Origin of the sequence: Solirubrum puertoriconensis, assembly GCF_001483135.1 — a bacterium.
Lineage (GTDB): Bacteria > Bacteroidota > Bacteroidia > Cytophagales > Hymenobacteraceae > Solirubrum > Solirubrum puertoriconensis.
Window position 1 is genome coordinate 113,983 of the sequence record NZ_LNAL01000003.1, and the last position, 56,360, is coordinate 170,342.

48 protein-coding genes and 1 other RNA gene (2 of these 49 only partly in view) are annotated in these 56,360 nt (G+C 59.3%); 22 read left to right on the top strand and 27 right to left on the bottom strand.

Annotated features, from left to right (window positions below; all coding sequences use genetic code 11):
• Nucleotides 1-1,086 carry the final stretch of a multidrug efflux RND transporter permease subunit gene (locus ASU33_RS00880; RefSeq protein WP_078062765.1) on the top strand. 2,307 nt of this gene lie to the left of the window's left edge, so 1,086 of the gene's 3,393 nt are visible here — the last part of the coding sequence; its start codon lies off the left edge, out of view; it ends in the stop codon at nucleotides 1,084-1,086.
• Between the two features lie 39 nt (nucleotides 1,087-1,125).
• Nucleotides 1,126-1,728, top strand: coding sequence for a nitroreductase family protein (locus ASU33_RS00885; protein WP_059067214.1), 603 nt, complete (start codon nucleotides 1,126-1,128; stop codon nucleotides 1,726-1,728).
• Between the two features lie 87 nt (nucleotides 1,729-1,815).
• Here ASU33_RS00885 and ASU33_RS00890 read toward each other — a convergent pair whose 3' ends face one another.
• The gene (locus ASU33_RS00890; RefSeq protein WP_078062766.1) at nucleotides 1,816-3,420 is read right to left on the bottom strand and encodes an OmpA family protein; all 1,605 of its coding nucleotides are present in this window, start codon (nucleotides 3,418-3,420) and stop codon (nucleotides 1,816-1,818) included.
• A 481-nt stretch (nucleotides 3,421-3,901) separates the two neighbouring features.
• Here ASU33_RS00890 and ASU33_RS00895 point away from each other — a divergent pair, with 481 nt between their 5' ends.
• Nucleotides 3,902-5,914 carry a monovalent cation:proton antiporter family protein gene (locus ASU33_RS00895; protein ID WP_059067218.1) on the top strand — a complete coding sequence of 671 codons (2,013 nt, stop codon included), beginning with the start codon at nucleotides 3,902-3,904 and terminating at the stop codon, nucleotides 5,912-5,914.
• A 66-nt stretch (nucleotides 5,915-5,980) separates the two neighbouring features.
• Here the strand turns inward: ASU33_RS00895 and ASU33_RS00900 are convergent, their stop codons facing one another.
• A complete protein-coding gene (locus ASU33_RS00900; protein WP_059067221.1) occupies nucleotides 5,981-6,376 on the bottom strand; it encodes an OsmC family protein in 396 nt (131 codons plus the stop codon).
• A gap of 71 nt (nucleotides 6,377-6,447) precedes the next feature.
• Nucleotides 6,448-7,164: a pirin family protein gene (locus ASU33_RS00905; RefSeq protein ID WP_059067223.1), complete on the bottom strand. Its 717-nt coding sequence runs from the start codon at nucleotides 7,162-7,164 to the stop codon at nucleotides 6,448-6,450.
• A 180-nt stretch (nucleotides 7,165-7,344) separates the two neighbouring features.
• Between ASU33_RS00905 and ASU33_RS00910 the strand changes: the two genes are divergently transcribed.
• Entirely contained in the window at nucleotides 7,345-7,710 is a 366-nt protein-coding gene (locus tag ASU33_RS00910) for a winged helix-turn-helix transcriptional regulator (protein WP_059067225.1), read from the top strand.
• 57 nt (nucleotides 7,711-7,767) lie between these two features.
• Here the strand turns inward: ASU33_RS00910 and ASU33_RS00915 are convergent, their stop codons facing one another.
• From ASU33_RS00915 to ASU33_RS00940, 6 genes are all read right to left on the bottom strand, one after another.
• The gene (locus ASU33_RS00915; RefSeq protein WP_059067227.1) at nucleotides 7,768-10,203 is read right to left on the bottom strand and encodes a S9 family peptidase; all 2,436 of its coding nucleotides are present in this window, start codon (nucleotides 10,201-10,203) and stop codon (nucleotides 7,768-7,770) included.
• Between the two features lie 282 nt (nucleotides 10,204-10,485).
• Nucleotides 10,486-11,184 carry a hypothetical protein gene (locus ASU33_RS00920; protein ID WP_059067229.1) on the bottom strand — a complete coding sequence of 233 codons (699 nt, stop codon included), beginning with the start codon at nucleotides 11,182-11,184 and terminating at the stop codon, nucleotides 10,486-10,488.
• Complete coding sequence (locus ASU33_RS00925; protein ID WP_059067231.1) at nucleotides 11,184-11,948, bottom strand: LVIVD repeat-containing protein; 765 nt, start codon at nucleotides 11,946-11,948, stop codon at nucleotides 11,184-11,186. Before ASU33_RS00925 ends, ASU33_RS00920 begins: the two co-directional genes overlap by 1 nt.
• Before the next feature lie 4 nt (nucleotides 11,949-11,952).
• Nucleotides 11,953-12,483, bottom strand: a complete 531-nt coding sequence (locus ASU33_RS00930) for an LVIVD repeat-containing protein (RefSeq protein ID WP_078062767.1) — start codon at nucleotides 12,481-12,483, stop codon at nucleotides 11,953-11,955.
• Between the two features lie 106 nt (nucleotides 12,484-12,589).
• The gene (locus ASU33_RS00935; protein WP_059067233.1) at nucleotides 12,590-13,648 is read right to left on the bottom strand and encodes an MBL fold metallo-hydrolase; all 1,059 of its coding nucleotides are present in this window, start codon (nucleotides 13,646-13,648) and stop codon (nucleotides 12,590-12,592) included.
• A gap of 393 nt (nucleotides 13,649-14,041) precedes the next feature.
• Nucleotides 14,042-15,370, bottom strand: coding sequence for a serine hydrolase domain-containing protein (locus ASU33_RS00940; RefSeq protein WP_078062768.1), 1,329 nt, complete (start codon nucleotides 15,368-15,370; stop codon nucleotides 14,042-14,044).
• A gap of 186 nt (nucleotides 15,371-15,556) precedes the next feature.
• On the opposite strand from ASU33_RS00940, the gene ASU33_RS00945 reads away from it, so the two are divergent.
• The 7 genes from ASU33_RS00945 (at nucleotide 15,557) to ASU33_RS21385 (ending at nucleotide 25,052) form a co-directional block, all read left to right on the top strand.
• Nucleotides 15,557-16,006 carry a MarR family winged helix-turn-helix transcriptional regulator gene (locus ASU33_RS00945; RefSeq protein ID WP_059067235.1) on the top strand — a complete coding sequence of 150 codons (450 nt, stop codon included), beginning with the start codon at nucleotides 15,557-15,559 and terminating at the stop codon, nucleotides 16,004-16,006.
• Between the two features lie 30 nt (nucleotides 16,007-16,036).
• Complete coding sequence (locus ASU33_RS00950) at nucleotides 16,037-16,471, top strand: organic hydroperoxide resistance protein (protein WP_059067237.1); 435 nt, start codon at nucleotides 16,037-16,039, stop codon at nucleotides 16,469-16,471.
• Nucleotides 16,472-16,570: 99 nt separating this feature from the next.
• A complete protein-coding gene (locus tag ASU33_RS00955; RefSeq protein ID WP_059067239.1) occupies nucleotides 16,571-17,581 on the top strand; it encodes an NADP-dependent oxidoreductase in 1,011 nt (336 codons plus the stop codon).
• Nucleotides 17,582-17,799: 218 nt separating this feature from the next.
• Entirely contained in the window at nucleotides 17,800-18,207 is a 408-nt protein-coding gene (locus ASU33_RS00960; protein WP_059067241.1) for a hypothetical protein, read from the top strand.
• Nucleotides 18,208-18,288: 81 nt separating this feature from the next.
• Complete coding sequence (locus tag ASU33_RS00965; RefSeq protein ID WP_350308172.1) at nucleotides 18,289-22,797, top strand: CusA/CzcA family heavy metal efflux RND transporter; 4,509 nt, start codon at nucleotides 18,289-18,291, stop codon at nucleotides 22,795-22,797.
• 145 nt (nucleotides 22,798-22,942) lie between these two features.
• Nucleotides 22,943-24,133 carry an efflux RND transporter periplasmic adaptor subunit gene (locus ASU33_RS00970; protein ID WP_149866975.1) on the top strand — a complete coding sequence of 397 codons (1,191 nt, stop codon included), beginning with the start codon at nucleotides 22,943-22,945 and terminating at the stop codon, nucleotides 24,131-24,133.
• 67 nt (nucleotides 24,134-24,200) lie between these two features.
• The gene (locus ASU33_RS21385) at nucleotides 24,201-25,052 is read left to right on the top strand and encodes a glutamate--tRNA ligase family protein (protein WP_059067245.1); all 852 of its coding nucleotides are present in this window, start codon (nucleotides 24,201-24,203) and stop codon (nucleotides 25,050-25,052) included.
• A 6-nt stretch (nucleotides 25,053-25,058) separates the two neighbouring features.
• On the opposite strand, the gene ASU33_RS00980 is transcribed toward ASU33_RS21385, so the two are convergent.
• The 4 genes from ASU33_RS00980 to ASU33_RS00995 all read right to left on the bottom strand — a co-directional run bounded on the left by ASU33_RS00980 (nucleotide 25,059) and on the right by ASU33_RS00995 (nucleotide 31,117).
• The gene (locus tag ASU33_RS00980) at nucleotides 25,059-27,596 is read right to left on the bottom strand and encodes a DUF5916 domain-containing protein (protein WP_059067246.1); all 2,538 of its coding nucleotides are present in this window, start codon (nucleotides 27,594-27,596) and stop codon (nucleotides 25,059-25,061) included.
• 455 nt (nucleotides 27,597-28,051) lie between these two features.
• Nucleotides 28,052-28,741, bottom strand: coding sequence for an endonuclease V (locus tag ASU33_RS00985; protein ID WP_059067248.1), 690 nt, complete (start codon nucleotides 28,739-28,741; stop codon nucleotides 28,052-28,054).
• Nucleotides 28,742-28,839: 98 nt separating this feature from the next.
• Nucleotides 28,840-30,390, bottom strand: a complete 1,551-nt coding sequence (locus tag ASU33_RS00990; protein WP_059067250.1) for a serine hydrolase — start codon at nucleotides 30,388-30,390, stop codon at nucleotides 28,840-28,842.
• Nucleotides 30,391-30,493: 103 nt separating this feature from the next.
• Complete coding sequence (locus ASU33_RS00995; RefSeq protein WP_160328105.1) at nucleotides 30,494-31,117, bottom strand: hypothetical protein; 624 nt, start codon at nucleotides 31,115-31,117, stop codon at nucleotides 30,494-30,496.
• A gap of 107 nt (nucleotides 31,118-31,224) precedes the next feature.
• On the opposite strand from ASU33_RS00995, the gene ASU33_RS01000 reads away from it, so the two are divergent.
• The 4 genes from ASU33_RS01000 (at nucleotide 31,225) to ASU33_RS01015 (ending at nucleotide 33,840) form a co-directional block, all read left to right on the top strand.
• Nucleotides 31,225-31,878, top strand: a complete 654-nt coding sequence (locus tag ASU33_RS01000) for a dienelactone hydrolase family protein (protein ID WP_059067255.1) — start codon at nucleotides 31,225-31,227, stop codon at nucleotides 31,876-31,878.
• A 28-nt stretch (nucleotides 31,879-31,906) separates the two neighbouring features.
• A complete protein-coding gene (locus tag ASU33_RS01005) occupies nucleotides 31,907-32,545 on the top strand; it encodes a phosphoribosyltransferase (protein WP_059067257.1) in 639 nt (212 codons plus the stop codon).
• Nucleotides 32,546-32,615: 70 nt separating this feature from the next.
• Nucleotides 32,616-33,191, top strand: a complete 576-nt coding sequence (locus ASU33_RS01010) for a DUF1990 family protein (RefSeq protein ID WP_059067259.1) — start codon at nucleotides 32,616-32,618, stop codon at nucleotides 33,189-33,191.
• On the top strand, nucleotides 33,178-33,840 hold the full coding sequence (locus tag ASU33_RS01015) for a DUF1990 domain-containing protein (protein WP_059067261.1): 663 nt from the start codon (nucleotides 33,178-33,180) through the stop codon (nucleotides 33,838-33,840). The genes ASU33_RS01010 and ASU33_RS01015 overlap by 14 nt, the downstream gene beginning before the upstream one ends.
• A 5-nt stretch (nucleotides 33,841-33,845) precedes the next feature.
• Here ASU33_RS01015 and ASU33_RS01020 read toward each other — a convergent pair whose 3' ends face one another.
• Nucleotides 33,846-34,448, bottom strand: coding sequence for a DUF4304 domain-containing protein (locus tag ASU33_RS01020; RefSeq protein ID WP_059067263.1), 603 nt, complete (start codon nucleotides 34,446-34,448; stop codon nucleotides 33,846-33,848).
• Nucleotides 34,449-34,576: 128 nt separating this feature from the next.
• Complete coding sequence (locus ASU33_RS01025; protein ID WP_059067265.1) at nucleotides 34,577-34,879, bottom strand: DUF3817 domain-containing protein; 303 nt, start codon at nucleotides 34,877-34,879, stop codon at nucleotides 34,577-34,579.
• Nucleotides 34,880-34,976: 97 nt separating this feature from the next.
• Between ASU33_RS01025 and ASU33_RS01030 the strand changes: the two genes are divergently transcribed.
• On the top strand, nucleotides 34,977-36,020 hold the full coding sequence (locus tag ASU33_RS01030; protein ID WP_059067267.1) for an NAD(P)-dependent alcohol dehydrogenase: 1,044 nt from the start codon (nucleotides 34,977-34,979) through the stop codon (nucleotides 36,018-36,020).
• Between the two features lie 80 nt (nucleotides 36,021-36,100).
• Here the strand turns inward: ASU33_RS01030 and ASU33_RS01035 are convergent, their stop codons facing one another.
• Nucleotides 36,101-36,613, bottom strand: coding sequence for a hypothetical protein (locus ASU33_RS01035; protein ID WP_059067269.1), 513 nt, complete (start codon nucleotides 36,611-36,613; stop codon nucleotides 36,101-36,103).
• A gap of 94 nt (nucleotides 36,614-36,707) precedes the next feature.
• Nucleotides 36,708-37,907 (bottom strand): pyridoxal phosphate-dependent aminotransferase, encoded by a 1,200-nt coding sequence (locus ASU33_RS01040; protein WP_059067272.1) that lies wholly within the window; start codon nucleotides 37,905-37,907, stop codon nucleotides 36,708-36,710.
• Nucleotides 37,908-38,130: 223 nt separating this feature from the next.
• Between ASU33_RS01040 and ASU33_RS01045 the strand changes: the two genes are divergently transcribed.
• Nucleotides 38,131-38,661, top strand: a complete 531-nt coding sequence (locus ASU33_RS01045) for a DinB family protein (RefSeq protein ID WP_059067274.1) — start codon at nucleotides 38,131-38,133, stop codon at nucleotides 38,659-38,661.
• Between the two features lie 99 nt (nucleotides 38,662-38,760).
• Here the strand turns inward: ASU33_RS01045 and ASU33_RS01050 are convergent, their stop codons facing one another.
• The 5 genes from ASU33_RS01050 to ASU33_RS01070 all read right to left on the bottom strand — a co-directional run bounded on the left by ASU33_RS01050 (nucleotide 38,761) and on the right by ASU33_RS01070 (nucleotide 47,126).
• Nucleotides 38,761-39,171, bottom strand: coding sequence for a hypothetical protein (locus ASU33_RS01050; protein WP_059067277.1), 411 nt, complete (start codon nucleotides 39,169-39,171; stop codon nucleotides 38,761-38,763).
• A 236-nt stretch (nucleotides 39,172-39,407) separates the two neighbouring features.
• Nucleotides 39,408-40,295: a pirin family protein gene (locus ASU33_RS01055; protein WP_059068281.1), complete on the bottom strand. Its 888-nt coding sequence runs from the start codon at nucleotides 40,293-40,295 to the stop codon at nucleotides 39,408-39,410.
• A 158-nt stretch (nucleotides 40,296-40,453) separates the two neighbouring features.
• Nucleotides 40,454-41,719, bottom strand: coding sequence for an NADP-dependent isocitrate dehydrogenase (gene icd, locus ASU33_RS01060; RefSeq protein ID WP_059067280.1), 1,266 nt, complete (start codon nucleotides 41,717-41,719; stop codon nucleotides 40,454-40,456).
• Nucleotides 41,720-41,991: 272 nt separating this feature from the next.
• Nucleotides 41,992-44,958 carry a M16 family metallopeptidase gene (locus ASU33_RS01065; RefSeq protein ID WP_286130380.1) on the bottom strand — a complete coding sequence of 989 codons (2,967 nt, stop codon included), beginning with the start codon at nucleotides 44,956-44,958 and terminating at the stop codon, nucleotides 41,992-41,994.
• 137 nt (nucleotides 44,959-45,095) lie between these two features.
• On the bottom strand, nucleotides 45,096-47,126 hold the full coding sequence (locus tag ASU33_RS01070; RefSeq protein ID WP_059067282.1) for a DNA polymerase III subunit gamma/tau: 2,031 nt from the start codon (nucleotides 47,124-47,126) through the stop codon (nucleotides 45,096-45,098).
• A 407-nt stretch (nucleotides 47,127-47,533) separates the two neighbouring features.
• On the opposite strand from ASU33_RS01070, the gene ASU33_RS01075 reads away from it, so the two are divergent.
• The 5 genes from ASU33_RS01075 to ASU33_RS01090 all read left to right on the top strand — a co-directional run bounded on the left by ASU33_RS01075 (nucleotide 47,534) and on the right by ASU33_RS01090 (nucleotide 50,295).
• Complete coding sequence (locus ASU33_RS01075; RefSeq protein ID WP_149866977.1) at nucleotides 47,534-48,061, top strand: hypothetical protein; 528 nt, start codon at nucleotides 47,534-47,536, stop codon at nucleotides 48,059-48,061.
• A gap of 156 nt (nucleotides 48,062-48,217) precedes the next feature.
• Nucleotides 48,218-48,589, top strand: a transfer-messenger RNA (tmRNA) gene (gene ssrA, locus ASU33_RS20905).
• A gap of 267 nt (nucleotides 48,590-48,856) precedes the next feature.
• The gene (locus ASU33_RS01080; RefSeq protein ID WP_059067285.1) at nucleotides 48,857-49,249 is read left to right on the top strand and encodes a hypothetical protein; all 393 of its coding nucleotides are present in this window, start codon (nucleotides 48,857-48,859) and stop codon (nucleotides 49,247-49,249) included.
• Nucleotides 49,250-49,259: 10 nt separating this feature from the next.
• A complete protein-coding gene (locus tag ASU33_RS01085; RefSeq protein ID WP_149866978.1) occupies nucleotides 49,260-49,616 on the top strand; it encodes a hypothetical protein in 357 nt (118 codons plus the stop codon).
• Between the two features lie 58 nt (nucleotides 49,617-49,674).
• Nucleotides 49,675-50,295 carry a hypothetical protein gene (locus ASU33_RS01090; RefSeq protein ID WP_059067289.1) on the top strand — a complete coding sequence of 207 codons (621 nt, stop codon included), beginning with the start codon at nucleotides 49,675-49,677 and terminating at the stop codon, nucleotides 50,293-50,295.
• 44 nt (nucleotides 50,296-50,339) lie between these two features.
• On the opposite strand, the gene ASU33_RS01095 is transcribed toward ASU33_RS01090, so the two are convergent.
• The 5 genes from ASU33_RS01095 to ASU33_RS01115 all read right to left on the bottom strand — a co-directional run.
• Nucleotides 50,340-50,858, bottom strand: a complete 519-nt coding sequence (locus tag ASU33_RS01095) for a hypothetical protein (RefSeq protein WP_059067291.1) — start codon at nucleotides 50,856-50,858, stop codon at nucleotides 50,340-50,342.
• A 186-nt stretch (nucleotides 50,859-51,044) separates the two neighbouring features.
• The gene (locus tag ASU33_RS01100; RefSeq protein ID WP_059067293.1) at nucleotides 51,045-52,991 is read right to left on the bottom strand and encodes an SGNH/GDSL hydrolase family protein; all 1,947 of its coding nucleotides are present in this window, start codon (nucleotides 52,989-52,991) and stop codon (nucleotides 51,045-51,047) included.
• 84 nt (nucleotides 52,992-53,075) lie between these two features.
• Nucleotides 53,076-53,756, bottom strand: coding sequence for a hypothetical protein (locus ASU33_RS01105; protein ID WP_059067295.1), 681 nt, complete (start codon nucleotides 53,754-53,756; stop codon nucleotides 53,076-53,078).
• A gap of 82 nt (nucleotides 53,757-53,838) precedes the next feature.
• Entirely contained in the window at nucleotides 53,839-54,921 is a 1,083-nt protein-coding gene (locus tag ASU33_RS01110) for a DUF6371 domain-containing protein (RefSeq protein WP_059067297.1), read from the bottom strand.
• Nucleotides 54,922-54,967: 46 nt separating this feature from the next.
• On the bottom strand, nucleotides 54,968-56,360 hold the 3' portion of the coding sequence (locus tag ASU33_RS01115) for a DNA primase family protein (RefSeq protein ID WP_059067300.1). Its footprint extends 101 nt past the window's final position; only the last 1,393 of its 1,494 coding nucleotides appear in the window; the start codon falls outside the window, past its right edge; it ends in the stop codon at nucleotides 54,968-54,970.

The following is a 56,360-nucleotide window of genomic DNA, read 5'->3' on the forward strand; positions in this document are numbered from 1 at the left end:
GTATCGGCGGTGGGGCAGGCACTGCAAACCTACCTAGGCTCGGCCTACGTGAACGACTTTACCCTGTACGGGCGCACGTTTAGGGTGGTAGCGCAGGCCGATACCAGCTACCGCGGCGACATCCAAAACCTCGACCAATACTACGTGCGCAACCAAAACGGCGGCATGGTGCCCCTGAGCACGCTCGTGAGCTACACCCTGGCCGAGAGTGCCCCGCTGGTTTCGCACTACAACCTGTTCCGCTCGGCCGACATCAACGGCGACCCTGGCGAGGGCTATAGCACCGGCGACGCCATCAAGGCCCTGGAAGAAGTAGCCACCGAAAACTTGCCACCGGGCTACGGCTACGAGTTTTCGGGCCTGAGCCGCGAGGAGAAGCTGGCCGGCTCCCAGTCGCTCTACATCTTCGGGTTGTCGTTGGTGTTTGTGTTTTTGGTGCTGGCCGCGCTGTACGAAAGCTGGTCGGTGCCGTTTGCGGTGCTGGTATCGGTGCCTATTAGCGCCCTAGGTGCCATTCTTACCCTGAGTTTGCTGCCCAACCTCACCAACAACGTGTACGCCCAAATTGGGCTGGTTACGCTGGTGGGCCTGGCCGGCAAAAACGCCATTCTGATTGTGGAATACGCCAAGGAGCGCGTTGATGCCGGCACCGAGCTCGTGAAAGCTACGCTCGAAGCCGTGCGCCTGCGTTTCCGGCCCATCGTGATGACTTCGATGTCGTGCTTGCTGGGCGTAGTACCCCTGATGATTGCCTCGGGCGCCGGCGCCGAAAGCCGCAAAACCATCGGCTGGACGATTTTTGGCGGTATGTTGGTAGCGACCACGGTGGCCACATTTATTGTGGCGGTGTGCTACGTGTTCATCACCCGCAAAGCCTACGGCAAGCAAAAGCTGGAAGAGCTGGAGCAGCAAGGCAAAGAGCGCGAGGAGGCCGACAAACAAGAAGAAGAGCCGCAAGAAGGTGATAAGCAACAGCCCGCTGCCGAAGGTGGCAAGCCCAACGAGCAGCCCCCTGCACCTAAGGAAAACCAGAACGATGCGGAAGATTCTTCAGCCGCCGACAAGCCGCCCCGCAAGGATTCCTAGGTACACAAGCTGAAGGGCGGCGCTTTACTTTGCAATGTTATGAACGACGAACAAGTAAGCCCCACCGCGTGGGCTACCTGCATCAACGAACTGGTGCGTGCCCGCCGCAGCATTCAGCCGGTGCAGTTTGTGCCCGATAAGCAAGTACCCGACGAGGTAGTGCAGCAACTGCTCGAAAACGCCAACTGGGCCCCCACGCACAAGCGCACCGAGCCGTGGCGCTTTGTGGTGTTCAGCGGGGAGGGCCGCCGCAAGCTAGCCGAGTTTCAGGCCGAGCTGTACAGGCAGCAAGCCGGCCCCAACTTCGATGAGAAGAAGTACCAGAAGCTGCTGCACAATCCTATGCGCAGCTCGCACGTAATTGCCATTGGCCTGAAGCGCCACTTTGTGCTGCCTGAAGAAGAGGAAGTGGCCGCCGTGGCATGCGCCGTGCAAAACCTGCACCTTACAGCCACCGCCTACGGCCTAGGTGGTTACTGGGGCTCGGGCGGCATTACCTACATGGAAGAGGCCAAACCGTTCTTCGGCCTTGCTCCCGAAGACAAGCTGCTGGGCTTCTTTTACCTAGGGTATGTGCAAACCGAGCCCGGGAGCAACATACGCAAGCCCATTGCCGACAAGGTGACTTGGGTAACGGAATAGCCCACCACAACACTCGTGCTCTACAAAACAGAAAGGCCAGCTGCAGGGCAGCTGGCCTTTCTTGCTATGTGAGCGGGCACCTAGGCGCTAGCGGCGCCTAGGTGCAGGTTTGCGAGGAACAGGTTTTTTGGTAGCTGGCTTTTTGGGCGCAGCTTTGGCGGGGGGCGTAGGCGTTACTGTTTCGGCCGGCATGGGCGGCTCGGGGCCGTACTTTACTTCAGCCGAGTTCGGGTCGCCGGTCAGGAACAGGTCGAACTCGACGCGCCGGTTGAGGGCGCGGCCGGCCTCGGTAGCGTTGTCGGCAATGGGCTTCAGCTCGCCGTAACCACGCGACTCGATGCGCGTAGCCGGTACGCCTTTGCTGAGCATGTAGGTGCGCGCCGAAGCGGCCCGGTCGTGCGAGAGGCGCAGGTTGTACGGGTCCGAGCCCTTGTTGTCGGTGTGGCCGGCAATGCTGAGCGTGTAGTCGGGGTACTCCTCCATAATCTGCACCAAATTGTCGAGCGTCGGGAACGACGACGGCTTCAGCACGGCCTTGTTGAACTCGAACTGGATGTACTTGGTGGCCTCTTTCAGGCGCTTCTTGGTTTCCTCTTTAATCTCGGGGCAGCCTTTGTTCGAGGCCGGACCGGGCGTGTTGGGGCAGCGGTCTTGGTAGTCGGGTACGCCGTCGCCGTCGGTGTCAACGGGGCAGCCCGAGGCGTCCACTTTCACGCCGGCCGGGGTGTCGGGGCACTTGTCGTCTTGGTCGCGTACGCCGTCGTTATCGGCATCGGGGCAACCTTGCAGCTCGCGCTTGCCGGGGGTGTCGGGGCATTGATCTTCCGAGTCGCGCACGCCGTCGTTGTCGCGGTCGGGGCAGCCCTCAAGCTCGGCCTTGCCGGCTTCGGTGGGGCACTTATCCTGGTAATCCGGCACCCCGTCTTTATCGGTATCAATGGGGCAGCCGTTGGCATCAACCTGCACGCCGGTGGGCGTGCCGGGGCACTTATCCTTGCGGTCGGGCACGCCGTCCTGGTCTTCGTCTTTGGTTTGGCCTAGGTTAAACGTGAGGCCCGCCGAGTGCTGCAGAAAACGGTCGTCCCATTTGTTGGGGTCGCGCGTTTGGATGTTGTCGAAGTTGGCGTTGACGGGCCAATGCTGGCCGGTTTGCAGAAACAAGCTCACCCCGTTGGAAACCCGGAAACGCAGGCCAGCGGCCCCGTGCACATCAAAGTAAGTGTTGCTCAGGTCGAAGCCCTGCTGCTGGTTGTTGATGTTCAGCTGCCCATCGTTGCTGACGACCACAATGCCGGGCGCTACAAGCAAATAAGGCTGCACGAAGAACGTTTCCTTAACGGGCAGCTTCAGGCGCAGCCCTAGGTTGGCCGTGGCCACGTTGGCATCGAGGTACGAGCCGTAGTACGGCGCGCCTTGCCCCGTGCGGAACAGCATGTCGCCGTAGTTAAAATCGGCGCCGATATCGAGGCCGCGCGTGAGGTAGCGGTACACCGAAAGGCCGGCGCCAAACTCTACGTTGTCGGCGGCGCGCCAGTATTGCGAGCCTAGGTTGCCTTTGTATTGCAGGGTGCTGCCGTAGAGGCTAATTCCGGTTTTTTTGTCGGCGTTTTGGGCTTGAGCCGTTGTAGGCGCGGCTGCCACCAAGGCCAGTCCCAACGCGGCAACGGGTGGGAGTAGTCGAAGTCGAGTCATATAAAGTCCAGCTTAGAATGAGAAAAGTGCTCCTTATTCAGCTGGCTCTATATACCCTGGGCAATCAGAAAAGTTGTTGAGGTACAATTAGCGTAGGCGTATAAGCTTTACGCTCAGCATTACTAACTGCGCATTTAGCTCCGCCTCCCGCCAGGAACAAGATCAGGTAAAGGGGCGCACCCATGCGGGGTAAGCGGCGTCATTTTGCCAGTGCTAACTGGCTCAGGCGGTAGCCTGAAAGCGCGCATCACATGATGATGTGATGCCAGTAAAAGGGGTTGTTGAGTTGTAATATGGCAACAGCCTGTAGTATTTTGTAGTCGATTGCGTGAAGGAGGCACCCGGGCGCTGAAACCGGGTATATGCGGGGAATGACCTATTGACGGGTCGCAAACACACTCTTGCTGGACTTGATGGAGCTGCGCCAGGTGCTACGGGGCGGCCATTAACCAGTCGTTGGCATTGGCCAACACCTGCTGCCATGCACGGTTACTTACTTTCCGATTTGATGATTATCCTACTGCTTTCGGTAGGCGTAATCCTGCTCTTCAACCGCATCAAGCTGCCCTCTATTATTGGGTACTTGGTGACGGGCATGGTGGCTGGGCCCTATGCCTTGGGCCTGGTACAAGCTCCGGTTAAGGTAAATCACCTGGCCGAGCTCGGGGTAATGCTCCTGATGTTCATTATCGGGCTGGAGTTTTCGCTGCACAGCCTTAGCCGCATCAAGCGCGCGGTGTTTCTGGGCGGTGCGCTGCAGGTAGGCCTCACCATGGCGGCCGTGTATGTTCTGGCGCGCGGCATGGGCAGCCCGCCGGCTACGGCGCTGTTCTGGGGCTTTTTGATAGCCCTGAGCAGCACCGCCATCGTGCTAAAGTTGCTGCAGGATCAGTCGCAGGTAGAGTCGGTACACGGGCAGGTAATCTTGGCCATTCTAATTTTTCAGGATTTGATTGTGGTGCCCATGATGCTGCTGGTGCCGCTGCTCAGCGGGCAGATTATCGGTAGCCCGTGGCTTACGCTCGGCATTATGCTCGCCAAAATGCTTGGGGTACTTGCGCTGGTCGTGCTGGGCGCGAAGTACCTAATGCCGCGCTTATTGCTGGTAATAGCCCGCACCCGCAGCCAGGAGGTATTCCTGCTCACCATTATCGGCACGTGCTTAGGCGTGGCGTGGCTTACGGCCGAAGCAGGGCTATCTATGGCCCTAGGGGCGTTCCTAGCCGGGCTTATCATTTCCGAATCGGAGTACAGCTACGAGGCCGTGAGCAATGTGCTCCCCTTTCGGGAGGTATTTGCCAGCTTCTTCTTCGTGTCCATCGGCATGCTGTTCGATGTGCACGTGCTGCTCGAGCACCCGGTGCAAATTCTGCTGCTTACCCTTGGCGTAATGTCGCTCAAAATCCTGCTCACGCCGGCAGCGGCAGCGTTTTTGCGGGTGCCGGTGCGGGCTGTGCTGTTGGCGGGGTTAGCACTGTGCCAAGTGGGCGAGTTTTCGTTTGTGCTGTCGTTGGCCGGGCTCAAGGCGGGCCTTATCAGCCAAGATAGCTACCAGCTATTTCTGGCCATTTCTATCCTTACCATGTGCCTCACACCGGTAGTAATGCTGGTGGCCGAGCCGGTGGTATCGCGCATGATGCGGCTGCCGCTGCCGCAGGTGCTGGAGCAACATTTACACCCCGAGCCAACCCGGTCGGAGCTCACTACCTCGCTAGGTGAACACGTGCTCAACGACCACCTAGTAGTTATCGGTTACGGGCTGAACGGGCGCAACTTGGTACGAGCTGCCAAGCAAATGCATATTCCTTACATCATCATCGATACCGATGCCGATACGGTGCACCGCCAACTCAAGCGCGGCGAGCCTATTTTGTACGGCGACGCTACCCACCCGCACGTACTCGAGCACGTGCGCATCCAGCGTGCTCGGGTAGTGGTAATCGCCATTTCCGATCCTGCAGGTAGTTTGCGCGTGGTAGCGGCCGTGCGGCGCCTCAACCCCAATGCGTGCGTTATGGTGCGCAGCCTGTACCTGCACGAGCGTAAGGAACTGTACCAATTAGGCGCCACCGAGGTAATTGCCGAAGAAATGGAAACCTCCATTGAAATTCTCGCGCGCGTGCTGGCCCGCTACTTGGTGCCGCTGCACGAGATAGATGTCCTGATCCGGCAGCTGCGCGGCGGCAATCTCGTGCGCAGCCGCTCGCTTACCGATGCGGAGTGGTCGGGCATGCACGTAGGGCTGGCCGGCCACGAGTTAGCTACCGTGCCCGTACCCGACCACGCCACGCTGGTGGGCAAAACCCTTTCCGAATCGGAGATGCGCCAGCAGTACGGCGTAAACCTGCTGGCCATTCGACGCAACGGCCACATGCTCGCTGATATGTGCCCCGATACCGTCATCCACAGCCACGATACGCTGTACGTGTTCGGCAAGCCCGATCGGGTGGAGCGTCTCGCGCACGAGCTGCAGCCTGAACCCGAGCTTGCCTAGCGCAACCGCCCCGCCGGCAAGCGGTAGCGTTTTGCCGGCGGGGCGGTACCACGTGCCCGCAGGCGCCTAGGTCAGGGTAGTATCAATTTCGATGGTACCCGTTAGAGCCTTGTGGATGGGGCACGCGTTGGCTACTTGCAACAGGCGCTTGCGTTGCTCATCCGAAAGCGGGCCCTGCAATTGCACCTGGCGCGTGAGGCGGTGCACCACGTGGTCGGCGCCGCGCTCAAAGCTTACTTCGGTTTGCACCTGCTCCAGCGGCCAGCCTTTGCGGTCGGCGTACATGCGCAGGGTAATGCACGTACAGGCACTCAGCGACGAGGCCAGCAGCTCGGCCGGCGACGGGCCCATGTTTTGCCCGCCCTGCGTTAGCGGTTCATCGGCCAGCAGCGCGTGGCCACTATCACTGGTAAGGTCCGTTACGTACGGGTCGGTGGCGATGCGGCCGATAATGGTAGGCATGGCAGTGGGAGCAAGCGGTGAAGCAAAGAGCACCTAGGCAACCGGCAGCCGGACCGCCTGTGTACTGTTAGTTAGGTGAGCATGGGCACTTCCATCAGCAGCAGCTCGGCGGCGCTATCAGCCTGAATGCTGAGGCGGTCGGTATCCCATACGCCAAACCCGTCGCGGCGGTGCAGGGGCTGGCCGTTGATGGTAACGTCGCCTTCGAGCACGAACGCATACACCCCGTTGCCGGCTTGCTTGAACTGGTACTCGGTGCCGAAGCCCTGATCGAACTTGCCTAGGTGAAACCACGCATCCTGGTGTATCCACACGCCGGCATCGTCGGGGTTGGGCGATACCACCTGCAGTAGCTGGTTGTGGCGCTGCTCGGGGCTGAAAGTTTGCTGATCGTAGCGCGGCGCAACGTTGCGCTTGTTCGGGAACACCCAAATCTGCAGGAATTTTACTTCCTGATCTGGGTTGTGGTTTTTCTCGCTGTGCGCAATGCCGGTGCCGGCGCTCATTACCTGCACATCGTTCTGCCGAATCACGGCCTTGTTGCCCATCGAATCCTGGTGCTCCAAGTCGCCCGACAGCGGGATGGAAATGATTTCCATGTTGTCGTGTGGGTGGCGGCCAAAGCCCATGCCACCGGCTACGGTGTCGTCGTTCAGCACCCGCAGCGCCCCAAAATGGATACGCTCGGGGTTATGATAGTTGGCGAAGCTGAACGTGTGGTAAGAGTTGAGCCAGCCGTGGTTGGCGTGGCCGCGTGTGGCGGCGGGGTGCAATACAGTGCTTGCCATATGCGTAGTGGTAGGCGCTTGGCGCCTTATTGGGTTACAAACTACCTAAGCAGCCCGCATCGGGTGTGGATTTCGGCTGCCCGGTGCGCAAATGTGAACCCCATTACTATACTTTTGCAAGTAGTTACACCGATGTATATCAATATACTCTGTGTAACTTTTGTTGATAATCAGACAAATATGAAAGGGCAAAATCCAAAAAAACTTGCAGGAGGTTGTGCTTTCCGCCAAACGCTCGATGTACTGGAGGGCAAATGGAAGTTTGCCATTATTCACAGCCTGCTAGCAAATGGTACGCTCCGCTTCAAAACGTTGGAGCGCGATGTGGCCGGCATCACTCCGCGTATGCTCATCAAAGAACTGAAGCTGCTCGAAAGCCACGGCATTGTGAGCCGCCAAGCTTACGCCACGGTACCGCCCACGGTAGAGTATTCGCTCACGGAATGCGGCCGCTCCCTAGGTCCCATTATCCAAGCCATTGAGGAGTGGGGGCTGAAGAACCAGGCTGTTATTGGTGGACAAAACCTAGCTACTAAAATTGCCTAAAACACAAACGCCCGACCAATTGGTCGGGCGTTTGTGTTGGTATCTTCAGCGAGGGTATTAGTTAGCCGCGGCGGTAGTGGGGTTCTTCACATACTTGTCCAACCACGCGTTCATCTCCCACAGCATGTGCATGATGTTTTCGCGGGCGGCATAGCCGTGCGATTCGAAGGGCAGCACCACGTAGCGCGTGGTAGCACCGTGGCCTTTCAGGGCCGAGTAGAAACGCTCGGTTTGGATGGGGAAGGTGCCCGAGTTGTTGTCCAACTCGCCGTGAATTAGCAGGATCGGCGTCTTGATCTTGTTAGCGTAGTTGAACGGCGACATGGCGTTGTACACCTCCGGTGCCTGCCAGTAGGTGCGTTCCTCGCCCTGGAAGCCGAACGGCGTGAGGGTGCGGTTGTAAGCGCCGCTGCGCGCAATACCAGCCCGGAACAGATTGGAGTGTGCCAGCAGGTTGGCCGTCATGAAAGCGCCGTACGAGTGGCCCATTACGGCTACTCGGTTCGGATCGACAACGCCTAGGCGCTTGCCTTCGTCGATAGCAGCTTTAGCGCTGCTCACCAACTGCTCAGTGTACGTGTCGTTGGGTTCCTTGCTGCCCTCGCCAACTATCGGAATGCTGGCACCTTGCAGTACAGCGTAGCCCTGCGTTACCCAGAAGATGGGCGAGCCGTAGCCAATGCGCGTAAATGTGTACGGCGACCCCGACACTTGGCCGGCGTTCTTCTTGTCTTTAAACTCCACCGGGTAAGCCTCCATCAGTGTGGGCAGCGGGCCATCGGTGGGCTTGTAGTTGGGCGGCAGGTATAGGTTGGCAGTCAGCTCTATCCCATCGGCACGCTTGTAGCGGAGCACCTGCTTTTTGAAGGAGCCGCCAAAGGCTGCGTAGGGGTTCGGGAACTTGGTGACGGCCGTGAGCTTGCCGCCGCGGGTATCGCGCACGTAATAGTTCGGGGCTTGGTCAACGGCTTCGCGGCGCGTCAGCAGGCGGCGCTTTTCAGCGTCGAGGATGGCCAGCGGTACTTCGTAATACGGAGCCTCCGAGCGCCACCAGCGGGTTGCTTTCTTGGTAGCCAAATCAAGCTCATCTACAAACGGACGGTCGCCTTCGGGCGAGGCACCTAGGCCCGTGAAGTAGATGGTTTTGTTGGCAACATCGGTAAGGAGCACCTGTTGGCCCTGGGCATTGCGCTTGGTGTAAGCCGTGCCGGGGTCGGTGTACTTATCCTGCGACGAACGCTCGTACAGCACTGCCAGCGAGGGCAGGGCGCCCGGCGTTACGCGCCAGGTAATTTCTTTGCGGTCGGCCCAGCGGCTGCCGTACACGAGGGCTACCGAGTTGTTGCCCCAGGTAATGCCGTCGTAGCGCAGCGGCAAGGCTGCAAATTCTTCGGGCTGGCCCGTGAAGGGGGCCGTCAGGGTGAATACTTTGTCGCGAATGGCCGCCTCGGTTTTGGGGTTGCCACCGTCTTGCGCTTCGGCCCAGTACAGGGTAGCCGGAGCATCGCCGCGCCAACCGTGGCTGCGCTGGCCGGTAGGCACCGCGTCGAAAGCCGTGGGCACGTTATCGGCCAAAGGCAAATCGGCGAGGGTTTTCACCGGGTCGCCGGTGGTCAGGTCGTATACCTCCACTTTCAGCGGAAAGCTGCTGATGGGCAGGTTGTAGGAGTACGGCCGGTGGCGAGTTTTTACGAGGATGTACTTGCCGTTGGGCGAAGGCACTGCCGACTGAATGAGGCCCGGCTGGCTAATGGGTTGCAGCTTGCCCTCGAGCGTAACGCGCACCATTTGCGAGGTAGCGTAGTGCTCGAACAGGCGCTCATCGGTGGGATTTTTCAGCAAGTCCTGATAGGTGCGGGCACCGGCAGCCTTGCCGTTGTTTTCCTGCACGGCGGGGCCGGTAGGAGGCGCCGTTGCGCTGGGCGCAGCACCGCGGCCAGCTACCAGGGCACGTACGATAAGCGTTTGGTTATCAGAAACCCACTCGTATGGAGAACCTAGGGTAGCGTTGAGGGTGATACCCGGTACCCGACGCGCCGTGAAGGTGTTTACATCCACCACCCACAGCTCGATGCGGCCTTCGGCTCCGCTGCCGGTGGTGTGGCAAAACGCCAGCTTGCTGTTATCGGGCGACCAGCTTACGTCGCTGATGCGGGCTTGGGTGGGCAGGTTCAGCACGCCCATGTCTTTGCCGTCTTCGAGGCGGCGCAGCATCAGGCCCGTTGAGTAGCTTACCCGGCTCGGGCCGTTGGTACGCGGATTGATGCGCAGGCCGGCCAGGCGCAGCTCGGGCTGCGAGAGTTCGGCAATTGAGGGCATATCCTGCACGGCCAACATGGCCATCCACTTACCGTCCGACGATAGGCTGATGCGGGGCGTAACCGGCGCCTCGACAATGTCGGCAATGGCCCGGGGCGGCGTCTGATACGCGACGTTTTGAGCCTGCGCGACGGCGGTCAAACCCAAAAAGCCTGCGAGTAAAATGTGTTTCATGTAGCAATTGGTGCAGCTAAGGCAGCGTATTAGCTACGAAGATACTATCCAAACCCGCAGTTTTGCCAATTGCTGCCCGGCAAAAGCATGAATTATAGTTTGTTAAATTATCAATTGCCTGCCTTTTGGCTACGCCGGCTAACCCTTTAATATGAGAAAAGCACCATTCAGATAATTGTTCAGCAGAGCTTGATTCAGGCACAGGTAACGCAAAGTTTGGCTTAAGTGTACTGCAGAACTAGCTCATTACTAAAAGCGGCAACGTAAACGATAGATAGGTGTTTATAGTGAAAACCCTATTTTAAATCCGGCCGGCATATAAAACCCCTGATAGCCGTAATCGAGAAGGCCGGTGCGGTAGCGGCTTTTTGGGAAGGCCGAGGTAAACTGCGTGTTGCGGTAGCCAATGCCTAAGTAAAAGTCCAAGTACACGCGCCCTAGGTCGAGGGGGCTTTGGTAGCCCAGCACAGCGGTAGCTCCGTAGCGCCGAATGGTTTCGGTGTAGTCGATGGGGCCGTATTGGTAATACGTCAGGCCATCGTTGGCGAGCAGCTGTTGCCAACCGTTGGCCTTAAACTGCATTTCGAGGCGCTGGTACTGCGGCCCGTAAGCGAGGTAAAAACCGGCCAGCGCAGCATCGGTGTTCGGAATGAGGTAAGTGCGGTGCAGCAACTCCAAGCCCCAACCGCGCATGCGTTCGTCGGGCTGCACTTCGTGGTCGGAGGTGAGCTGCGTAACGCGCCCGCGGTACAGCTGCGGCGTAAGGCTAAGGCTGTGCTTGGGGTGCCCAGGCAGCTGCTTTTCGAACTCCAGCTGGTAGCTGCGGGCCAATGGCTGAAACGCATTTACCTTCAACAAAGCCGTATGTGGCCGAGGCGGTGCCTCCTGTGTTTGGGCTGCCGCGGACATGCTCAGCAGTAGCAACCCGGCACCTAGGGTATGCCAGCGCACAAGGGTGTGGTGGGTGCGGAGCGGCAGCATCAGGGGCGGGCAATGGGCAGCATGCTGAGCTGCGTGAGGGTGTTGCTGCCGCGGCGGTATTGGTACAACCCATCGGCCCCGATTACCAGCAACAGATCTTGGTTCGGAATGACATCAAATGCCTCGATGCGGTGGTGCTCGCGCTGCGTGAGCGTGGGCGAGCGGCGAATGTCGAACACCTTCAGGCCATCGTCGCACACGTACAGCTGCGTGGAGTCGGCACCTAGGCCGTAGGGCTTGGCCATGGGGTACACTTGCGCCAAGCGCGGCTGCTGCAAGTTCTGCAAATCAACTACCTGCAGCTGATTGACACCGCCGCCGCAGGTGCGCCCCTGCCGCAGAGTAAGGTAGGCGTAGCGTCCCTGCACCACCACTGGGTCGCAGCTTACTACGTGCTGAAAATAGCTGAGCTGCCTGGGATTTTGCGGGTTGCTGGCATCGAAAATGAACATGCCCTGCTGCGTGCCGATAAACAGGTAAGGCTCTTTCGGGAAGATGGTTTCGATGCCCACGCCTAAGTTGGTAACGCGCACGGCAGCCGCATTGGTGGGGCTGCTGAGGTCGAACACGCGCAGGCTTTGGTCGTCGACGGTGTAGAGCGTGTTGCCCATGATGGCAAAGCGCGCCATCGAGCCGCCCTGGCCAACGTCGGCGCCTTTGGGGCTGCTGTCGAACGAATCAGAGGAGCAGCCAGCTAGGCCCACGAGCAGGCCGAACAGCAACGTGCCTAGGTAGCCAAAACGGACAAAGTAGGAGTTCGGCATACGGCTAGTTGTTTACTTTTTGCCAGCCCACTACCACAGCATCGGTGGGGCGATTTTCGGGGCGGTACTCGGGCTCAATGCTCGCCGGCTCGGGCGGGGCCAGCTCCGGAAAGGCATTGCGGGTGCGGCCTACCACGCGCGCATCGGCAGGGTTGGCCAGGTTGATGGTTACCAGGTCAACAGCGTTGTCGGCGTAGAGCAGGGCGCCGCGCATGGCCACATCAACGTTGCCCGGAATGCGCAAAAAGCCCACGTTGCGGGGCTGCGCAGGGTCGTGGTTATCGATGATGTGGATGCCTTCGTACCGTTCGTTGATGAACAAGTATTTATCCTTGAGGTAGATTTTGCCCGTGTTGCGCATGGGGCGGGCGGGCACCAGCGCCACCGATTGCTCCAGCGTTGCGCGCGACATGAGAACGGGGCGGTAGGGCGGCAGCACGGGGCGTTCGTCCACATCAATAAAGCAGCCCGAAAGGCCCAGCAGAAGGCCTGCAGAGAGTAGCGGTACGTAGCGTTGGCGCATGAAAAAGGACATTGGCCGGTAAGCCCGCTGCCTGCTCGAGTAAGCACCGCGGGCTTAGGCAAGAGTCGGCCCAACGGCAGATGGTTGCAAGCGTCCGAATTAAATACCGGCCAGCGCCCTAGGGCTTGCGCCAGCCAACGCCCTCGCGCAAAACCACAAACGCCGAGTCGGGTACCTGTTGCTGCTGCATGGCTTGGCGCAAATCGGTTACGGGTTCGGTTAGCCCGTCGTCGGCCATCTGAAAGGTGCCAAAGTGCGTAGCCACGCTGCGCACGGCGCCTAGGTCGCGGTGGGCCTGCACGGCCTGGGCCGGCGACATATGAATGGGCTCCATAAACCACTGCGGCTTGTAGGCGCCAATGGGCAGTATAGCCAGCTGAATTGGACCTTCGCGGCGGGCAATTTCCTGCAGAAATGGCCCGTAGCCCGTGTCGCCGGCGTAATAGAGCTTGCCGGCTTTGGTGCGCAGCACCCAGCCCGCCCACAGCGTGGCGTTGCGGTCGGAGAGGCCGCGGCCTGAAAAGTGCTGCGCCGGTACGCACACCGCCTGCATGGCTTGGCCTAGGTCGCGCTGCTGCCACCAATCCAGCTCGGTGGCGTTGGCAATGCCTTCTTCGTCGAGCAGCTTTTTGACACCTAGGGGCACCAGAATAAGCGGCTTATCGCGCTCGGCTAGGCGCTGCAAGGTAGGTAGGTCGAGGTGGTCGTAGTGGTTGTGGCTGATAACGACGGCATCTATGCGCGGCAGCTCCTCGAAGCGCAGGCCCGGCGGGCGCATGCGCTTGGGGCCAATCCAGCTGAAGGGGCTGCACCGCTCGCTCCAGATGGGGTCGGTGAGGATATTCAGCCCATCAACCTGCAGCAAAAACGTGCCGTGGCCCACAAACGTGAGGCGGACCTTGCCGGCTGCTACTTGCCGGGCCGGAGGCGGGCCAACAAACGCATTAGGCTGCTCGGGCCACTCGTCTTTGTCGCGGTTGAACATCCACTTCAGCACCCCGCCAAAGCCCTTTTCCTCAACAGGTGGCTGATTCACGAACTCCTTGCCATTAAAGTGCTCGGAGCGCGGACCCTTATAGCGTGGCGCCGACAATGAGCAGCCCACCAGCACGGCGCCTGCGGCCAGCACCAGTACTGCAGCTAACAAAGGCAACCAAATGCGGCGGGAGCGAGCCATAGGATAACGGGTAGAGTGGCCGAGTTGTGACTTGCCAGATAGTACCCAACCGCCTAGGTAAATGTTTGCCCACAAGCTCCGCACCGCCGGGGCATAAATGCAATAAGCCCCTCCGTGGTAGCGGAGGGGCTCATACAGCACTGTGATGCATCACAAGTTAGCTAATTTCCAGCAGCGCCCGGCTGGTAGTTACGGTATGGGGCGCTCAGTTTCGGTAGCGGTGTAAGTGTGCGAGTGGATAGCAATACATCGGTTTGGTGCTTGCAAAGTAAGCTGATGGCCGGGGGGGCGCAATCCGTGTCGGCACGGGTTTTTCGCGTAACCTTTGATGTGGCTAGCACGTAGGCGCGCGCCCGAAAAGCCCAAAAGTACCCCTAAAATGCTATTTCAGGTTTAGTGCACGATGCGGCGCGTGGCTAGCAGTTGCCCCTGCGAGTCGGTTACTTGCAGGAAATACACCCCGCTCGGCAGCGGTTTCAAGTCAAGCTCCGCCTCGGAGTTGCTGCTCCGTTGGGAGTGCACTAACTGCCCTAGGGCAGTAACCAAGCTTAGGGTGCAGCTACCGAGGTTTGCGGGCAGTGTTACCCTGAGCTGCTCAGCCGCCGGCTGCGGAAAAACCCCGATGCCACCTATTGCAGTGTTATTGCGCGAGCCCAGCGGCCGGCACTGAATTGCCGCCATCAGGCGTCGCCACAGCTCCGCATCGAACGACGACACGGCCAGTTTGCTGGCGCCCGCCGATTGGCCTTGGCGCACCACCACCAGCCCCAGGCTTGGCACCACGTAAATCTTCTGGTCGTTTTTGCCTAGGGCGGCAATCATATCGGTGGGGGCGGTGGGCACCATAGGCCCATTGAACACCAACTGCGTGGTGGGCAGCATGTGCGAGGGTTGGCCATTCAGCCACCACAAATAGCCGTAGGAGCGGTTGTGGGTCTGTGAAGGCGTAGTCATGGCCTGGAAGTAGGCAGCGTCGCTCAAAATAGCGGTTTGCTCCCAGGTGCCGCGGTTCAAAATTAGCAGGCCAAACCGGGCCATGTCGCGGGCGCGGCTGTAGTACACATCGTTGTACCACAGCCCGCTCATGCCGATGCGCGAGGCCAGGCGCTGGTTGGTGTATTGGTTGATGGTAAGTCCGCTGGCTCGGGCAATTACATCCTGCAGCAAGCGGTAGGGCCCCGTGTGGTAAGCCCAACGGGTGCCGGCATCGGCTAAGTAACGCAAGCAGCCGGCCGAGGTGGTTTCGTTGTCGCAGGGTAGGGGCGGGGTATCGTCGAGGCCAGTAGTCATGCTCAGCTGATGCCGCACGGTAATCAGCCGCTCCTTTGAGGCCGGCGCCGCCGACCAGCCGCGCCCTAGGTACTTAGAGGTGCTATCGGAGAGGCTCAGCAAGCCCTCTTGCTGCGCAATGCCAACCAAGGTAGCCGTCAGCGACTTACCCGCCGAGGCCCAGTACCACAGCGAGTCGCGGGTGTAGGTGCCGTAGTACTGCTCCACCACCATACGGCCGTCCTTCAGCACGATAAACGACTTGGTGCGCTTGCTGGCTAGGTAGTTCAGCAAGGTATCGAGTTGCGGTTGGCACCAACCTAAGCTTTGGGGCGTGGTGGCTGCCCACGTAGTGCCTGAGTTAGGCGGGAAGTACAGCGGACTTTGCGCAACCAGCGGCAAGGCCGCCGTCAGCAGCAGAAACAGCAATGAAAGGCGTAGATGTACAAACATAGTAAGTAGCTAATGTAGCTGCTTGGATGGCAACACCTCCTCAAGGTTTAGCTGCAGGTAGCATTAATTACTGCGTCCTCAGAAATTATTAAGTCTGAAAGTGAATTATATCATAATAATTGTTTGCTATTTGATTGTGCACAATGTAATGTTGCAGTGTAATCCTAAGCGCAGCGCTGTATCATCATGAGCAAACCGGCCACTCCTATCCCCAGCGAGCTGCTGAAGCTAGATAACCAGCTGTGCTTCCCGCTCTATGCTGTGTCGCGCTTGTTCACAAAGGCCTACCAGCCGCTGCTGCAAGAGCTCGACTTAACTTACCCGCAGTACTTGGTGCTGCTGCTGCTCTGGGAACATCCGGAGCTTACGGTAAAAGCCCTAGGTGAAAAACTGCTGCTCGACTCGGGTACCCTCACGCCGTTGCTGAAGCGCATGGAACAGCGCCAGTTGGTAAGCCGCCGCCGCGACCCGCGCGACGAACGCTCCGTGATTATTACCCTGGCGCCAGCGGGCCAGGCGCTACAGCACCGCGCCGAATGCATCCCCGAAGCCTTGCTGGCCAAGCTGCAGCTCAGCCCCGATGAGTTTAACCAGCTCCGCAGCCAGCTCACCCGTTTGTTAACCCAGCTTTCCTAAACGACCGAAAGCTTCATTCCCCTGTTTGCGATGAAAATCGAGAAAGTGTACACGGCGCAAGCCCACGTAAAAGGCGGCCGCAACGGCCAAGTTACCAGCCAGGATAACGCCCTTAACCTCGAGCTCAGCACGCCCAAAGCCATGGGCGGCACGGGCAAAGAAGGTGCTACCAACCCCGAGCAGCTGTTTGCCGCTGGCTATGCTGCCTGCTTCGAGGGTGCCCTAGGTGTAGCTGCCCGCCAGGCCAAGGTGGCCCTACAAGGCGTAACCATCGAAAGCTTTGTGCACTTTGGCAAAGCCGAGGACGGCGGCTTTGGTATTGCGGCTGACCTGCACGTAAACATCCCCGGTGTGGAGCAAGGCCAAGCCGAAGAGCTGGTAGCCCAGGCGCACCAAATTTGCCCTTACTCGCGCGCTACCCGCGGCAACATCGAGGTGAACCTGCGCACCACCACCAACAACTAAGCTTAACCCCGCACCGGGTTTCGCAGTTATAGCACACCGGCGCCTCCTGCTGTAGGAGGCGCCGGTGTTGTTTTTTCACGCATTGCTGAGCTGCCTGCTATGACCACTCGCACCATCGTCCTCGACCACCGGCCCCAAGGCAAACCCACGCCCAACACGTTTCGCTACGAAACCAGCGAGGTAGCTGCGCCCGCCGATGGCCAAGTGCTGCTGAAAACCCTATACGTATCCGTGGACCCCTACATGCGGGGCCGCATGAGCGACGCAAAGTCGTACGTGCCGCCCTTCGAGGTGGGGCAGTCCATCAGCGGTGGGGTAGTGGCGCAGGTGGTAGAAAGCCGCGTGGGGCAGCTGCCGGTAGGCACCTTGGTGGTAGGCAACTTGGCCTGGAGCGAGTACCAACTTGCGGGCAGCCGCGGGCTGCAAGCAGTGCCTGCCGATGCTGCACCCATCAGTTACTACCTAGGGCTGCTTGGCATGACGGGCCTTACCGCCTACTTCGGCTTGCTCGATATTTGCCAACCCAAAGCAGGCGAAACCGTGGTGGTATCGGGCGCGGCCGGCGCTGTGGGCATGGTGGTGGGCCAATTGGCCAAAATTCAGGGCGCGCGGGTAGTGGGCACCGCCGGCTCCGATGAGAAAGTAGCTTACCTGAAAAATGAGTTGGGTTTCGACGAGGCCATCAACTACAAAACTGCCGGCAATCTAGCCCAGGCCCTAGGTGCCGCCTGCCCCAACGGCGTCGACTGCTACTTCGACAACGTGGGCGGTGCCATTACCGATGCCGTGTACGACCTACTGAACAAGCACGCGCGCATCGCCTTGTGTGGTCAAATCTCGATTTACAACGCCACCGAGCAGCCCGCTGGGCCTAGGCCCGAACCCAAGCTGCTCAAAACAAGTGCGCTGCTCAAAGGCTTTATCGTGAGCGACTACCTGCCGCGCTGGCCCGAAGGCGTAAAGGCCCTGACGGAGTGGTACCAGCAAGGCAAGCTGAAGTTTGAGGAAACCGTAACCGAAGGCTTCGAGCAAATTCCGGAAGCATTCCTTGGTTTGTTTAGCGGCGAAAACACCGGCAAGGCCGTGGTGAAAGTAGCCGACCCGGAGTAGCGCGGACTTTGGCTACGCCGACCCTCGGTTGTAGTCCGCGTCCGCAAATAGAAACCTAATCGTTGTTGGTAGCGCAGTGTAGCGTGGGCTTCAGCCCGCGTTTGCGTGAACAACGTCGTTGGTACATCTGTAGCTCACAACGATTACGTGCTGGCAAACGCGGGCTGAAGCCCACGCTACACCGCGCTACAGGGCTACTTCCTATCTTTGCACCCGGAATGATGAAGCGGTTGATTATAGCGCTGTTGAGCTGGCACTTGTTTGCCGTGAGCCTTGTGCCCGCTGGCAATGCGCTGGAGTTGCTGAAGATTCCGCAATTGGTTGATCATTACCAGCAGCAGCACGCTGGTAGCTCTGTTCTGCGCTTCCTCTACGACCACTACGCCGGCCTGCATAACCAGCAGCGCCAGCAAGACCACGAGTCGCTGCCCCTGCACACTTGCTTGCACCAGGCCACCGCGCTGGCTTTGCCGCCGGTGCTGCGCTTGGCACTGCCCCAGCCGCTGGAGTTCTCGGAGGCGCAGCAGTACGGCGGCGAGTACGTGGTTTCGGCCCCGCGGGGCGTGTCGCGCACGTACTTTCAGCCCCCGCGCTCGGTAGCCGCCCCTGTGGCAAGCCGGGCGTAGGCTAGCGGCCCTGGCTTGGGCGAGGCAGCGCGGTGCACCCTAGGTGCACCGGCCGCCCGTTGCAGTACAGCCAGCCTCCACATGAAAGTTGCCCTTGGCGGCAACGTGCTTTTCATGTTCAATAAGCTTATTGCGCTAAGCCTCCGGCACAAGCTAGGGGTAGGCGTCGGAGTAGTAGCCCTGTTGGTGTGGGGCCTCTACGCATTGCGGCATCTGCCCATCGATGCCGTGCCCGACATCACCAACAACCAGGTTATCGTTTACACGGTGTCGCCCTCGCTGAGCGCGGCCGATGTAGAACGCTTGGTAACCTTCCCCGTCGAGCAAAGCGTGGCCACCATTCCGGGCCGCGAAGAGGTGCGCTCGTTTTCGCGCGCAGGCCTCTCGGTAGTTACCATTGTGTTCGGCGACGCCATCGACAACTACTGGGCGCGGCAGCAAGTGGCCGAACGATTGCGCGCGGCCGGAGCACAAATACCGCCCGGCCTTGGGCAGCCCGAGATGGGGCCGCCCACCACCGGCCTGGGCGAAATATACCAGTACACCATCCGCACCAAGCCGGGCTTCGAGAAGAAGTACTCGCTATCCGAGCTGCGCACTTTGCAAGATTGGGTAGTGCGCCGCCAGTTGCTGGGCACGCCCGGCGTGGCCGATGTATCGTCGTTTGGGGGCTACATGCGCCAGTACGAAGTGGCCGTGGAGCCGGCGCGGCTGCGCAGCCTGGGGCTTACCGTGGCCGATTTGCAAGAAGCCCTGAGCCGCAACAACGGCAACGCCGGCGGGGGCTACCTCGTGCGCAACCCGCAGGCGTGGTTTATCCGGACCGAGGGCTTGGCGCAATCCGAGGCTGATATTGGCCGGGCAGTGGTGCGCCCCGCCACCGAAAGCCGCGGGCCCATCCTCATCCGCGATGTGGCCGATGTGCGCGCCGGTGCCGCACCGCGCTTTGGTGCCATGACGCGCAACCACCACGGCGAAACCGTGGGCGGCTTGGTGCTGATGCTGCGCGGCGCCAACTCCTCGGAAGTAGTGGAGGCGGTGAAAGTCAAAATGGCCGCCATCCAGAAAACACTGCCCGCCGGCCTCGAAATCACGCCCTTCCTCGACCGCACCAAGCTTGTCGATCAGGCCATCAGCACCGTAGCCAAAAACCTCGCCGAGGGCGCCCTAATTGTGATTTTCGTGCTGGTGCTGTTCTTGGGCAACTGGCGGGCGGGTTTGCTGGTGGCGTCGGTTATTCCGCTGGCCATGTTGTTTGCCATTGGCATGATGCACGTGTTCGGCGTGTCGGGCAACCTCATGAGCCTAGGGGCTATCGACTTTGGCCTGATCGTGGACGGCGCCGTTATCATCGTGGAAGCCACCATGCACCGGCTCAGCACGCGTTTCGGGCAGGCCCACGGCAGCGGCGAGTTGCCCCTCACCAACGACGACCTTTCGCCCGCCGAAATGGACGAAGAGGTGTACGATGCCGCCTCCCGCATTCAGCAGTCGGCTTCGTTCGGGCAGTTTATCATCCTGATGGTGTACTTGCCTATTTTGGCCCTCACCGGCATCGAAGGCAAAATGTTCCGGCCCATGGCCGAAACCGTGGCCTTTGCCATCCTGGGCGCCTTTATTTTGTCGCTGACGTACGTGCCGGTGATGTCGGCGCTGCTGCTGCGCAAGGGCGTGCACGGCGGCTGGTCCGATAAAGTGCTGGCCAAGCTGGGGGCGCGGTACCGGGCATTGGTGCAGCGCGTGCTAACCGTGCCGCAGTTGGTGTTGGGTGCTGCCGCGGCGCTGCTCGTTGGGGCCGTGGTGCTGCTCGGCACCCTAGGTGGCGAGTTCATACCGACGCTGGAGGAGGGCGACTTTGCCGTGGAAACCCGCGTGCTGCCCGGCTCGTCGCTCGATTACACCATCAAGCAAGCCCAACAAGCCTCTGATTTGCTGAAGCAACAGTTTCCGGAGGTGAAGGAAGTTGTGGCCAAAATCGGGTCTTCCGAAATTCCCATCGACCCAATGCCGCTCGAAGCCTGCGACCTTATTGTAGTATTGAAAGACCGCAAGGAATGGTCGTCGGCCGAAAACCGCGAGGACTTGGCCGCCAAAATGGCCCACGCCCTGCGCGTGCTGCCCGGCGTGACGTTCGGTTTTCAGCAGCCCATTCAAATGCGCTTCAATGAGCTGATCAGCGGCGCGCGGCAGGATGTGGTGGTGAAGATTTACGGCGAAGACCTCGACCAGCTTGCCGGTTACGCCCGGCAAGTAGGCAACCTCGTGAAACAAGTACCCGGCGCGGCCGACCTTTATGTGGAGCAGGCTACCGGCCTGGCCCAAATTGTGGTGCGCCCCGACCGCGAACGACTGGCGCAGTTTGGCTTGAGCGTCGATGACCTCAACCAAAGCATTGCCGCGGCCTTTGCAGGCGCGGGGGCTGGCCAAGTGTTCGAGGGCGACCGGCGCTTCGACCTTGTGGTGCGCCTCGCCGACCAGTACCGCCACGACATTAGCCAGGTGCGCGCCCTCAACGTGCCGCTACCAGCGGGCGGGCAGGTACCCCTCGAACAAGTTGCACAGGTTGATTACCAAGTTGGCCCCAGCCAGATTCAGCGCGACAACGCCCAGCGCCGCATTACGGTGGGCTTCAACGTACGCGGCCGCGATGTGCAGCGCGTGGTGGAGGAGGTGCAGGCGCTGGTGCAAAGCAAGGTGAAGCTCAGCCCGGGCTACAACGTAACCTACGGCGGGCAGTTTGAGAACCTTCGCCAGGCCAACGAACGGCTGGGCATTGCGGTGCCGGTGGCGCTGCTCATGATTTTCGGTTTGCTGTTCCTCACGTTCGGCTCGCTCAAGCAAGCGGTGCTCATCTTCACGGCTATTCCGCTGGCGGCGGTGGGCGGCGTGGCGGCTTTGTGGCTGCGCGGCTTGCCGTTCAGTATTTCGGCGGGGGTGGGCTTTATTGCGCTGTTTGGGGTGGCAGTGCTCAACGGCATTGTGCTGCTGAGCGCGTTTAACACGCTGCGCGATTTTGGCGTGCGCGATGTGCGCGAACGGGTGCTGCGCGGCACTGAGGAGCGCCTGCGCCCCGTGCTGATGACGGCCACGGTGGCGTCCCTAGGTTTCTTGCCGATGGCCTTGGCCGGCACCGCTGGTGCCGAGGTGCAACGGCCGCTGGCCACTGTGGTAATTGGCGGGCTGGTATCGGCTACGCTGCTTACGCTGCTGGTGCTGCCGGTGCTGTATTACCTCAGCGAGGCCGAAGGCGGTTTTTGGCGCAATTTGCTGGGCCGCGCATCTAAGTCGAAAGCGGTAGCCGCAATAGGAGCGGGGCTGGTGCTGTTGCTGCCCGCCGCGGCTTCGGCCCAAACACCCGCTCCCGACCGCAGCACAGCCCCGGCGCCGCTTACCGCAACCGGCGCGGTGCAAGCTGCCCTAGGTAGAAGCGGCGACGTGCGTGCGGCCAGCTATCAGTTATCGGCCCGTACTGCGGTGCGCGGAGCGGTTTGGGAGCTGCCGCGCACCACGGTGCAAGCGGGCTACGGGCAGTTCAACTCGCCGTACATGGATAATCAGTTTTCCGTTGCGCAGCCGCTGCCCGCCCTAGGTCAGTACCGCGCCCTGATGGGCTTGGCAGCGGCGCAAGTAGCCGTAGCCGAAACGGAGCTGGATATGCGCCGCGCCGAGCTGCGCCGGCAGGTGCGTGCTACTTACCAGCAAGCCGTTCATGCCCGGCACCGGCTGGTATTGCTGCGCAGTCAGGATAGCCTCAGCCGTGCTTTTCGCCGGGCGGCCGAATTGCGGTTTAAAACCGGCGAGGCAGCCCGCATCGAACCCGCCACGGCCGTGGTGCAGCAGGGTGAAACGCAGATAGCTACCGCCCGCACCCGCACCGATTACCTCGCGGCCCGCCGCCAGCTGCAAGCTTTGCTGCAGTGGCCCGGCCTGCCCGTGCCCGCCGACAGTTTGCTGCAGCCTTTGCCGTTGCCTACCGAAGTGGTAACCCTCCTAGGTGATTCGTTGCAGGCCACGGCCGACACCACCAATGCTACCGACCCCACGGCCCGCCTGCTAAACCGGCAAGCCGCCGAGCGCCAGGCCGAAGCCTTGGTGCTGCGGCGCAGCCGTCGCCCCGAGTTGGGCCTTACGTACCTCAATCAGTCGTTGCGCGGCAATATCCTCTACAAAGGCACCGAGCGTTTCTACGGCCCCGGCAACCGCTTTCAGGCGGCGCAACTCAGCCTAAACGTACCCCTCTGGACGCGCCCGTACAAAGCCCGCGAAGAAGCTGCTCGGCTGCAGCAGCTGGCAGCGCAAGAGGCATACCGCCGCCGCGTAGCCGAAGTCGCGGCTAACCAAGCGTCGTTGTTGGCTAGGTTGCGCGAGCAGCAGCAGCGCATGGCTTTCTATCAGCAAACGGGCTTGCCGCAGGCGGCGCTCATTTTGCGGTTGGCCGGCAAAGGCTGGCGCGCCGGCGAGATGGATTTTGCCGAGTACTTGCTGCACGCCGAACGCGCCCAGCGCCTGCGCGCCGATTATCTCGATGCCATATTGGCTTACAACCAAACGGTGCTCGAACTAGAGTACCTACTAGGCCGCACCGATTAGGCCTGTAATGCGATGTAGCGCGGGCTTTAGCCCGCGTTCTTCAGAACAAAATCGTTAGAACAGAGTCGTGCATTACTTGTCGTGCCAGCAAACGCAGGCGGAAGCCCGCGCTACGTCGCACAACATTGCATTTCATCAGCTTTCCATGCTTCACCGCTCAACTTCATACTTCCGATACTTGCTGCTTGCAGCCCTAGGTGCTTGCAACTCCGCGCCGGCGGAGCAGCCGCAGGGGCAGGCTACCGCCGCTACCGAGGCCGCCACACCAACCGCCGAAAACGAGGTGCATCTCAGCGCCGATGAGCTGCGCGTAGCGGGCGTGCGCACGGGCCGTGTCAGCTACCAATCGGCGGCGGGTGTGCTGCGCGTAAACGGCTCGTTGGAGGCGCCGCCGCAAAGCCTAGTGGTGCTGAGTGCGCCCTTGGGCGGCTACATCGAGCGGCTACCGTTGTTGCCGGGTGCCCACGTGCGCAAGGGCGAGGCCGTGGCCGTGGTGCGCAACCCCGAGTTTATTCAGGTGCAGCAGGATTATCGCCAGGTGCTTAGCCAGCTCGAGTACGCCCGCACCGAGATGGAACGCCAACGCCAATTGGTGCAGGAAGAAGTAGCTCCGGCCAAAAACTACCAGCGTGCCCAAGCCGAATACCGCAGTTTGCAGGCGCAACGCGATGCCTTAGCGGCGCGGCTACGCCTGGCGGGCTTGCCGGTTCGGGCTAGCGGGGCCATGGCTACCACGGCCGAGTTGCGGGCGCCCATTAGCGGGTTTGTGCGCCACGTGCGCGCCACCACCGGGCAAACCGTAACCTCCACCGAGCCGGTGGCCGAACTCGTAGATCCTACCCACCTGCACGTGGAGCTAACGGTGTTTGAGAAAGACGCACCTAGGGTGAAAATGGGCCAGCCCTTGCGCTTCACGCTCGCGTCCGACTCAGCCGGTGCCCAACACACGGCCCGCATTACGTTGGTAAGCCGCGCCGTCGACCCCGAAGCCCGCACCATAACCGTGCACGCCCACCCCGACGAGGAAGATAACCCAGCCTTGTTGCCGGGCATGTTTGTGCGCGCCGCCATCCAAACCGAAACCGGCCAACCAAAAGCCATTACGCCCACATTGCCTGAAGCGGCCGTAGTCGATTTTGAGGGCCGGAGCTACATTTTCGTGCAGCCCAATCCGGCCCAAGCCCACTACCGCATGGTGGAGGTGCGCCGTGCTGGCGCCGTCGAAAACGGCACGGTGCCGGTAGTGCTGCCGACCACAGTTACGGCCGAAACGCAAGTGGTAACCACGGGCGCCTACAGCCTGCTAGGCAAGCTGAAAAACACGGCCGAAGAGTAGCGCTGCGTAAGTTCGGGGCATGAGGGCTGCTCGTTTGCCATTTGTTGTTGCGCCAAACCCCGCCGAAATGCGGAAGGTAGTGTCGCGCCTGGCACCCACGCCAAGCGGCTATTTGCACCTAGGCAATGCCGTAAATTTTGTGCTGACGTGGCTGCTCGTGCGCCGCGCCGGCGGCACGTTGCACCTGCGCATCGACGACCTCGACCGCAACCGCCTGCGCCGCGCGTACCTCGAGAGCATCTTCCGCACCATCGAGTGGCTTGGCCTCGACTACGACCACGGCCCCACCGGCCCCGACGATTTCCTGCGCCACTACTCGCAGCTGCTGCACCAACCCGCGTACAACTACCTGCTGCGCCGCCTGCGCCTGGTGCCCGGCCTGCTGCATGCCAGTACCCGCTCGCGCACCAACGGCCTCGAAATCCCGGTCGACCTCGACCAACCAGGCGTGGCGTGGCGGGCCCACGTGCCCATCGGTACCACCGTCAGCTTTGCCGATGACTGGCAAGGTACCAGCAGCCTCGACCTAGGCGCCGCCATGCCCGATTTTGTGCTGCGCAAGAAAGATGCGGTGGTGGCGTATCAGCTTGCTTCCATTGCCGACGATCTGCGCCTAGGTACCACGCTTATTGTGCGCGGCCAAGACCTGCTGCCCAGTACCGCCGCGCAATTGTGGCTGGCTCAGCAACTGCCCGAAACCGCCGCTTTCAACGCCGCGCGCATTCAGTTTTTGCACCACCCACTGCTAACCGACTCTGAAGGCCGCAAACTCAGCAAATCGCAGCAGCTGCCCCTCGATCGTGGCGTGCTTAACGCCGCAACCGGGCCACAGTCCGTGTACGCGGCTGTGGCCCGGTTGCTCCAATTGCCACCCGAAGCGGGCGAGTCGTTGAGGGCGTTGCAGCAGGCTTTGGGTTAGGCAATGCTAGCGGCCCTTGCGCAGCGTAAGGTAATCGAGGTAGTACAGCACCTTGATGGACACCGAGTTGTTGTGCGGGGTGTTGATGGTGTTGTTGAAGTTGTCGAAGTACTGCGGCGTGGCTTGCTCGGCGAGCAGGAAAGTGGAGCCGGCGTTTTTCCATACCAAACTTACCTGCGAGCCGGGCGCGAACCACCAGGAGTACACCGCATCCACGTTGAAGGCGTTGTAGGTGTTGTCGCGGTTGCGGCGGTAGTCGATGAGCTCCTCCTGCCCACCTTCTCCTAGCCGCGCAAAGTCACGGTAGCGCACGTTGCTGGTGTAGTGGCGCGTGCGCAGCGTAAACGACATGCGGTTGTTGAAGGTGTAGGCCATCTGCACCACGTTCGACACCGTCACCACGTTGCGCCGCCCCAGCACCACTTGCCCCACGAACGGCTCGTCCAGCGGCTCGCCCGCGTCCATGCCCCCGTTCACGTAGCCAATCTCGTTTTGGCCCAGGCTCCAATCGAGCGAGTAGCGGAAGGTGAGGTGGTCGTTGACGCGGTAGCGCGGGTAAGCGCCAAACTGGTAGCGGGCCCGGCGCGGGCGGGCGAGGCGGTCGTCGAGGGCATAGCCGCGGATGCCGGCGTTCATGCCCAAGGCAAATTTCTTGCGCGTATCGGAGTTGAAGAAGGCGAGGAAGAACGTGCTGCCGGGCACCTGCACGTAGTACTTGCCCAGCGGAAACACGCGCGGCTCGTAGAAGTCGTGGTTTTTGGGGTCGACACTCATATCAAAGCCAACCTGCAAAAAGCTCTTCGTGAACACCGTGTTGGCGCCTAGGTAGTAGCTGTGGTTTTGGTAGCGGGTGGGCTTGTAGAGCAACGAGTAGCGCGCCTGCCCGAAGATGTGGAAGTTGTTGACCTTCCAGAAGGGCTTGTACTTGTGGTAGCCCCAATCAAACGCCTGCGTGATGTTGTTGTTGCCGAACAAGATGCCCAGGTCGTTGGGGTTGTAGCGGTCCGATTCGATGCGGTGGTTGAGGCCCCACGTCCAGGTGCCGCTGATTTTGCCCACCCCGATTTCGTACTTAAACCCGTCGCGGTCGTCGATTTGCTCCTCGGAACCGAAGCGGTTGCCGCGCCGCCGCGAGTACACTACGCCGCCATCGAGTGCGTAGGTGTTGGTTTTGTCGTTGAAGCGGAACAGGCCGCCCGTTACATTGGCGTCGTAGGTTTGGCCCCAGCGCGTGACGTTGGTGTTGATGAGCGAAACATAGGAGTTGTTTTTCAGCGACTGATCGAGCACGGCGATGTTGTAGTTGCTGAAGGGTTGGGTTTTCACCTGCCGTTCTTCGCCCGTTTCCTCGTTGCGCACGGTGGCGTACACGTCGTTGCTCAAGGCGTTGAACACACCAATGCCCAAGCCTTGGCGCGTGCGACCCGAAACCTTCGTGGCGTTGAGCAGGCGCGTTTCGGCCGGGTTGCGCACGATCTTCTCATCGTCGCCCGCCTGCACGTCATAGAAGCCGATAGGCGTGGCACCCACCCGGCGCGAGTAGAACAAGTTGCCTTTGTTGAAGAGCTCGGTGCCCTCGGTGAAGAACTGCCGGTTTTCGGCGAACTGCACCTCAAAGGGCGAGAGGTTCAGCACCTGGTTGTCGCTCTGCACCTGCCCGAAGTCCGGCACCAAGGTGGCGTCTAGGGTAAAGCTCTCGTTGATGCCCCACTTCACGTCGGCCCCGCCGTTGAACGAAGTTGTGGTGCGCCGTTGCCCCTCCGCGTTAAGCGGGTTGTCGTTCACGTAGCCCGATACATAGGGCGTCAGCGAGAGGCGCAGCGGCGGCTTCACGTCGCGCACGCCGTGCAAGGTGCCCCACTGATTGACGAAGCCGTTGATGGCGGGCTTTACCTCGTTCCAAAAAAACTGTGCGTTGTCGCGCTTGCGCTGGCGGGCAAAGTTGAGGCCCCACAGCTGCTCGGGCATGTTGCTGAAGCGAATAGCCGAGTACGGAATTCGGATTTCAGCCACCCAGTCGGTGCCTCTGATGGCGGTGCGGCTTTCCCACACGGCGTTCCAGTTCCAGTCTTCGCCCACGGCCGGCGAATAGCGCGCATCGAGCTGCACGCCGGTGGGCGTTACCGTGAAGTTGTAGCCGTTGATCTGGTCGTGGTAGGTGTCGAGAAACACCGAGAAGATATCGGAGTTGCCGAACTGGTCGCGCGCGGTCATTTCGCGCAGAATGGAGTCGGGTGATACGTCGTGCATGATGGCGCCCACGTACAGGTTGGCGTCGTCGTAAAGCACGCGCACCTCGGTTTTCTGCTTTTCGGGCACGCCGGGGTTGGGCCGTTGCTGCACAAAGTCGGTAGCCACGGGTGCCTGCTGCCATGCCGCCTCGTCGAGCACGCCATCCATTTTCAGGGCTTCGCTGATGCGCACGGCCTGCAGCTGCCGCTTAGGCGCCGCCGTGGTTGCCGTTGCTTGCGCAGCAGCTTGCCGGGCACCTAGGCCCAGCGCCAAAAGCAAACAGGCAACGCGCAGCGTAGAGGTAAAAGACATAGCACTCAGGGTTCGGGTGAGAGAAGGATTGGCAAGAGGTAGCACAAAGGCAAGGCGCTGCCCTGCAACAGCATAGCTGCGCTGAAAAACGACCAGAAAGGCGGAGCAAACAGTACCTGAGCTAGGTACTACAGCCGGCGGCGCCACTTGCCGGGGTGGCAGCGTCGGGAGCTAGAAAATACCACTACATGCGGCCGCGGCTACTGGTAGGTGCGGCAAGCAAAACAGGGTGTTTTGTAATTCGGCGGTGGAAACTTCGCCTCGGCGCCAAGGTTACAGGCTGCTGCAATATTTTTTTGCAAAGCTTAGCTTCTGCACCCCAGAGGCATGCTCTTGGGTAGCGCAATAGGGCGTTTCACCTAGGGCTAAGGCGGTAACGGGCCTGCGTCGAAACTGCGCAGGCCCACCGGCAACAGCCGGGGCTGCGCTGTGGCGCATCAGCAGCAAGTAGTTGATTACAGTACCTCGCTTTTAAACTTAGCCGCCCACAAATCGGCAAGGCGGGTGGGCTCGGGCAGCTTGTAACCGCCTGCGCAACCTAGGGCCAGGGCAGTGGCACCGGCTTGGTCCAGGCGGTGGCCCGGCGACACAAACACGGGTTGTACGCGGTCTTTCATGCGCACCACTTCGCCAATCAGTTCGCCGGTTTTTTTGTCGGTAAGCGGCGTTACGTTGCCCTTTTCGGGCGCGGGTTCGGGGTACTGGCCGGTAAGCACCTGTTTGGCTACGCCCAGGCTGGGCTTGTCGAGCAAAATACCGATGTGCGCGCCGATGCCCATGCGGCGTGGGTGGGCGTAGCCGTGGCCGTCTACCATCAGCACATCGGGCTGGTGCTGCAGCTTAGCAAAGGCATGCATAAGATTGGGCGCTTCGCGGAAGGACAAGAAGCCTGGCACGTAGGGCATATCAACGGGCCCGTAGTTGTACACCTTCTCAACCAACTCCAGCCCTGGGTACGTGAGCACCACAATTACCGACAGAATCGTGTCCTCCGTCGGAAACGATGAATCGAGCCCGGCAATAAGCTTGGGCGGCGTAGCCAGTGGCTCGATGCGTTGCCGCGCACGCATTTCGTTTTGCTGCTGCGTGAGCTGGCGTACCAAAGCAGGGTCGGCGGGCGGGTGGTAGGGGCGGTAGTAAGCCATAAGCGGAGCGGTTGGTACGCGGCTATACGCAAGTAGGGCCGGCAGCGTGTTGCTACCGGCCCTAGGTTGGTTGTTGTTGCCTATGAAGCAGAGGCTAATTACCCCTTCGTAAACACGTACGGATCTTGGTCGATGCCGTCGTTTACGCGCAGCTCCACCGATTTCACCTGGCCGTTATCAACCACGAACGTGGCCGGGTAAATGCCATAGGTTAGGTTGGAGTACGTGGCCCGGAAATCCTGCGCATCCATGTAGTCGAGGGTAGCGCGCAGCTCGGGGTGGCGGCTGAAGCGGATGATCAGCTGCTTGCCCTTGGCTTCGATGGTAATGGGCCCGTAAACCGGGTGCGTGTACTGGCCGGCATAGTTCTTCAGCGCCACGGCGGGCTTGTTTTTCTTGGCTACGCGGGCGTTTAGCTGAGCAATGTTTTGGCGGGTTTCGTCGCGGGCGGCTTGGCTGCGGTTCCACAGCTGGCGGCTGCGGTCGACGTACGGCACGCCTAGGTAGGCATCAAGCAGCTGGTAGCGCAGGGCCTCGAAGAAGCTTTGGTTGTCTTGGTTGGTGAGCACGGCAATGCCCAGGCGCTCCTCGGGCACAAAGCACGTGTTGCTAACGTAGCCGGTGGCGCCGCCCGTGTGCCAGAATACCTGCCGGCCGTTGTAATCGGCAGCAAACACGCCCAGGCCGTAGGTGCGGAAGTGCTCGGGCAAGAAGCTGGATTTGCGCGTTGAGACGAGCGTGTTGGGGTCGCGGGTGCGGCGCAGCGCGGCCCAGGGCAGCACCTGTTGGCCCTGGTACTTGCCGCTATCGAGCTGGCACTGCAGCCACTTGGCCAGGTCGCTCACGCTCGAAACCATGCTGGCCGCCGGCCCTAGGTTGTCGATTTGGTCGATGGGCAGCACAGCCAGCGGGCCGTAGGCGTTGGAGTAGGGCAGGGCAATGTTGGGGCGCTTCTCGAAGCCGGCCGTTAGCATGTAAGTGTTGGCCATGCCCAAGGGCTTCAGCATGGTTTGCTCCACGTAGTTTTCCCAGGTGGTGCCGCCCGTTACCCGCGGGATAATCTCACCCGCGGCCAGGAAACCGGCGTTGCAGTAGCCGTAGTCTTGCCGAAACTGGTACACGGGCTTCAGCGTGCGCATACGCTCGATGATTTCCTCCCGCGTGAAGTTGGAATCCCAGAAAGCGAAGTCGCCCTGGAAGGTTTTGGTGCCGAGGTGGTGGCCCAGCAAATCGCGTACGGTGGTGAGCTGCGTGCTCACGGGGTCGTAGAGCTGAAAACCGGGCAAGTACTTGGTGGCCGCGTCGTTGAGCGAGAGTTTCTTTTGCTGCTCGAGGTTGGCCAGGGCCGTGCCGGTAAAAAGCTTGCTGTTCGAGGCAATCAGAAACAGCGTTTTATCATCGATGGGCTCTTTCTTGGCAAGGTCGCGCACGCCGTAGCCTTTGCTGACCACCACTTGCCCATCTTTCACCACCACCACAGCCAGCCCCGGAATTTGCCACTGACGCATGCCGCGCTGGATGTACCGATCGAGCGAATCGGCGACGAAACGGTTGGGGGCCGAAGTATTTTGGGCCGTAGCCGGTGCCGCGCTACCTAGGGCCAGGGCAAACAAGCCGCCAAGCAGTGGCTTGATAAAGCGAGTACGCATCAGAAAGAAGGGAAAAGAAGAAGTGGGGCAGCAGCACCGAGGCGCCTGCGCAACGGGGCTGCACGCAGGTAAAAATAACGCCCGAGTTGGTATAGCAGCCGGGCTACCACCGAATGCTGAAGGCCGTGAGGTGCGGATCGGTGGGCACGGGCCGTTCGGGCTCTACTTCAACCTTCACGCGCACGGCATCGGCGGGCTTAAAGCGCCGGGCCAAACCCGTAATAATGCCTAGGTCGAAAGGAACGGGGTTGGGTGTGCGGCAATGCAGCAGCATTTCGTGCTCGGTTTCGCGCACCACGTGGTAGTAGCCCATGTTCTGGCCGTGCACATTGGTGCGGTACGTAAGATCGAGCCCGCGCATAGCCTGCGACAACGAGTGCAGCGAAGCCGGAAACTGGCTGTGGTCGACGACCTGCAGGCCGATGCTATAGAGCGTTTCGGGCCCGAATTCGGCTTCTACATCGGCCAGTACATCGAGCCAGGCTTGCATGGGGTACCACTTGCCGGGTTCGGGGTTTTCGGCAATGCCGTGGCGGGCAAGCAGCTCGGACCCTTGGTTGGCCAGGCGCAGCCCGGCCAGCAAAGAGCGCACGCTCTCGCCGTTGATGGTGGCATTGGTATCGAACGAGGTATAAGTGGGCACTGATGCAGGAGCTTTGCCGAAGAAAAATAACCAAAAAGTAATGGTGTGCCACAGCCACTCGCTGCCAATGTATGCAGCTTGCAAATAAAGCATTGGTGCTGAATAGCTAGGGCACCAGGCAGGCATTAGCCCTAGGGCAATGTACCTTTTGCCACTAGCTGCGTAAAGGAAAGCACCTTCTCTCTGCACGCATGAATTCATCAGTAGTTACGCCGACCACCACGGCGGTACGGCTGGAGCTGCCGCAAGCCACCCTGTTGGGCGACCTGACGGTACCCGCCAATGCTTCGGGCATCGTGGTGTTCTCGCACGGCAGCGGCAGCAGTCGGCTCAGCTCGCGCAACCGCTTTGTGGCCCAGTGCTTGCAGCGGGCGGGTTTTGCCACCTTGCTTTTCGACCTGCTCACGCCCGAAGAAGACGAGCACTTCGAGGCCCGTTTTGATATTGATTTGCTTACGCGCCGCCTGCTAGGTGCCACCAGCTGGGTGCGCCGCGAGCAGCGCCTGCACGATTTGCGGCTCGGCTTTTTTGGCGCCAGCACCGGCGCGGCTTCGGCCATGCGCGCGGCGGCCGAGCTCGGCTCGCAGGTGCACGCGGTGATTTCGCGCGGCGGCCGCCCCGATTTGGTGCTGCCCGCGCTGCACCGCGTTTCGGCGCCGTCGTTGCTGATTGTGGGCGGGCAGGATTGGCCCGTAATCGGCCTGAACGAGCAAGCCATGGATGCCCTAGGTGGCCCGTGCCAAATGCGGGTAGTGCAAGGCGCCGGTCATTTGTTTGAGGAGCCCGGAACGCTCGAAGAAGTAGCCGACCTGGCCGTGGATTGGTGCACGCACTACCTGCGCTAAGCAACGGCGCACAAGCTTGGCAGGGCCCATGATTGCTAAGTTTCAAAACCGACTGGAAGCGGCTCATCTGCTGGCCCAGCAACTGCAGCACCTAGGATTGCAGCCGCCCGGCGTGGTGTTGGCTATACCGCGAGGCGGTGTACCCATTGGGGCAGTATTGGCGCAAGCCCTGGGGTGGCCGCTCGAGCTGGCCCTCACCAAGAAAATCGGCCACCCCAGCAACCCCGAGTACGCTGTTGGGGCCGTAAGCGAAACCGGTTACGTGCTTACGCCCGGCTTAGTGCTACCTACCGAGTACTTGGCCGAGCAAATACCCCGTTTGCAAGCGCAACTGCGCGAACGGCGCTTGCAGTTTGCCGGCACCCAACCGGCCACGCCGCTGCGAGGCCGCACGGTAGTTATTACCGACGATGGCGTAGCTACCGGGCACACCATGCTGGCAACCCTCGAGCTGGTGCTGGTACAGCAGTCGGCCCGGGTGGTAGTGGCGGTGCCCGTGTCGTCGGCGGAAGCGCTGCGGCTGATGGCGGCACGGGTTGATGAGGTAGTGAGCCTGCTCGTACCGCCCGATTTCCACGCCGTTGGGCAGTACTACCACGACTTCAGCGAAACCACCGATGCCGACGTAACTGCCGCCTTGGCGCAAGTACGCGGCCCTACGAGTTAACCTCTGGCTTGTTGGTGTCGTTTTGAGGGTAGCATCTGCCCTGTTCCTTCCCCCGGCAGGTGCGGCGTTTATGTCTCAAAATCCGCAAACCCCCGAACAGGGCGCTGGGCCTTTCACGGAGCGGCGCTACTACATCGATATAGCTCATTCCAAGCAATCGGCAACTGCCCTTATGCACGATATTCAGTGCAACATCGAGCGGTACTCGCCGGGCTTGCTGGCCGAGTTTCACAAAGAAAAAGGCGAAAAGCAGGGCCTGCACGTGGGCGACGAATACCACATCAAGATATTAGGCCCCTGGAACGGCTCAGTGCGCGTAACCGAGGTAGCCAAGCAGCACTTCGAGCTGCTAACCCTCGAAGGCCACCCCGAAGCCGGTCACATTCGGTTTTCGCTGCGTCAGTTGCCCAATCAGTCTGACGTGTTGCGCTTTGAAATCCACTCCAAAGCCCGGGCGCGCGATGGGCTGGTGGCCTTTGCCTACGGCACCCTCGGCGTGGGCAAGCAGGTGCAGGAGCAAACCTGGGTTACGTTTTGCCAGCGCGTGGCCGAAGAAAGCGGCGGCCAAACCCTAGGTTCGGTGCAAGTAGATACCACCGAGCACGACGGTGCAGAAAAGCGCAAGGAGCACCATGAGCGCAGCTAACCCCACGGGCGTACCGGCTTGGCACCAGTACCGTACGCAGTTAGAGGCCTACGGCAAGGCCAAAGTAAACTACGACTTGGAGCGCGTGCACGAGTACACCTCCGAAACCGGCTGGCAGCTCGATGATTACGGCACCGACTTACCAGCCGAGCCGCCCGGCCCGCCCGTGGCCGGCGGCAGCTTTGAGGCGGCCAAGCAAGTGCTTCTGAACTACTCTTTTCCGCCGCCCGATCTGATTACCGGCATCTTCGTGCCGGAGCAGCCGTTGGCCGAGCGCGTAATGCTGCTGCGCGGGCAGTTTCTGGGCTTCACGTTCTGGTTTGGCGTGCGCATCGGCGGTGTTATCGACGAGCAACGCACCGCTTCGCCCGACGACGGGCCGGAGCAAGTGTGGGGCTACAACTACCGCACGCTCGAGGGCCACTTCGAGAAAGGCGAAATCACCTTTACCGTGCACAAGCAGCTGCGCACCGGGCGCGTGCGGTTTCAGGTGAAAGCCTACTCGCAACCCGACCGCATCCAGAACTTCTTCTACCGCATTGGCTTTAAGCTGTTCGGACGCATGCTGCAGCGCAAGTTCGCTCGCGAGTCGATGCGGCGCATGCGCGAGCAGGTAGTGGTGCAACTGCGGCAAGGCAGTGCTGGTTAGTCAAGCTAGCTTTCCTGCAAACCCAGTTCAGCGGCCAGATCTTTGTACCACCTACGGTCCCATTGGGTTCCGGCAGCTAACTCTTGTTGCAAACGCGCTTGGGCTTCGGCCAGGTAGCCATTGGCATGAAACACTCTGATGGCCGTTGGTGCGTGCGCAAGCTGGGGCTGGTCTATTATCAGTTGGAGCATATCCGGCCGGCTTTGGGCTTGGTTTAAGAAGGGTAGAATGTAGCTTACTACATCGTCTTCTACTGCCTTGTGAAGTTCGGCCGTATTAGTAATCGGAAGTATATCATACCACAGGTCGCGACGATCGGGCTTTAGAAAGCCAATACGTTTACGGATAAAGCAATCCGGCTCTGTGAACGTACTTGATGTTCTAAACTCATCTACCTCAGGCAAGTACATGCCGACGTTCGACGTAAAATGTATGTGCTGCTTATCGTAGAATCTGCTCTTCTGGAAATTCAGAATCTTGCCCGATCCATCTGCATGCAGGCAGCGGAAGTTATTGCCAGCCTTCCGGTAGCCGCGCGCTTTGAAGTGCGGCCAAATCACTTTGGAAACCAGGAAGTCGAATTCGGCTTCAACCGGAGTTTTCGGCACAGCAGCTGTAGGTATAAAACCGAGGTAAGATACCCGAACGCGCAAAAATCAGCCGCTTACTTATGAGCAAGAAAGTGGCTGATTTAGCAGGGTAGACAGGAATTAGAAGCGACAGCGTCAGGAAATAACTACTCCCGAAACAGCCGCTTATCGGCCCAAAACGTACCGAACGGCACCAGCGAGGCCACAAAGCCCAATGCGGCTTTGCGCACCGACCAGCTGTGCTCAATAGTGGCCATAATCAGCAGCAGCACGTAGAGCACAAACAGCAAGCCGTGCGCCATGCCCACGTGCTTCACTGCTTCGGGCTGGCCCATGAGGTACTTGAGGGGCATGGCAATGCCCAACAGCACCAAAAACGACAAACCCTCCAGGAAGCCTACCACGCGCAGGCGACCTAGGGTAGAAGAAAACAAACCGGAGTTCTGCATATCAAGGCCAACAATAACCCAAGCCGCGAAGTTACCGTCTTCCTTTTCCTTTGTGGCTGACTTTTGTCAGACCTCGATCAACTTCTTATTCCAAGCAATGCAACCAACGAAAGCCTACGCAGCGCCGGCGGCCAACATTCCGCTCGCGCCATTTGAGTTTGAGCGCCGCGAGGTGGGCCCCCACGACGTGCAGATTGACATTCTGTACTGCGGCGTGTGCCACTCCGATTTGCACCAGGTACGCGACGAGTGGGGCGGCTCCATCTTCCCGATGGTACCCGGCCACGAAATTGTGGGCCGCGTAACCAAAGTGGGGGAGCACGTGCGCCAGTTTAAGCCCGGCGACCTGGCCGGCGTGGGCTGCATGGTCGATTCGTGCCGCACCTGCCCCAGCTGCAAAGAAGGCCTCGAGCAGTACTGCGAGGTAGGCTTTGTGGGCACCTACAACGGCCGCGAGCTAAGCAACGGCGCGCCCACCTACGGGGGCTACTCCAAGCTGATTGTGGTAGACGAAGCTTACACCCTACGCGTGCCCGAGTCGTTGCCGCTTGAGGGCGTGGCGCCACTGCTGTGCGCCGGTATTACCACCTACTCGCCGCTGCGCCAGTGGAAGGTAGGCCAAGGCCACCGCGTTGGCGTAATGGGCCTGGGCGGGCTGGGCCACATGGCCGTAAAGCTGGCGGCCGCCATGGGCGCCGAGGTAACAGTGCTTAGCACCTCGCCCAACAAGCAAGCCGATGCCGAAGCCCTAGGTGCCCACAAGTTTGTGGTGACCAAAGACCAGGCCGCGCTTAAGAGCGTATCGAACTACTTCGACTTTATCATCAATACCGTATCGGCGCCACTTGATATGGGCATGTACGTAAACCTGCTCCGCCGCGACGGTACCATGATTTTGCTGGGCGTGCCGCCCGAAGCGCCGCAGCTGCATGCCTTCAACCTCATTGCCAAGCGCCGCCGCATTGCCGGCTCGCTGATTGGCGGCATCGAGGAAACGCAGGAAATGCTCGACTTCTGCGCCCAGCACAACATCACTTCCGATGTAGAGGTGATTTCGATGGACTACATCAACGAAGCCTACGAACGCATGCTGAAAGCTGATGTGAAATACCGCTTCGTAATTGATTTGGCTACGTTATAAGCTCTTGATCGGCTAAGACCCAAACGGACGGCTCCCTACCTAGGGAGCCGCCCGTTTTGTTTTTCCGAATACCAAAAAGGCTAGCGCACTTCGTAGGGAAAATGAAAATTGCCCTCCAAGGTTAGCCGCTTGGCTTTGGCCCGGCTGCTGTTGGTTTGGCACAACACGGCGCGGTACGTGCCGGTGAGGGTGTGGGCTTTGGTATCCACGGCCGTAATGCGCACTTCGCCGTCGTTTACCCCGCAGGCTTTCGATTCGGCGGTTACGTCGTCGGCGCGGTAATAGGCTTCGCGCACGTGCCCGCTCAGGATTTCCTTGAACCGGTACACGCCGGGCTGCGGCTTAAACTCATCCACGAGAATCGACAAGCCAACATCGTCCGGGAAATCGGCACGCACGATGGACAACGTCAGCACCTTGCCGGCTCCGCTAGAGGCCGTGATGCGCGAGCCGATGGAATCGGTAACGATGGCCCCGCCGTTGAGGCGCATCGTGAGTTGGTAGCGGGAAGCAGGCGGCGTGGGCAAAGTGGCGCTGCTAAGCAACAGACCTAGGCCCAACGGAAGAAGGAAAGCGAAACGAGCCAGCGGCATGGAAAGCGGTAAGTAGGGTAGCAGCCGAAGTTACAACGCACGGATGGGCTTCGGGCGCATAAGCACGCAATTCTTTGTATGCCTAGGTGGGTAACTACTGCTGCCGGCCAGGGTATATCTCCAGCGCCTTGGCCAGGCAGTCCATGGCGGCATCAATGGCCTCTAAACTCAGTACGTAGGCCAAGCGTACCTCTTGCCGGCCGATGCCGGGCGTGGCGTAGAAACCGGTAGCCGGCGAAAGCATGACCGTTTGGCCTAGGTGTTCGAACTCTTCGAGCAGCCACTTGGCAAAGCGTTCGGCATCGTCGATGGGCAAGCTTGGCATCACGTAGAACGCGCCACCCGGCACGGGGCATTGCACGCCGGGTATGGCTTGCAGGCGCTGCACCATCCGGTCGCGGCGGGTTTGGTACTCGGCTTTGGTGTGGTCGAAATACGTTTCGGGCAGCTCGGCGGCGGCTTCGCCCAGCAGTTGCGCTAAGCCAGGTGGGCTCACGCGCATTTGCGCAAACTTGAAAGCCGCATCGTACACCGCCTTGTTTTTGGTGACCAACGCACCAATGCGTGCCCCGCAGGCGCTGTAGCGCTTCGAAATGGTATCGAGCAGTACCACGTGCTCCTCGGCAGCCGGCCCTAGGTGCAGGGCGCTTACGTAGGGCGCATCGTAGCAAAACTCGCGGTACGCTTCGTCGGAAAGCAAAAACAGGTGATGCCGTTCGCACAATGCCAGCAGCTCCTCCAGCTCGCGGCGCGTGTACACGTAGCCCGTGGGGTTGTTGGGGTTGCAGAGCAGCACGGCTTTGGTGCGCACAGTAATGCGGGCCTCCAACTCGGCAATGGGCGGCAGGGCAAAGCCGGTTTCGATGTGCGCCGTAACGGGCACAATGTGCACGCCGGCCGCAATGGCAAACGCGGTGTAGGCGCCGTAATAAGGCTCCGGTACAATCACCTCGTCGCCAGGGTTCAGGCAGCTCAGAAACGCAAACAAAATAGCCTCCGAGCCGCCCGCCGTTACGATGATTTCCGTTGCCGATACCTCAATGCCTACCCGCTGGTAGTACTGCGCCAGCTTTTGGCGGTAGCTCAGGTTGCCCGCGCCGTGGCTGTACTCCAGCACCCGAATGTTGGCTTGCTGCACCGCGGCCATTACCGCGGGCGGCGTTTCGATGTCGGGCTGGCCGATGTTGAGGTGGTACACCTTCGTGCCGCGGGCTTTAGCGGCATCGGCGTAGGGCGTGAGCTTGCGGTAAGGCGACATGGGCATGGCCACACCGCGCGAAGAGACTTGAGGCATAACCACAAAAATACAGTGCCGCCGCCCGCGCCCGAAAGCCCAACGGCAGCTGCTTCTTCATGTTTGCTTCAGGTTTCTTACGCGAAGTTTGCCTTACATAACCTGGTTTGGTTAGATACGGAAAGAGGCACTTACTTTGAGTGCTTTTTTTTGTGCGGTACCTAGGGGCAACTCCGGTGCTCCAAGAGCGGTAACAAGTGCGGTTCTTACCGGTTACGTCCCCATGAATACTCCTGCTGCCACCGCGCCCGAAGTATGGCTGCGCGGCCCCTTGCCCGATGTGCCTGCTCTGCTGCAGCCCGTAGGGCACGCCCTGCTGCAAGCCCGCGAAGAACTTGAAAACGTGCTGCGCAACTTCCCCGATGCGCTGCTGTGGGAGCGGCCCGCTGGCGTGGCCTCGGTGGGCTTTCATCTGCAGCACCTCACCGGTGTGCTCGACCGCCTGCTTACCTATGCCCGCGCCGAACAGCTCAGTCCCGCCCAACTCGCCTACCTAGGCGCCGAAGGCAAGCCCGAGCAAACCACCGCCAGCACCGCCGAGCTATTACAGGCTTTCAGCCAACAAGTAGAGCGCGCCTTACAACAGCTTCGGACCACCGACCCCGCCACCCTCACCGAAACGCGCGGCGTGGGGCGGGCACAACTGCCCTCCACGGCACTGGGCCTGTTGGTGCACGCCGCCGAGCACACCATGCGCCACCTAGGGCAACTACTCGTTACGGCTCGGGTGCTGCAAGCCAGCCCTAGGCAGTAGGTTACCCCATGGAGTAACACAACCGCACCAGTTGAGGTGCTTCGCTAGGAAGATGCCTCCGCTGGTGCGGTTGTGTGCTTGATGCGGGTAGCTGCCGGCTTACTGAGCCGTAGTAGCTGTGCCGCCACCGGCCGTAGTGGTGCCCGCGGTGGTGCCGCTGCCCGTGCCGGTTGCGCTGCCGCTGGCCGTGCTGCCCGAGGTGGCCGAGCCACTGGTGGTAGTGGCCGTGCGGCCCGTGGTGGAGGTGGCGCCGCCCGGCGTAGAAGCCCGCGACGTAGGCCCACCGTAAATAGAGGAGCCGTTGTTGGTAGTGGTTTGGTCGGTGCCCTCGATGCTGGCCGGGCCGTCGCCGGTTTGGTCGGCGGTAGCGCCGGGCGCGGGCTGGGCGCCCTCTGCCGTTCCGTCGGTATTGTCTTGCACGGTGCGCTGCTCAGCCGAGTTCTCGTTGTGCGTGCACGAGGCAAAGCTGAACGCAGCGGCTGCCAGCGCAAGAAAGAGTGTCTTCTTCATGGTAGTAGGTGAAAGGTTGTGGTAGTTAGGTGCCGGATGTGCAAGCCGCTGCAGGTTGCAGGGATGCCGTCCGTAGTTCTACGGCAGAATGCGGTACTAAGGTCGGGGCATGGCAAAGCTGCGCAGTTGCCGAGCGTTGTACGGGCGTAAAGGCTGCCTAGTCCGGCAATAGTTGGGTGTTGCTGCCAGCTTGCCTGCTAGCAGCGTGTGCCGTGGGCAACTCAATAAATTCGTACCTAGGCAGGCTGCTCCTGTTCTGAGAACCGGCCCATTCGGCCGCTCTCAAAATCGTTGATGGCCTGCACCAGCTCCTGGTTGGTGTTCATCACGAAGGGACCATACGTTGCAAGCGGCTCCTCAATCGGCTGCCCGGCTAGCACCAGCATCACGGTATCCTTGGCGCAACTGATGTGGATATCTTCCGCATCCCAGCCAAACACTACTAGCTGCTTGGTTTGGGCAGCGCGGTTGCCATTTAGCTGCACCGCGCCATGTACCACGTAAATGCCCACGTTATAGTCGGCAGGTAAGTGCAGGGTTAGTTCGCTGCCTTGGGGCTGGTGCACATCCAGCATAATCATGGGCGAAAAGGTTTGGGCTGGGCCTTGCACCCCCTCGTAGCTACCCGCAATTACCCGGATGCTGCCCCGCCCATCGGCAATAGGCAGGCTCGGAATCATATCGGCCCGCAGTTCCTGGTAGCGCGGCGGGTGCATTTTGTCCTGCTTCGGCACGTTTACCCACAGTTGCAGCAACTCCAACGTGCCGCCTTGCCGCGAAAACTCCCGCTCGTGCCGCTCCTCGTGCAGCAGGCCCGAGCCGGCCGTCATCCACTGCACATCGCCGGGGCCAATTTTACCGCTGTAGCCGGCCGTGTCGCGGTGCGCCAAGTAGCCTTGGTACACCACTGTTACGGTTTCGAAGCCGCGGTGCGGGTGCGGGTCGGCACCTAGGGGCTGCTCGGTAGGAGCCACGGCCATGGGGCCGGTGTGGTCGATGAGCAGGAAAGGGCTAAGCTGCCGAATGCGCGAGCCCGGCATGGGGCTGGTGACATCAAACCCGTCGCCGACGAGCTTCTTCACGCCATCGATAACTTGAAAAATACGGCGGTAGGGAGTAGGCATGTGCATCAGAAGTAGATAGAACAATGCCTTTACCGCTCCTCGCGGGAAGATGTTTGCGATAACTCAAGTATTTGCCTAGGGTGCAGTAGCCAAGAAAACAAAAAACCCGCGCCAGCTTCAGCCAACGCGGGGTTTCCTTTTGACCTAGGGTCAGCGAATTACATGTTCTTCACAATCTCCTCGCCGAACTCCGAGCACTTCAGCAGGGTAGCTCCCTCCATCAGGCGTTCGAAGTCGTAGGTTACGCGCTTGGCGCTGATCGAGGCCTCAAGGCCTTTGTAGATCAGGTCGGCGGCTTCTTGCCAGCCCATGTACTCCAGCATCAGGGCACCCGAAAGGATTACCGAGCCGGGGTTTACCTTGTCTTGGCCGGCGTACTTAGGCGCAGTGCCGTGGGTAGCCTCAAAAATGGCGTGGCCGGTTACGTAGTTGATGTTGGCGCCCGGCGCAATGCCGATGCCGCCTACGATAGCCGCCAAAGCGTCGGAAATGTAGTCGCCGTTCAGGTTCAGGGTAGCAATTACCGAGTACTCCGAGGGGCGGAGCAGGATTTGCTGCAGGAAGGCGTCGGCGATGCTGTCCTTGATGATGATTTTGCCCGACTGCTCTTCGCTCTTCATGTGGGCATTGGCCGCATCGGCGCCGTGCTTGGCAGCCAGCTTGTCGTACTGCGCCCAGGTGAACACCTTGTCACCAAACTCGCGCTCGGCCAGCTCGTAGCCCCACGTCTTGAAGGCACCCTCGGTGAACTTCATGATGTTGCCCTTGTGCACCAGCGTCACCGAAGGCTTGTTGTGGCTGATGGCGTACTCGATGGCAGCGCGCACGAGGCGCTCGGTGCCCTCTTTCGAAACGGGCTTGATGCCGAACGACGACGACTCGGGGAAGCGGATCTTCTTCACGCCCATTTCGTCCTGCAGGAATTCCAGCATTTTCTGGGCCTGCGGCGTGCCGTTCATGTACTCGATGCCGGCGTAGATGTCTTCGGTGTTTTCGCGGAAGATCACCATGTCGGTCAGCTCGGGGTGCTTCACGGGCGAAGGCACACCGTTGAACCAACGCACGGGGCGTACGCAGGCATATAAGTCAAGCTCCTGGCGCAGAGCTACGTTCAGCGAGCGAATGCCACCGCCCACGGGCGTCGTGAGGGGGCCTTTGATGCCCACCAGGTATTCGCGGAAAGCGTCAAGGGTTTCGTTGGGCAGCCAGTTGTTGAGCTGCTTGTTCGCCTTCTCGCCGGCCAGCACCTCTTTCCACTCAATCTTACGCTGTCCGCCGTAGGCTTTCTCAACAGCAGCATCAAATACACGCACAGAGGCAGCCCAGATGTCCGGACCAGTGCCGTCGCCTTCGATGAACGGGATGGTGGGGTTGTCAGGAACGGTGAGCTTACCGTTCTTAATGGTAATCTTCTGGTCTGGCATATGTTACGTTGTCAGTAAATGACGCCGGGGTTAAGGGTGTTTGGTGAAGAAACAAACCAAGTAACAAACAGGCTTGGCCCGCAGGTTTTGCTTGAAACGGATGCAAAGCACCGACATTAATTGGGCCCAAACAAGTGTTTGAAAAAAATGTCGTATATGCAGCGGCGCCCTGGCGGCCCTTGGCATGGGCGGATTTCCTAGGTACCCTTGGTAAACAAAACGGGCCGGCACCTAGGTGGTGCCGGCCCGTTTTGGCCTGGCTGCAGGAGCCGCTAGTAGCCGAAGATTTCCTTCAACGTAAGCTGCTTCACCTCGCCGTATTTGCCTAGTTCCTTAAAGTTCAGGCGGTCCTTCGAGCCGATTACCAGAATGGTTTGCGGCTGGCCTTTCACCTTGGCTTCCTGAAACTTCTTCAGGTCGGCGAGGCTCATGTTCTGCGTCTGCTCGTACACGTCGCGGCGCAGGTCGTAGTCCAGACCTAGGCGGCGGGCCCGCTCGTAGCTGAACAGGATGTCGGACTTGGTGATGCGCTCCGTAGCAATGCTGTTGCGAATGCTCTGGCGGGCAATGTTGAGGTTGGCTTCGGCCATGGGCATGTCGTTCAGCAGGGTTTGCATGCCGGCCATGGCCTCGGGCAGCTTATCGGCCTGGGTGCCGATGTAGCTGAGCTGGTAGTTGGAGCGACCCACTTTATCGGCGTTGGCGTAGCGTGAGGTAGCCGAGTACGCCAGGGCCTTCGACTCGCGCAGCTCCTGAAATACAATGCTGCCCATGTTGCCGCCGAAGTACTCGTTGTAGAGGCTCACGGTGGGCACCAGCTTGGGGTCGTAAGCGTCGCGCTTGCTCAGGAACAGGATTTCGGCCTGCACCATGTTGTAGTCGGCCCAGTACACGCGGCGTTCCTTCAGCGGCTGCTCGGCAAATTCCTTAACCGGCGGGGTAGGAGTGAGCTTAGCCGGAACCTTGTGATGGGCTACCAACGTACTTTGCAGCTCCTGCGCACCACGCGGGCCGTAGTATAGCACACGGTGCTGGTAGGTGGGCAACTGCTTAATGCGGGCAATCAAATCCTGCGGCTTAAGTGCCTTCAGCTCCTTCTCACTTACAATGTTCGTGAAAGGGTTGTTGGGGCCGTATTTGGCGTAGTTCACCATGGCCTGCTGCAGGATCACGCCTTTGTTCAGCTTGGCATCCTGGCGGTTTTTCAGCACACCGGCCACCATGTTTTTCAGGGCTTCGGCGTCGGGGGTGGGGTTGGCAAGCAATTGCTCAAATAGTTGCAATGCAGGCTCCAGGTTCTTATCAAGGCCCGAAAGACTCACGAATACGCGGTCCTGGCCGCTCTGCACACCAAACGAGCAGCCGAGCTTATAGAACTCTTGCTGCAACTGCGCAGCCGAATATTTGCCCGTGCCCAGGTACTGCAGGTAGTCGGCCGCGAGGCCCAGCTTGGGGTCGTTGTTGGTGCCTAGGTCGAGCACATAGTACAGCGAGAACAGGCCGTTCTCCTTGTTCTGCGTGTAGTGCAGCGGCAGGCCAGGCTTTAGCTCCGTTTGCTGAATGTCTTTTTTGAAATCGACAAACACCGGCTGCAGCTCGGGCGAGGGCATGCCCACCACTTGCTTGTAGTAATCCGAAGCCGCGTCGCGGTTGACGGGCACGGGCGTAATGGCCGGCTTAATCACCTTAGGCGTGCTGGTGTCTTTGCCGGTGCGCTTGTAGATGAGGGCATAACCAGGGCCGTAATACTGGTTGGCCACGCGCATCACGTCTTCCTTCGTGATTTTGCCGAAGTCCTCGAACTGCTGCAGGTAGTCCTTCCAGTCTTCGCGCGCTACAAAGGCTGCCACAAAGGCGCCCGCACGGGCTTCGTTGCTCTCGTAGCTCTTGGTGCGCTGCAGTTGCTCGTTGTTGATGATGGCCGGAATCAGCCACTCCGGGAAGTCGCCCTTCTTCACCTTGTCCAGCTGCGCTAGCAGCAAGGTTTTCACCTGATCCAGTGTCTGGCCCTGGCGCGGCGTGCCGTACAGCACGTGGGTGCTGTAGTCGTTGTTGATGTCGGTAAACGAAGCAGCTTCCAGTACAGCCTGCTTTTGGTTCAGGTTGAGGTCAATAAGACCAGCTTGGCCGTTGGTCAGGATTTTGTCAATCATGCGCAGCACCAGCGCATCCTTGGTAGCGGTGCCCGGAAAGCGGAAACCCAGCATCACGTTTTCGGCGTTGGGACCTTTTATTTCCTTGACGATAGGCGCAGCAATAGGCTCCTCGCCGGCCGGCACAAAGTCGGGCAGGGGTTTGCGCTCCAGCTTGCCAAAGTACTGATCCACGATGCGGATGGTCTGGTCGAAATCCAGGTCGCCGCTCATGGCTACGGCCATGTTGTTGGGCACGTAATACTTGTTGAAGTACCGCTTAATCTCCGTGATGGACGGATTTTGCAGGTGCTCAATCGTGCCGATGGTGGTTTGGGTGCCGTATTGGTGCTTCCGGAACAGCGAAGCATTCATGGCCTCAAACTCCTTGTTGAAGTCGTTGTCGAGGCCACGGTTTTTCTCCTCGTAAACGGCCTCCAGCTCGGTGTGGAACAGGCGCGGCACCAGCTCGCCAAAACGCTCGGCCTGCACCGCCGCCCACTTCTCAATCTGGTTCGACGGTATGTCTTCCTGGTAAACCGTCTGCTCCACCGAGGTGTAGGCGTTCGAGCCTTTTGCCCCGATGGCGCCCATCAGCTTATCGTACTCGTTGGCGACGGCGTACTTCGCCGCCTCGCTCGAGATAGAGTCGATCTGGTGGTACAAAGCCTTGCGTTGCGCCGCGTCGCGGGTGCCGCGGTATTTCTCGTACAGGCCCTCAATTTTCTGCAGCTCGGCCCGCTCGGCGTCGAAGTTTTGGGCACCTAGGCGCGAGGTACCCTTAAACACCATGTGCTCTAGGTAGTGCGCGAGGCCGGTAGCATCGGCGGGGTCGTTTTTAGAGCCGGCGCGCACTGCTACGTACGTTTGGATGCGCGGCGCGTCGTCGTAGTCGGAGAGGTATACCGTTAGGCCATTGTCGAGGGTGTAAATGCGCGTTTTCAGCGGGTCGCCCTCTACGGTGGTGTATTTGTATTCTTTGGCCTTGGGCGCCTCGGTAGCAGCTTGGGGCGTGCTGGTTGCTGTAGCAGCCGTTTTGCTGGGCTGGCACTGCATCAGGCCAAGCGCCACCGCGGCCGGCAGCAGAAGCAGGATTGGTTTTTTCACGGAGCAGATGAGGTGAAAAACAAGAAATAGGTAGCTACCAAAGGTAACGATGCAAAGCAAACAGGTGATGAGAAGCAAAAAGCTCCCTGCCTATGGAGGCGGGGAGCTTTGCAAAAAGGTTACTTGGCTGCTAAGGGTTAAAAGTCGGTATCCAGACCTAGACGGTGCTTCATCTCGTTCAGCACCGGAAATTTCCCGGCCAAATACTCAAACTTATCCGACGAAGTGTAGAGGCGTTTGCCGGTTTGCACCTGCTCAATTACTTCCGTTTGAATGGTAAGCGAACGGTAGCCCGTGCGTTGGCGCAGGGCCAACAGAAACTCTGGCTTAAACGAGTTGAACTGGTCGAGCTGCACCGGGTTTTCGAGCTGCAGGCGAATTACGTGCTGCTCATCGGCCTGAATGGGCCGGTTCAGCGTCATGAACTCGCTCATGCTGATCTGCTTCCGGCTTTCGGCCAGCTCGCGCCACACTTGCTGCAGCATGGCTTGGTTGATGGTGCCTGTAACCGGTGCAGCGGCTTCTTCTTCCAGCACCGCCGCCGCAGTTTCCTGCCGCTGCGTAGCCTGCGCTTTCACGGCTTGCAGGTTCAGCTTCGGAATGGCCAGCGGCTTGGGTGCGGGGCGGGCGCTGCTAGGTGCCGCCGACGCAATTGGCTCGGGGGCAGCTACCAGCGGGCGGCTGCCCGGCTCGTGGCCGGCCACGCTGGGGCGGCCGGTTTCTACGTGCGGGAGAGTATCAACCAACTGCCGGCGCGTAGAGGGCGTTTCTTCCCGCTCCGTTTCGATACTGGGCGTGGGGTGCATTTCTACCACTCCGCTTTGCACCGGCACAATAGGCTCGGGAGCAGCAGGGGCAGAGGCCGTTACGCCGTGGGCTTTAGGGTAGGCGGGAGCAGCGGCTTCGCGTGCTGTCGGTGTCGGTGCATGGCCGTTGGCCGCATAGCTATTGCCATTGCTAGTAGGAGTAGTGGCCGGCGCAGCAGGAGCTACTGCATCAGTTTTTTTTTTAGCCTCGCCGTTGCCCGACGAAGCTAGCTGCGCGCCCGCAACCAAATCCTGGGTGAGCTGCACGGCGTTGCGCAGGTAAGCCAGCTTCATCAAGGCCAGCTCTACGTGCAGGCGCTGGTTTTTGGCAGCTTTAAAATCCCGGTCGCACTGGCTGAGCAGGTTCAGGCCGGTTACCAAAAAGCTAAGCGGCGCTTGGCGGGCCTGGTCGGCGTAGCGCTGGCGCAAGCCTTCCGATACCTCTAGCAGTTGCACGGTTTGCGGATCCTTGCACACCAGCAAGCCGCGCAGGTGCTCGGCCGCGCCAATTACAAACTGGTGCAGGTCGAAGCCATTCTGAACCACCTCCTCGAGCAGCAACAGCGTAGCCGAGAGGTTTTGGGTTAGGCAGGCTTCGGTAAGGCGAAAATAGTACTCGTAATCAAGTACGTGCAGGTTTTGCACCACCGCGCGGTAGCTCAGCTGATGACCCGAGAACGTCACCATCTGGTCAAAAATGCTGAGCGCGTCGCGCAGGCCACCGTCGGCTTTCTGCGCAATCAGGTGCAGCGCATCGTCTTCAGCCGTTACCTGCTCCTTGCCGGCAATGTAGCCTAGGTGGCCAACAATGTCGTCGAGCTTGATGCGGTTAAAGTCGAAGATCTGGCAGCGCGACAAGATGGTGGGGATAATCTTGTGGCGCTCGGTAGTAGCCAGAATAAAAATGGCGTAGCCCGGCGGTTCCTCCAGCGTTTTCAGGAAGGCGTTGAAAGCCGCGTTCGAGAGCATGTGCACCTCGTCGATGATGTACACCTTGTAGCGGCCCTGCTGCGGCGCGTAGCGCACCTGCTCCACGAGCGAGCGAATATCCTCCACGGAGTTGTTGGAGGCCGCATCCAGTTCGTGCACGTTAAACGAGGCGTTCTGGTTGAAGGCGCGGCACGAGTCGCACTCGTTGCAGGCCTCGGCCTCGGGCGTGAGGTTGGTGCAGTTAATGGTTTTGGCCAGAATGCGGGCGCAGGTGGTTTTGCCCACTCCGCGCGGACCGCAAAACAGGAACGCCTGAGCCAAATGGCCGGTAACAATGGCGTTTTGCAGCGTGGTGGTCACGTGCTGTTGCCCTACTACACTGCGAAACGTAGCGGGGCGGTACTTCCGGGCCGAAACAACGAAATTCTCCATAACGAGTCTCACAAAGATACGCATTCAGCAGTGCGCTTCCGCGCCTTCTCCTGTGGTACCGGGCATTGCTGTGGGCACCCAGCAGCAAGTAGTAATTATCGTTGATCGGCAGTTCTAGCTTACCAAAGAATTGTATATAAAGTGCTAATCGGCAGTTTGTTGCAGGAGATGTCCTTCTTCATTTGCTCGTGACAAAGTATGCCACGTATTCAAACTGTACAGCATACTAGTGTGGTGCTAACGCAGCGGAAGAGTAGGTAGTGAAGGATGAATTTTACTGACGAGTTTATGAATATTGAAACAAATACTTGTGTTTGTCGAATAATGTAACTATGTTCATATACTGTTGAAGTTACTCTAGTTGAATGCATTCAACAGTTCACCACATCTCACCCAAAACATCTTCTATGAGAACAGCTTCTACTTCATTCTCGCGGTGGCTTTTGCCAGTTTATGTGCTGCTTGCTTTGTATTGCTTGGCGGCAGCCGCAACCACTGAGTGGCAGGAGTACCGCAGTTGGGCCGACATGGGTTCGTACCTAAGCCTAACCGATTTTGCAGCTTGGAATATGGCTAGCTCGCAGCAAGCCGTGCTCTTGCTCACCGTGCCTTCGGTGGTCCTTACTGCTTTGGTGCTGGCCTTGTTCCGATACCTGCCGGTTTCGGTACCCAGAGGGCCGTTGTGGGTAGTACTAGCCTGCCACATAGTAGTTTGGGCAGCGTTCATCTTGGCCCGTGTGCCGTTGGCTGCAGTAGTGAGCCAAAGCGAGTTGGTAAATCTGTTGCTGCAAAGCGACTGGATGCGCAAACTGACGTTGCTGATTGAAGCCCCAATGGCTGTTTACATGGCTTACCGTGCCTATGGGGCTAATCTGTGGCACGCCCAGCCGGCTTCGTTGCTGCGTACCCGCGGCAACACGCCTGCCATGAGTTAGCCTGATTAACATTGGGTATGGCCATCCGGGCGAGCCGGTTCTGTGCTTGTACAGAACCGGCTCGCCCGGAAACTTTTTGCCCTGTTTCGTCCGTTATTCATCTGCTTGCGTACCTTCGCAACCCCGCTTACCACGGCGGGTCGTTCTTACACAATTGGGGCTGACCGGAATTGACAGCTCGTGCAGGTCGCGAGTAAGCGTGTCGAGAGTTGGGTGAATCTCTCGCCAACAAATCATCCGAACAACAACTGGCGAGTATAGCTACGCCATGGCTGCCTAGTCTAGGTACTAAGCAATAGCCATCATCCCGCATCCGTCTGCCTTATCACGGATGAGCACGGGGTGTCGAAAGAATAAGGATTGCCTAGGTGGCGCTGCGACGCCTAGGTGAACCTCTAGCAGATAAGGGTAACTCACAGGCCTGACGGGCGCCTAGGTTACCTCGAACAAATTAAGCTCGGATACACACGTAGAAAGCTCGACGGTCTCCTTGTCTGGACCAGGGTTCGACTCCCTGCAGCTCCACAATAAACCCTCCTTACGCCACCGTGGGGAGGGTTTTCTGTTTCTGGGGGTACAGCTAGGGGTACACCTGGTATAAACCCGGCCTAATCTCTATCTTTGGTGGCGCCCTGAGCTGAGTTGTGCTAGCATCCGCTTAGACGCTTAAAGCCCCGCTGCCTAGTCGATAGGAGTGGGGCTTTTCTATTGCCGCTGAACAGCCAGAAAAAAAGATGTTTTTAGGCGTGCATTAACTACACTTGCTGCACGAATCAAACAGCACTGCTCTCTAAAATGGAAGCACCCGCAACTATTCTCATGAATCAAGCAATAGTCCACTTAGTAAGACTTATCGATGCTTTTGAAGAAAATGAGGGCTGCTGGAAGAATTGGAGGGATTCATTGTTTGATCGCGAGTATCTAACGAGTGAATACAACGAGGATTTGGAAGCAATGAAGAAGTGCTATGAAAGCTCAAGACAGATTCAAGCAGAAATCCCGGGTGCCGCTGCGGCAGTGCTTACAGAATTGCCATCGGCTGTACAGTGGGCTGTAAAGGACTTTTCCAGAACATACCTGCTTACAGAGAGTAAAATATTTCAGTATTTCATTACAAAAGAAGGAGAGAAGATAACCGCATACCGTAAAACGAATCCATCCTATGATGAAGGCATCCTAGCTAGGTGACCAAACACCTATGCCTAGCACCCGTGCTTACATCTTGCTTAGTCACCACTACTACCGGGGGCGCTCGTCAAAACTTTACTTGGTAGCTCCTCATCCCCTGGAGCAAGCGTGGAAAGCCAGGCGGGAAGTGAAAGCCAATGGAGGCGAAGTGCTGTTCTGTGATGCGCCGCAGCGGGCCAAGCCGTACCAGTTAATCAAGTGGGTAGGGCAGCATGTTAATAATGCGGGCTTCCACAATAGTGCGGGCTACACCAACTATCAACGCATAGAGAAACCAATGCGCGGCGTGGGCTCGGTGCAGGAGTCTTGGGCTACTGCAGTGGCAGCGCTGGGCAATCCTGTCGAAGTGCTAGTAGTGCGGGTATGAACCGGATTTGCGCATTTTTGAATTAAGAAGTATAAATAATAAAGACACTGCTTCACTAATGAAAAAAACAGTGGCAATAGGCTTTATCTTATTGGTGTTAATCCCGGCTCATGTAGCCGTAAGCAATTTTCACAATAACAATATGATTGGCTCATTTGTGAGCTGTAATGGCCGAGATATTCCTCAAGACTTTATCAATTCAATAAATGAATTAAAGTATGTGACGGATCGTAATAACAAAGACATAGATACCAATAATCTTGATGATATGTACTACAATAGGGCTTTCATTTATGCACTAGAAGACTATACAAGCAAAAGTAATTGCTTTGATGTGGATAGGTATAATCATGATTTGTTTCAGGCTGCTTACATAGCTAAATACAACAAGTTTTGCGCTGTTGTTCTTGAAAGCGAAGGATTGTTTAAGATGAGATTGGTAAGTTCTTTTCAAAAACACAGGATCAAGTACAATCCTCTTAGCGTTGATAAGGTGTATGATGTGATGTTAGCTGGGTACAGCAAATTCAAAAACGGAAATATTAATACTTATACTGAGAACTACATTCCTGATACGCCTTGGAACAGAGAGCTAGGATACACCACAAGTAAGGTTCCGCATAAGTATAGATTTAATGCTTTTTCAAGGAACGGTAATCTTATCACAACTATCCGGTAAGGTTAGCAATAAATAAGGCTCCAGCTTTTCGCCAGAGCCTTTTGCTACGCTTTGTTTGTATGAGCCTCAAGCTTAGTCTGTATCCGCTCCAGCCATTCAAGCTCTTCATCAGTAAGTATACTGAGGTCGTATTGTGGCTGCGCTTTGATGGTAGCGTTTACATCAACCGCTGAGCGGTCCTTGTACTTCTCGGGGCGGTGCGCCTTCAGCAGCGTAACGGCTAGCGTGTCGCTGAAAACCGGCTCGCAGTAGGGCTCTCCCGTTACCGGGTGAGGAATAGACTTGCCGTCTTTGGTGAACTGGTAGCTGATGTTTTCGCCCTTGGCCCGGGCCCAGCAAGCTTCTTCCAGGCTGTCGACTCCTTCTTCCAAAGCTTCTTCCCATTCAGCGGCAAATTCGGGATCTGCTTTGCGGCATTGCCGGGCCCATTCACGGCTGATTCCCGCTACGCGGGCCGCACGACTGATGTTAGGCGACTGGCTTAGCGCTTCTAGGAAGGGCTTGCGCCAAGCTGCTAGTGGCCGATCTTCGGCGGGTTGGGGTAAGGTATTTTCGTTGCTCATATGTTGATGCGTTGGTTAAGAATGCAGCTGCTTGGTTGGTCTGCGTGCCTTGATTAGTGGCCGCGTGGCTAGCGGCCTACCGTTGCTGATGATGGTAATGCTTTTCACGGGTGCGGCTTATGAGCTTGAGTTGCGAGAGAAAAAGAAACAGGGAGTGAGCCTGTGTAAGGCCCGCTCCGCATGGCCTTAGAAGGTGGGCACGTCCACGACGTTGGCAGCCTCGATGCGCGGGTTTTGCACGTAATTGCTGGTAATGCTCATGGCCACGTCCAGCCAGCAGGGGAAGTTGACGGCAATGTTCCACGTAGCCATTGGCGCTGTCTCCGTTCCGAAGTAAGCTTCCACGCGGTCGGTGTATACCCACAGCGCAAAGTCCCAGGTAGCACCCGGCGTAGAGGTGAAGGGGCGAATGGTGCCGAGCGACTGCGCAAACGTCCACTTGTTGAACTCCGAGCCGCCGAACTCAAGGCCGATTTTCAAGTCGGTAAAGCTGGTCCCAGTAGGCGCGTCGCTAATGCCGATGAACATGGAGCCTGTTTGCCCAGTCGTGACGTACTGAATGCCGCGCAGCCCCGGTATGCCTTTGTAATCCGTAGCGCTGGCGCCAATGCCTTTCGTCGTGGTTGCCCCGCCGGCGTAGGAGGCGTTGCCATTGATGCCTACGCGCTTGTTGGCTGCGTCGTAAGTGGCAATGCCGGCCACGTTTTTCCAGTCAATGGCCTGGATGGAAGATGTAGGCGGAGCTGCCGCGCCGTAAGTGCTGCGGTCAGGCAGGGCCACGCCTTTAGTCAAGTTCAGGATGTAGTCGGCTACGATGCGGCCCAGCACGTCGAATCCTTTGTCTTTCAGATGCACGAGCATGTGGCGGTTGCCGCCGGTTTCGCCGTAGTATGGGTTGTTGTCGGCCAAGTAGCCCGTGACATCGTAGGAGCCGCCAATAAGGGGGCTGGTCAGGATGGGCTGGTATGAAGAGTAATCAGTATCCCCCCCGAAGTCTGCTGCGCCTTGCGAACCAATCAGCGACTTGCCGCCGTCGAGGTCGATGTAGGTTGCGCCCAACGCCGCCAACTCGTTTTTCAAGCGTAGGTTGGTGGCTTTGTGCAAGCGGCCTTCCTGGTCCCAACCCGAGCCCCAACCGGGTACGACAGTTTTGGGCAGCGTGCTAATCCAGAACACCTTCCAGGCACCGGCGGCGTAGCACTGCTGCACCCATTGCTTCACCTTGTCAACGTAGGCGTTGCCGCCGGCCGTTAGGCTTTGCGTGGCCTTGTCCCAGAAGCCCTGGTCGCCCAGCGAGTTGGTGCCTTCCATGCCCACAACGATGTTGCCGCGCCCGCTCACCATGCGGTTAGTGACGCGGTTGGCAAAATCACCCAGCATGTTGTCGATGCCCCAGCCCGACACGCCGCCGTTGTAGTGCAGGTAGTCGCCTTCACCCGAAAGGAAGGCAGCCGTACGCGCTGGGTACGAATCGCCCCGGTGCTCTACGTTGGAGTTGCCGCCGTAAATGACGTTGTAGGTAGAAAAGGTAGGGGCAGCAACGGCGCTAATAGCCGGGCTAGGCGCCCAGGATGAAGCATTGCGGCCCGTGGCGGCCTTTACGCGGAACTCCCATTTACCAGCGGCATGTGCGCTGTTATCGATGCTCTGTGCCGCGTAAGGCTGGGCAGCCCCGCCACTCACGCGGTATTCCAGCTCAGTGGTGCCGAGCGCGTGCGTAGCGGAGAGTACGCGGGTGCTGGTGTTGAAGCTAACCGTGGGGGCGGCGGGCGTAGTATTGGCGGGTGGTGTGGTAGCTATGGGCGTGCACACGAGCTGGCCTTGCGCCTGCTGCAGCGCGGCGTTATAAGCCTTTGTGTTGGCCTCGGCCTGGGTGCTGCCGCTGTACTGGCCGGCTCCCACGGTAATCGTCTTGCTGCCTGTGTAGCCGCTGCCGCAAGTAGCGGTGGCCGTCTGTACGGTGTTGTATACCGGGCCCGTGGTTGAGCCCCCCGATTGCAGCTTGTTCACTACGCTAATCAGTTGGTTCAAGCGGTCTACAATCTGGTTGACGTCGTCCGCTGAAATCTCCGTGCTGGGGTCCATGACCGGTACCAGGTCCTGTTTCGGTACTATGTTTAAGGGTTCAATCATCTTGATTGGTGGAGTTGGGGTGAAGGGTGGTTAGGGGCCGCCGCAGGCTTGGACTCCGGAGCGGCGGCCTCTAGCCAATGGGTATTACTTGCGGGCTAGCTTGCTCTCGAACTTGCCGCCCTTGATGCGCTCCAGGTTGCTGTAGATCATGTGCTCATTGGGCACAATGGGCCCGTCGTGGCTTTCGCTCTTGAAGTAGTCGGCCAGCTTGCCAAACGCTTGGTAAATCGAAGCGCTACTATCCCGGGAGGAATGAATCATTTCACGCGCCATCTCCAGCTCCTTGCCTAGCTTTTGGAAGTAGGCCAGCACGTGCTCGTTGCCCTTCCAATTGAAAGTGTGCTTGTCGAGGTATGCTGCTAGGTTCAAGCCAAATTCAGAAGCGAAAGTGGACAACGGCATTTCTCGTTCGGGCATCATCAAGCCGGATCCGGCACTGATCATGATGCGGCTGAAGGCCGTTTTAATGGCCGCTACTTGCTTCTCGATCTGCTCGACTACCTCGTAGCCGTCCAGGTTAATGGTTTCGGCTACGAGCTTCTCTTGCGCCTCTTCGGTGCGCAGCATTTCAAAGCGCATTTTCAGGCCCGCGTCAACCGTGAGCAGCTGGGCAAAGAGCTTGTTGCGAATGGCCGTTTTCAGAGTGGGCACACATACTGAAAGGGGTAGCTCGTTAGCCTCGAGCAGTTGGCGGTAGGTGGCGCACTGTTCGATGAAAGCGCGCTGGGCGGTTTGGGCTTGTTGGTTTTCCTGTTGGGTCAACATGAGGTATTATGGGTTTGAAAGTGAAAGTCAGTTGAGGCGAGAGGCTAGCCAGCTGGGCGGGCCCCGGTCTGCAGCAGGGCGGCTAGTGCTCATTCCAGCTCGGCGGAAAGCCTTCCCATTGCGTGAGCAGCAGGTCAGCTAGGTCAATGCCTTGCTGTTTCTGCTCTTCGGTTGCGCCCTTCTCGAGCAGGTCGGATACTTCAATCTTGAAGCCTTGCCTGCGCAGCTTTTCGGCGGCGGCGCTCCATTCCTGGTAAGCGCGGCCGTTCTCCGAAGCATCCGGGAACAGGACGATGCCGCGGCCCCTGAGCGGCGTCAGGCGTGAATCATTGAGGTAAGACAGTGCCCCAACGGCTAGCCAAGTGAAGCCCGGGAAATATGGCGTGCACAGCACGGCCGTTTTAGGAGCCTCCACTATTGCCACCGGCATATCGAGCGGGGCGGTGGTGAGCTGCGGCAAGCCAAACAGGCAGGGGCTTTTGCTGCCCGCTTCGATGTAGTCAGTCAGCCACCCGGGCAGGGGTTGGCTTTTGCGTTGGTAGTGCGCACTAAGGGCCGTGTGTACCCAGCTGGTACGCCGGCGCACGCTGCCATCGGCGGCTACTGCTTTGACCGTGTGGCCTTCTTCATCAAACTGTACCACTTGCCCGCCGCGTACGCGCTGCTGCTCATCTACCAGCCAGAACACGCAGGCCCCGTTCCAGTAAGCAGAGGTGCCGATCTGAAAACGAAGCAGCAGCTCAGCAGCTACGCCCGCGCCGAAGTGCGACTGCAGCAAGCGAGCAAAGCGATTGCGCTCGTATTGCCCCATGGACTGCTCGAGCAGGTGCGCCGGCAAGGTGCTGGGCTTCGCCGCGGGTGCCGCTGGCTTGAGGGCGTTTCGCCCGCGCGTTAGGGTGGCAACTGGTGACAAGTGGTTAGCCGCGCGGTGCTCCTGGTGCACCCGCTCTTTGTAGCTCAGGCCGTCCGCTTCAATATGGTAGGGGCTGCGGTGGTAGCCGCACTTCTCTTCGCGGTTGCAGCGCCCGTACTCGGCTGGTAGTGCTTCGTTGGTGCGCCGATCGATGTAGGGCGCTAAGGTGCGCTTGCCGCCGCAGTTCGGGCAATCCAAGCGCGTTGCCGGGCCCCCGTAGGGACGCAGCTGGTAGCGGTAAGGCTTAGCCATAAAAAAAGATGTTTTTAGGCGTACACTTTCTGCACTAGCTGCACGCCTAAAAGGCCAGCTTCTTCCGCGCGTAAACCATGTTGCCGCCGGCAGCGCGGGTAGTCAGAAAGCCCGCTGCCTCAAGTCGCTTTTTGAAGTTTGGACTGCCCACCGGCTTGTATAGATCTTCCTTGCAGAAGAGCTGGTATTCGCGGTGCATGTCCTTCAGCGACACTTTGTAATCGGTATCGGGCACGTACTGCAACTCATCGAGGAACATGCGCACACTGTCCGAAGACTTGCGGTAATTGTCGCGCTCGGCCGCCACGGCGGCGGGCTCCGCGAAGTTTTGGCGCTGTAGCAGGCGCTCGAGCCCGGCCAGTACCCAGTTAAAGACGCCCGACAGCTCCGTGGCAATGATCTTCGCTGCTAGCTGGGTATCCTGCTCGGCGCGCGGAATGGTGACGTTAAACGGCACAATTAGGAAGCGGCGGAAATAGCCTTCGGTCTGTTCCGCGTTTCCTGGCAGGGTGTTGCAGTTGAAGATTAAGCGGGCGTAGTCGCGCAGCTCGAAAGGTTGGCCGTAGGGCAGGCGCGCTTCAATCGTTTCGCCCGAAGTCATCTGCTTAAAGCAGTTCGCTTCCAGGTTGCCGCTGATCTCCGACACGTAGTTCACCAGTTTATTAGCCAGGTTAGCACGGCTGTAGGCGGGGGGCGTGGTGAGCGACTCGAGCGAGTAGTGGCTGATGTTTTCCGGGCCTAGCAGGGCCGTTATCACTTCGTAGAACACGCTCTTGCCGTTGGCGCCACCGCCGTAGAGCAACAGGGCCCGCTCCAGCTTCAGGCGGCGATTCGATACGAACACATAGCCGATGTATTCCGCCAGCAGCTGCTGGCAGTCTGCGTCCGGTTGCACCTTATCCAAGAAGGCCTGAAACTTGGGAGCCTTAGCCGCCGGGTTGTAGGGGAAAGGCAGCTGATACAGCAGGAAGTCTTCGGCCTTAGGAGCCCGTAGCTCATTTCCCTTGGGGCTGATTACAAACGTGCCGTTGCTCAGGTTAATGCGTACCGTGTCGGGGCTGGGCTGCGGAGCGGGTAGGTAGGCCGCGTCAAGAAATTGCTTTAGCAGGAGCTCCTTAAAGCCCACGAAGCGGGCCTTGCGCTTATCTACGCCCATGCGCTCGGCTGCCATGCCCAGGAACGCGCTTAGCTTCTTTTCGCTAATGGTTTTCCAGTACGCCCCGTTATAGATATAAACAAAGGGGCTGTTTTCGTTCTTCGCAAGGCCCCAACGGTTTACGTCAGCCAAGCGCAGCACTTCTTCTACTACGCAGATAACGTAGTCGGATTGCTTCAGCTTTTCCTCTTCATCGCTTAGGCCTGCCAACTCGCGAAAGTCAACCGGCTTGATCTGCTCGAGCAGCGCGTTCAGTACTTCGTCGTGTACCAGCAAGGCAGAA

What these genes read in the sequence shown, in the direction of transcription:
- ASU33_RS00885 (WP_059067214.1), top strand. Translation starts at nt 1,126, where the DNA reads ATGAACGACGAACAAGTAAGCCCCACCGCGTGGGCTACCTGCATCAAC.
- ASU33_RS01070 (WP_059067282.1), bottom strand. Translation starts at nt 47,126, where the DNA reads ATGGAGAATTTCGTTGTTTCGGCCCGGAAGTACCGCCCCGCTACGTTT.
- ASU33_RS01095 (WP_059067291.1), bottom strand. Translation starts at nt 50,858, where the DNA reads ATGAGCAACGAAAATACCTTACCCCAACCCGCCGAAGATCGGCCACTA.
- ASU33_RS00990 (WP_059067250.1), bottom strand. Translation starts at nt 30,390, where the DNA reads ATGCGTACTCGCTTTATCAAGCCACTGCTTGGCGGCTTGTTTGCCCTG.
- ASU33_RS01030 (WP_059067267.1), top strand. Translation starts at nt 34,977, where the DNA reads ATGCAACCAACGAAAGCCTACGCAGCGCCGGCGGCCAACATTCCGCTC.
- ASU33_RS00985 (WP_059067248.1), bottom strand. Translation starts at nt 28,741, where the DNA reads ATGGCTTACTACCGCCCCTACCACCCGCCCGCCGACCCTGCTTTGGTA.
- ASU33_RS00935 (WP_059067233.1), bottom strand. Translation starts at nt 13,648, where the DNA reads ATGGCTCGCTCCCGCCGCATTTGGTTGCCTTTGTTAGCTGCAGTACTG.
- ASU33_RS01100 (WP_059067293.1), bottom strand. Translation starts at nt 52,991, where the DNA reads ATGATTGAACCCTTAAACATAGTACCGAAACAGGACCTGGTACCGGTC.
- ASU33_RS00900 (WP_059067221.1), bottom strand. Translation starts at nt 6,376, where the DNA reads ATGCCTACCATTATCGGCCGCATCGCCACCGACCCGTACGTAACGGAC.
- ASU33_RS01010 (WP_059067259.1), top strand. Translation starts at nt 32,616, where the DNA reads ATGTCTCAAAATCCGCAAACCCCCGAACAGGGCGCTGGGCCTTTCACG.
- ASU33_RS00950 (WP_059067237.1), top strand. Translation starts at nt 16,037, where the DNA reads ATGAAAATCGAGAAAGTGTACACGGCGCAAGCCCACGTAAAAGGCGGC.
- ASU33_RS00920 (WP_059067229.1), bottom strand. Translation starts at nt 11,184, where the DNA reads ATGCTGCCGCTCCGCACCCACCACACCCTTGTGCGCTGGCATACCCTA.
- ASU33_RS00960 (WP_059067241.1), top strand. Translation starts at nt 17,800, where the DNA reads ATGATGAAGCGGTTGATTATAGCGCTGTTGAGCTGGCACTTGTTTGCC.
- ASU33_RS00925 (WP_059067231.1), bottom strand. Translation starts at nt 11,948, where the DNA reads ATGCCGAACTCCTACTTTGTCCGTTTTGGCTACCTAGGCACGTTGCTG.
- ASU33_RS01075 (WP_149866977.1), top strand. Translation starts at nt 47,534, where the DNA reads ATGAGAACAGCTTCTACTTCATTCTCGCGGTGGCTTTTGCCAGTTTAT.
- ASU33_RS01110 (WP_059067297.1), bottom strand. Translation starts at nt 54,921, where the DNA reads ATGGCTAAGCCTTACCGCTACCAGCTGCGTCCCTACGGGGGCCCGGCA.
- ASU33_RS01025 (WP_059067265.1), bottom strand. Translation starts at nt 34,879, where the DNA reads ATGCAGAACTCCGGTTTGTTTTCTTCTACCCTAGGTCGCCTGCGCGTG.
- ASU33_RS00945 (WP_059067235.1), top strand. Translation starts at nt 15,557, where the DNA reads ATGAGCAAACCGGCCACTCCTATCCCCAGCGAGCTGCTGAAGCTAGAT.
- ASU33_RS21385 (WP_059067245.1), top strand. Translation starts at nt 24,201, where the DNA reads ATGCGGAAGGTAGTGTCGCGCCTGGCACCCACGCCAAGCGGCTATTTG.
- ASU33_RS00915 (WP_059067227.1), bottom strand. Translation starts at nt 10,203, where the DNA reads ATGAAACACATTTTACTCGCAGGCTTTTTGGGTTTGACCGCCGTCGCG.
- ASU33_RS00895 (WP_059067218.1), top strand. Translation starts at nt 3,902, where the DNA reads ATGCACGGTTACTTACTTTCCGATTTGATGATTATCCTACTGCTTTCG.
- ASU33_RS01080 (WP_059067285.1), top strand. Translation starts at nt 48,857, where the DNA reads ATGGAAGCACCCGCAACTATTCTCATGAATCAAGCAATAGTCCACTTA.
- ASU33_RS01090 (WP_059067289.1), top strand. Translation starts at nt 49,675, where the DNA reads ATGAAAAAAACAGTGGCAATAGGCTTTATCTTATTGGTGTTAATCCCG.
- ASU33_RS01050 (WP_059067277.1), bottom strand. Translation starts at nt 39,171, where the DNA reads ATGAAGAAGACACTCTTTCTTGCGCTGGCAGCCGCTGCGTTCAGCTTT.
- ASU33_RS00965 (WP_350308172.1), top strand. Translation starts at nt 18,289, where the DNA reads ATGAAAGTTGCCCTTGGCGGCAACGTGCTTTTCATGTTCAATAAGCTT.
- ASU33_RS00970 (WP_149866975.1), top strand. Translation starts at nt 22,943, where the DNA reads ATGCTTCACCGCTCAACTTCATACTTCCGATACTTGCTGCTTGCAGCC.
- ASU33_RS00890 (WP_078062766.1), bottom strand. Translation starts at nt 3,420, where the DNA reads ATGACTCGACTTCGACTACTCCCACCCGTTGCCGCGTTGGGACTGGCC.
- ASU33_RS00910 (WP_059067225.1), top strand. Translation starts at nt 7,345, where the DNA reads ATGAAAGGGCAAAATCCAAAAAAACTTGCAGGAGGTTGTGCTTTCCGC.
- ASU33_RS00930 (WP_078062767.1), bottom strand. Translation starts at nt 12,483, where the DNA reads ATGTCCTTTTTCATGCGCCAACGCTACGTACCGCTACTCTCTGCAGGC.
- ASU33_RS00905 (WP_059067223.1), bottom strand. Translation starts at nt 7,164, where the DNA reads ATGGCAAGCACTGTATTGCACCCCGCCGCCACACGCGGCCACGCCAAC.
- ASU33_RS01000 (WP_059067255.1), top strand. Translation starts at nt 31,225, where the DNA reads ATGAATTCATCAGTAGTTACGCCGACCACCACGGCGGTACGGCTGGAG.
- ASU33_RS01045 (WP_059067274.1), top strand. Translation starts at nt 38,131, where the DNA reads ATGAATACTCCTGCTGCCACCGCGCCCGAAGTATGGCTGCGCGGCCCC.
- ASU33_RS00980 (WP_059067246.1), bottom strand. Translation starts at nt 27,596, where the DNA reads ATGTCTTTTACCTCTACGCTGCGCGTTGCCTGTTTGCTTTTGGCGCTG.
- ASU33_RS01055 (WP_059068281.1), bottom strand. Translation starts at nt 40,295, where the DNA reads ATGCCTACTCCCTACCGCCGTATTTTTCAAGTTATCGATGGCGTGAAG.
- ASU33_RS01085 (WP_149866978.1), top strand. Translation starts at nt 49,260, where the DNA reads ATGCCTAGCACCCGTGCTTACATCTTGCTTAGTCACCACTACTACCGG.
- ASU33_RS01105 (WP_059067295.1), bottom strand. Translation starts at nt 53,756, where the DNA reads ATGTTGACCCAACAGGAAAACCAACAAGCCCAAACCGCCCAGCGCGCT.
- ASU33_RS01015 (WP_059067261.1), top strand. Translation starts at nt 33,178, where the DNA reads ATGAGCGCAGCTAACCCCACGGGCGTACCGGCTTGGCACCAGTACCGT.
- icd (WP_059067280.1), bottom strand. Translation starts at nt 41,719, where the DNA reads ATGCCAGACCAGAAGATTACCATTAAGAACGGTAAGCTCACCGTTCCT.
- ASU33_RS00955 (WP_059067239.1), top strand. Translation starts at nt 16,571, where the DNA reads ATGACCACTCGCACCATCGTCCTCGACCACCGGCCCCAAGGCAAACCC.
- ASU33_RS00940 (WP_078062768.1), bottom strand. Translation starts at nt 15,370, where the DNA reads ATGTTTGTACATCTACGCCTTTCATTGCTGTTTCTGCTGCTGACGGCG.
- ASU33_RS01040 (WP_059067272.1), bottom strand. Translation starts at nt 37,907, where the DNA reads ATGCCTCAAGTCTCTTCGCGCGGTGTGGCCATGCCCATGTCGCCTTAC.
- ASU33_RS01005 (WP_059067257.1), top strand. Translation starts at nt 31,907, where the DNA reads ATGATTGCTAAGTTTCAAAACCGACTGGAAGCGGCTCATCTGCTGGCC.
- ASU33_RS01035 (WP_059067269.1), bottom strand. Translation starts at nt 36,613, where the DNA reads ATGCCGCTGGCTCGTTTCGCTTTCCTTCTTCCGTTGGGCCTAGGTCTG.